47 protein-coding genes (1 of these 47 cut by a window edge) are annotated in these 57095 nt (G+C 70.5%); 19 read left to right on the top strand and 28 right to left on the bottom strand.

All coding sequences use genetic code 11. The features are described 5' to 3' along the window. Positions 1-65 carry the 5' end (the start) of a phenylacetic acid degradation bifunctional protein PaaZ gene (gene paaZ / locus AB0K15_RS26275; protein ID WP_364055633.1) on the bottom strand. 1963 nt of this gene lie to the left of the window's left edge, so only the first 65 of its 2028 coding nucleotides appear in the window; its start codon is at positions 63-65; its stop codon lies beyond the left edge, outside the window. A 228-nt stretch (positions 66-293) separates the two neighbouring features. Here paaZ and paaI point away from each other — a divergent pair, with 228 nt between their 5' ends. The 3 genes from paaI to AB0K15_RS26260 are packed head-to-tail and all read left to right on the top strand — an operon-like array spanning position 294 to position 2559. Then, positions 294-689, top strand: a complete 396-nt coding sequence (paaI, locus tag AB0K15_RS26270) for a hydroxyphenylacetyl-CoA thioesterase PaaI (RefSeq protein WP_364055975.1) — start codon at positions 294-296, stop codon at positions 687-689. Beyond that, positions 686-1969, top strand: a complete 1284-nt coding sequence (paaK, locus tag AB0K15_RS26265) for a phenylacetate--CoA ligase PaaK (protein WP_364055630.1) — start codon at positions 686-688, stop codon at positions 1967-1969. Before paaI ends, paaK begins: the two co-directional genes overlap by 4 nt. Further along, positions 1966-2559: a TetR/AcrR family transcriptional regulator gene (locus tag AB0K15_RS26260; protein ID WP_364055627.1), complete on the top strand. Its 594-nt coding sequence runs from the start codon at positions 1966-1968 to the stop codon at positions 2557-2559. Before paaK ends, AB0K15_RS26260 begins: the two co-directional genes overlap by 4 nt. Before the next feature lie 56 nt (positions 2560-2615). Here AB0K15_RS26260 and AB0K15_RS26255 read toward each other — a convergent pair whose 3' ends face one another. Then, on the bottom strand, positions 2616-2921 hold the full coding sequence (locus AB0K15_RS26255; RefSeq protein WP_364055624.1) for a hypothetical protein: 306 nt from the start codon (positions 2919-2921) through the stop codon (positions 2616-2618). Between the two features lie 197 nt (positions 2922-3118). Here AB0K15_RS26255 and AB0K15_RS26250 point away from each other — a divergent pair, with 197 nt between their 5' ends. Continuing rightward, on the top strand, positions 3119-3784 hold the full coding sequence (locus AB0K15_RS26250) for a helix-turn-helix domain-containing protein (protein WP_364055621.1): 666 nt from the start codon (positions 3119-3121) through the stop codon (positions 3782-3784). Here the strand turns inward: AB0K15_RS26250 and AB0K15_RS26245 are convergent. Then, complete coding sequence (locus AB0K15_RS26245; RefSeq protein WP_364055618.1) at positions 3711-4757, bottom strand: AraC family transcriptional regulator; 1047 nt, start codon at positions 4755-4757, stop codon at positions 3711-3713. The two genes, AB0K15_RS26250 and AB0K15_RS26245, sit on opposite strands and share 74 nt — an antisense overlap. Before the next feature lie 81 nt (positions 4758-4838). On the opposite strand from AB0K15_RS26245, the gene AB0K15_RS26240 reads away from it, so the two are divergent. From AB0K15_RS26240 to AB0K15_RS26230, 3 genes are all read left to right on the top strand, one after another. Further along, positions 4839-5927, top strand: a complete 1089-nt coding sequence (locus AB0K15_RS26240) for a winged helix DNA-binding domain-containing protein (RefSeq protein WP_364055615.1) — start codon at positions 4839-4841, stop codon at positions 5925-5927. An 80-nt stretch (positions 5928-6007) separates the two neighbouring features. Beyond that, positions 6008-7471, top strand: coding sequence for an NAD(P)/FAD-dependent oxidoreductase (locus AB0K15_RS26235; protein ID WP_364055612.1), 1464 nt, complete (start codon positions 6008-6010; stop codon positions 7469-7471). Next, positions 7468-9180: a GMC family oxidoreductase gene (locus AB0K15_RS26230; RefSeq protein WP_364055609.1), complete on the top strand. Its 1713-nt coding sequence runs from the start codon at positions 7468-7470 to the stop codon at positions 9178-9180. The genes AB0K15_RS26235 and AB0K15_RS26230 overlap by 4 nt, the downstream gene beginning before the upstream one ends. A gap of 806 nt (positions 9181-9986) precedes the next feature. Here the strand turns inward: AB0K15_RS26230 and AB0K15_RS26225 are convergent. Next, on the bottom strand, positions 9987-11420 hold the full coding sequence (locus tag AB0K15_RS26225) for a glycosyl hydrolase family 18 protein (RefSeq protein ID WP_364055606.1): 1434 nt from the start codon (positions 11418-11420) through the stop codon (positions 9987-9989). Between the two features lie 244 nt (positions 11421-11664). Between AB0K15_RS26225 and AB0K15_RS26220 the strand changes: the two genes are divergently transcribed. After that, positions 11665-14061: a Tex family protein gene (locus tag AB0K15_RS26220; RefSeq protein WP_364055603.1), complete on the top strand. Its 2397-nt coding sequence runs from the start codon at positions 11665-11667 to the stop codon at positions 14059-14061. A gap of 85 nt (positions 14062-14146) precedes the next feature. On the opposite strand, the gene AB0K15_RS26215 is transcribed toward AB0K15_RS26220, so the two are convergent. From AB0K15_RS26215 to AB0K15_RS26195, 5 genes are all read right to left on the bottom strand, one after another. Further along, a complete protein-coding gene (locus AB0K15_RS26215; RefSeq protein WP_364055600.1) occupies positions 14147-14356 on the bottom strand; it encodes a hypothetical protein in 210 nt (69 codons plus the stop codon). Between the two features lie 16 nt (positions 14357-14372). Further along, on the bottom strand, positions 14373-15797 hold the full coding sequence (locus tag AB0K15_RS26210; RefSeq protein WP_364055597.1) for an amidase: 1425 nt from the start codon (positions 15795-15797) through the stop codon (positions 14373-14375). Next, on the bottom strand, positions 15797-16540 hold the full coding sequence (locus AB0K15_RS26205) for a GntR family transcriptional regulator (protein ID WP_364055594.1): 744 nt from the start codon (positions 16538-16540) through the stop codon (positions 15797-15799). The genes AB0K15_RS26210 and AB0K15_RS26205 overlap by 1 nt, the downstream gene beginning before the upstream one ends. Before the next feature lie 77 nt (positions 16541-16617). Beyond that, positions 16618-18270, bottom strand: a complete 1653-nt coding sequence (locus AB0K15_RS26200; RefSeq protein ID WP_364055591.1) for a histidine kinase — start codon at positions 18268-18270, stop codon at positions 16618-16620. Between the two features lie 190 nt (positions 18271-18460). Then, the gene (locus AB0K15_RS26195) at positions 18461-20173 is read right to left on the bottom strand and encodes an acyl-CoA dehydrogenase (RefSeq protein ID WP_364055588.1); all 1713 of its coding nucleotides are present in this window, start codon (positions 20171-20173) and stop codon (positions 18461-18463) included. A 235-nt stretch (positions 20174-20408) separates the two neighbouring features. On the opposite strand from AB0K15_RS26195, the gene AB0K15_RS26190 reads away from it, so the two are divergent. After that, positions 20409-22154, top strand: a complete 1746-nt coding sequence (locus AB0K15_RS26190) for a DEAD/DEAH box helicase (protein WP_364055585.1) — start codon at positions 20409-20411, stop codon at positions 22152-22154. A gap of 199 nt (positions 22155-22353) precedes the next feature. On the opposite strand, the gene AB0K15_RS26185 is transcribed toward AB0K15_RS26190, so the two are convergent. From AB0K15_RS26185 to AB0K15_RS26150, 8 genes are all read right to left on the bottom strand, one after another. Next, complete coding sequence (locus AB0K15_RS26185) at positions 22354-23352, bottom strand: YdcF family protein (RefSeq protein ID WP_364055582.1); 999 nt, start codon at positions 23350-23352, stop codon at positions 22354-22356. A gap of 48 nt (positions 23353-23400) precedes the next feature. Beyond that, complete coding sequence (locus AB0K15_RS26180) at positions 23401-24282, bottom strand: ABC transporter permease (protein ID WP_364055579.1); 882 nt, start codon at positions 24280-24282, stop codon at positions 23401-23403. Then, positions 24269-25060 carry an ABC transporter ATP-binding protein gene (locus AB0K15_RS26175; RefSeq protein WP_364055576.1) on the bottom strand — a complete coding sequence of 264 codons (792 nt, stop codon included), beginning with the start codon at positions 25058-25060 and terminating at the stop codon, positions 24269-24271. The genes AB0K15_RS26180 and AB0K15_RS26175 overlap by 14 nt, the downstream gene beginning before the upstream one ends. A 50-nt stretch (positions 25061-25110) precedes the next feature. Then, a complete protein-coding gene (locus AB0K15_RS26170) occupies positions 25111-26169 on the bottom strand; it encodes an ABC transporter substrate-binding protein (RefSeq protein ID WP_364055573.1) in 1059 nt (352 codons plus the stop codon). Between the two features lie 114 nt (positions 26170-26283). Beyond that, positions 26284-27297 carry an S-adenosylmethionine:tRNA ribosyltransferase-isomerase gene (locus tag AB0K15_RS26165; protein WP_364055570.1) on the bottom strand — a complete coding sequence of 338 codons (1014 nt, stop codon included), beginning with the start codon at positions 27295-27297 and terminating at the stop codon, positions 26284-26286. Further along, positions 27294-27974 carry an SDR family NAD(P)-dependent oxidoreductase gene (locus AB0K15_RS26160; RefSeq protein WP_364055567.1) on the bottom strand — a complete coding sequence of 227 codons (681 nt, stop codon included), beginning with the start codon at positions 27972-27974 and terminating at the stop codon, positions 27294-27296. The genes AB0K15_RS26165 and AB0K15_RS26160 overlap by 4 nt, the downstream gene beginning before the upstream one ends. A 43-nt stretch (positions 27975-28017) precedes the next feature. Further along, positions 28018-29424, bottom strand: a complete 1407-nt coding sequence (locus AB0K15_RS26155; protein ID WP_364055564.1) for a cytosine permease — start codon at positions 29422-29424, stop codon at positions 28018-28020. 52 nt (positions 29425-29476) lie between these two features. Beyond that, positions 29477-29893 carry a hypothetical protein gene (locus AB0K15_RS26150; protein WP_364055561.1) on the bottom strand — a complete coding sequence of 139 codons (417 nt, stop codon included), beginning with the start codon at positions 29891-29893 and terminating at the stop codon, positions 29477-29479. 100 nt (positions 29894-29993) lie between these two features. Between AB0K15_RS26150 and AB0K15_RS26145 the strand changes: the two genes are divergently transcribed. Continuing rightward, positions 29994-31217: an MFS transporter gene (locus AB0K15_RS26145; RefSeq protein ID WP_364055558.1), complete on the top strand. Its 1224-nt coding sequence runs from the start codon at positions 29994-29996 to the stop codon at positions 31215-31217. 86 nt (positions 31218-31303) lie between these two features. Here the strand turns inward: AB0K15_RS26145 and AB0K15_RS26140 are convergent, their stop codons facing one another. From AB0K15_RS26140 to AB0K15_RS26130, 3 genes are all read right to left on the bottom strand, one after another. Further along, positions 31304-33283 carry a S53 family peptidase gene (locus tag AB0K15_RS26140; RefSeq protein ID WP_364055555.1) on the bottom strand — a complete coding sequence of 660 codons (1980 nt, stop codon included), beginning with the start codon at positions 33281-33283 and terminating at the stop codon, positions 31304-31306. Positions 33284-33561: 278 nt separating this feature from the next. Next, positions 33562-35115, bottom strand: a complete 1554-nt coding sequence (locus AB0K15_RS26135; protein WP_364055552.1) for an alkaline phosphatase D family protein — start codon at positions 35113-35115, stop codon at positions 33562-33564. A gap of 31 nt (positions 35116-35146) precedes the next feature. After that, positions 35147-35800 (bottom strand): hypothetical protein, encoded by a 654-nt coding sequence (locus AB0K15_RS26130; RefSeq protein WP_364055549.1) that lies wholly within the window; start codon positions 35798-35800, stop codon positions 35147-35149. A gap of 102 nt (positions 35801-35902) precedes the next feature. Between AB0K15_RS26130 and AB0K15_RS26125 the strand changes: the two genes are divergently transcribed. From AB0K15_RS26125 to AB0K15_RS26115, 3 genes are all read left to right on the top strand, one after another. Beyond that, positions 35903-38914 (top strand): BTAD domain-containing putative transcriptional regulator, encoded by a 3012-nt coding sequence (locus AB0K15_RS26125; protein WP_364055546.1) that lies wholly within the window; start codon positions 35903-35905, stop codon positions 38912-38914. 91 nt (positions 38915-39005) lie between these two features. Beyond that, positions 39006-40202 carry a hypothetical protein gene (locus AB0K15_RS26120; RefSeq protein WP_364055543.1) on the top strand — a complete coding sequence of 399 codons (1197 nt, stop codon included), beginning with the start codon at positions 39006-39008 and terminating at the stop codon, positions 40200-40202. Between the two features lie 54 nt (positions 40203-40256). Then, on the top strand, positions 40257-41660 hold the full coding sequence (locus AB0K15_RS26115) for an FAD-binding oxidoreductase (RefSeq protein WP_364055540.1): 1404 nt from the start codon (positions 40257-40259) through the stop codon (positions 41658-41660). Positions 41661-41724: 64 nt separating this feature from the next. Here AB0K15_RS26115 and AB0K15_RS26110 read toward each other — a convergent pair whose 3' ends face one another. From AB0K15_RS26110 to AB0K15_RS26095, 4 genes are all read right to left on the bottom strand, one after another. Then, positions 41725-42960: a glycoside hydrolase family 88 protein gene (locus tag AB0K15_RS26110; RefSeq protein ID WP_364055537.1), complete on the bottom strand. Its 1236-nt coding sequence runs from the start codon at positions 42958-42960 to the stop codon at positions 41725-41727. A gap of 200 nt (positions 42961-43160) precedes the next feature. Continuing rightward, entirely contained in the window at positions 43161-43619 is a 459-nt protein-coding gene (locus AB0K15_RS26105; protein ID WP_364055534.1) for a DUF4396 domain-containing protein, read from the bottom strand. Positions 43620-43674: 55 nt separating this feature from the next. Then, positions 43675-44226, bottom strand: coding sequence for a DUF305 domain-containing protein (locus AB0K15_RS26100; RefSeq protein ID WP_364055531.1), 552 nt, complete (start codon positions 44224-44226; stop codon positions 43675-43677). Between the two features lie 59 nt (positions 44227-44285). Then, a complete protein-coding gene (locus AB0K15_RS26095) occupies positions 44286-44753 on the bottom strand; it encodes a hypothetical protein (protein ID WP_364055528.1) in 468 nt (155 codons plus the stop codon). A 173-nt stretch (positions 44754-44926) separates the two neighbouring features. On the opposite strand from AB0K15_RS26095, the gene AB0K15_RS26090 reads away from it, so the two are divergent. Beyond that, positions 44927-45952, top strand: a complete 1026-nt coding sequence (locus AB0K15_RS26090) for an autoinducer 2 ABC transporter substrate-binding protein (protein ID WP_364055525.1) — start codon at positions 44927-44929, stop codon at positions 45950-45952. Positions 45953-46010: 58 nt separating this feature from the next. Here AB0K15_RS26090 and AB0K15_RS26085 read toward each other — a convergent pair whose 3' ends face one another. From AB0K15_RS26085 to AB0K15_RS26075, 3 genes are all read right to left on the bottom strand, one after another. Beyond that, entirely contained in the window at positions 46011-47627 is a 1617-nt protein-coding gene (locus tag AB0K15_RS26085; protein WP_364055522.1) for an esterase-like activity of phytase family protein, read from the bottom strand. A gap of 91 nt (positions 47628-47718) precedes the next feature. Further along, complete coding sequence (locus AB0K15_RS26080) at positions 47719-48933, bottom strand: hypothetical protein (RefSeq protein ID WP_364055519.1); 1215 nt, start codon at positions 48931-48933, stop codon at positions 47719-47721. 5 nt (positions 48934-48938) lie between these two features. Continuing rightward, a complete protein-coding gene (locus tag AB0K15_RS26075) occupies positions 48939-49700 on the bottom strand; it encodes a hypothetical protein (RefSeq protein WP_364055516.1) in 762 nt (253 codons plus the stop codon). A 517-nt stretch (positions 49701-50217) separates the two neighbouring features. Between AB0K15_RS26075 and AB0K15_RS26070 the strand changes: the two genes are divergently transcribed. The 5 genes from AB0K15_RS26070 to AB0K15_RS26050 all read left to right on the top strand — a co-directional run bounded on the left by AB0K15_RS26070 (position 50218) and on the right by AB0K15_RS26050 (position 55587). After that, complete coding sequence (locus tag AB0K15_RS26070) at positions 50218-51630, top strand: family 2B encapsulin nanocompartment shell protein (RefSeq protein ID WP_364055513.1); 1413 nt, start codon at positions 50218-50220, stop codon at positions 51628-51630. A gap of 175 nt (positions 51631-51805) precedes the next feature. Further along, positions 51806-53185: a family 2B encapsulin nanocompartment shell protein gene (locus tag AB0K15_RS26065; RefSeq protein WP_364055510.1), complete on the top strand. Its 1380-nt coding sequence runs from the start codon at positions 51806-51808 to the stop codon at positions 53183-53185. A 28-nt stretch (positions 53186-53213) separates the two neighbouring features. Further along, on the top strand, positions 53214-54236 hold the full coding sequence (locus AB0K15_RS26060; protein ID WP_364055507.1) for a family 2 encapsulin nanocompartment cargo protein polyprenyl transferase: 1023 nt from the start codon (positions 53214-53216) through the stop codon (positions 54234-54236). Between the two features lie 111 nt (positions 54237-54347). Further along, complete coding sequence (locus AB0K15_RS26055) at positions 54348-54821, top strand: helix-turn-helix domain-containing protein (protein WP_364055504.1); 474 nt, start codon at positions 54348-54350, stop codon at positions 54819-54821. An 82-nt stretch (positions 54822-54903) separates the two neighbouring features. Next, positions 54904-55587, top strand: coding sequence for an SDR family oxidoreductase (locus AB0K15_RS26050; protein WP_364055501.1), 684 nt, complete (start codon positions 54904-54906; stop codon positions 55585-55587). Positions 55588-55594: 7 nt separating this feature from the next. On the opposite strand, the gene AB0K15_RS26045 is transcribed toward AB0K15_RS26050, so the two are convergent. Beyond that, entirely contained in the window at positions 55595-56722 is a 1128-nt protein-coding gene (locus AB0K15_RS26045; RefSeq protein WP_364055498.1) for a CapA family protein, read from the bottom strand. Between the last annotated feature and the right edge of the window lie 373 nt (positions 56723-57095).

Raw genomic sequence — 57095 nt, 5'->3', positions numbered from 1 at the left:
AGCGGCGCACCCTCGTCCGTCGCCGTGTGCCAGCCGCCGGAGACGTAGCTGCGGAGCAAAACCATGGGGCCCGACCCTCTCGCCGTGCCGCGCGGTGAGGCACCCGCGCGGAATTACCAACCGGACGTTCAGTAATTCCATCGTAGCGGCTGCCGCCCCTGATCGGAAGTCCCGGCGCTTGACAGGGAACCTGTGGCACATCTTTACTAGCCCCGGGCCTGGATTACCGGCCATTCGGTCAGTTTCTCACGGGGAGGTCGCCCGACGTGACGGCGCGCAACGCGGCCCACGCCATGTTCGACACCGACGAGGCGTCGAAGGGCCTGGGCATCGAGCTCGTGGAAGCCGCCGACGGGCGCGCGGTCGCCACGATGAAGGTGACGGAGTCGATGGTCAACGGCCACGACATCGCCCACGGCGGCTACCTGTTCCTGCTCGCCGACTCCGCGTTCGCCCTCGCGTGCAACACCCACGGACCGGTCACCGTCGCCGCCGGGGCCGAGATCTCCTTCGTCGCGGCCGGCCGGCTCGGCGACCACCTCACCGCCACGGCCACCGAGCGCACCCGCTACGGCCGCAACGGCATCTACGACGTCACCGTGCACCGGGAGACCCCCGAAGGGCCCGAGGTCGTCGCCGAGTTCCGCGGCCGCAGCCGCGTCATCGAGAAAAGCCGGGAAACCCGATGAAAGACACCGCCGAAAAGCTCTCCGCCGACGAGCTCGCCGCCCTCCAGCTCGAGCGTCTCCAGTGGACACTGCGGCACGCGTACGCCAACGTGCCCTTCTACACCAAGAAGTTCGACGAGACAGGCGTGCACCCGGACGACTGCAAGGAGCTGGCGGACCTCGCGAAGTTCCCGTTCACCACCAAGGCGGACCTGCGCGACAACTACCCGTTCGGCATGTTCGCCGTGCCGCAGCACGACATCCGGCGCATCCACGCGTCGAGTGGCACCACCGGCAAGCCGACCGTCGTCGGCTACACCGAGGAAGACATCGACACCTGGGCGACCGTGATGGCGCGCTCGATCCGCGCGGCCGGCGGGCGCCCCGGGCACAAGGTGCACGTGGCCTACGGCTACGGCCTGTTCACCGGCGGGCTCGGCGCGCACTACGGCGCGGAAAAGCTCGGCTGCACGGTGATCCCGGCGTCGGGTGGCATGACCGCGCGCCAGGTGCAGCTGATCACCGACTTCAAGCCCGAGATCATCATGGTCACGCCGTCGTACATGCTCACGCTGCTCGACGAGTTCGAGCGCCAGGGCGTGGACCCGCGGGCCAGCTCGCTCAAGGTCGGCATCTTCGGCGCCGAGCCGTGGACCGAGCAGATGCGCGCGGAGATCGAGGAACGCTTCGCGCTCGACGCCGTGGACATCTACGGCCTGTCCGAGGTGATGGGGCCGGGTGTCGCGCAGGAGTGCGTGGAGACCAAGGACGGCCTGCACATCTGGGAGGACCACTTCTTCCCCGAGGTGATCGACCCCTTCAGCGAAGAGGTGCTGCCGTCCGGCGCGCAGGGCGAGCTGCTGTTCACGTCGCTGACGAAGCAGGCGCTGCCGATCATCCGCTACCGCACGCGCGACCTCACGCGGCTGATGCCGGGCACGGCGCGGCCCGCGTTCCGACGCATGGAGAAGGTGACCGGGCGCAGCGACGACCTCATCATCCTGCGGGGCGTCAACGTCTTCCCCACGCAGATCGAGGAGATCGTGCTGCGGACCGACGCGTTGAGCCCGCACTTCCAGCTGGTGCGTTCGACGCGGGGCCGGCTGGACCACCTGACCGTGCGGGTGGAGGCGCGGCACGACGCGTCGGCGGACGCGCGGGCCGCGGCCGCGGCGGCGTTGATCGCGGGTGTGAAGGACGGCGTCGGCGTGACGGTGGGTGTCGATGTGGTGGAGCCGGACACCTTGGAGCGTTCTGTGGGCAAGATGCGTCGCGTGATCGACGAGCGGGACAAGACGTGACGACCCCTCCGGCCCGGCGCGGGCGGCCCGGGTACGACCTGGAATCGTTGCTGCGGGTCGCGGTGAAGCTGTTCAACGAGCGCGGCTACGACGGCACCAGCATGGAAGACCTGTCACGCAAGCTGGGCATCACGAAGTCGGCGATCTACCACCACGTGCCCAGCAAGGAAGAGCTGCTGCGGCTGTCGGTGGACCGTGCGCTCGACGGGCTGTTCGAGGTCGCGGCGTCCACGGAACAGCTCGACGGCCGCGCGATCGACCGGCTGGAACACCTCGTGCGCGGCAGTGTCCTGGTGCTGGCCGACCGGCTGCCGTTCGTGACGCTGCTGCTTCGCGTGCGCGGCAACACCAAGGTGGAGCGTTCGGCGCTGGCCCGCCGGCGCGAGTTCGACCGGCTGGTGACGGATCTGGTCAAGCAGGCCGAAGCCGAGGGTGACGTGCGGCCGGACATCGATCCCGCCGTCGCCGCGCGGCTGCTGTTCGGCACGGTGAACTCGCTGATCGAGTGGTACCGGCCGCGCCGCGGCTCCTCGGGCGAGGAGCTGGCGGACGCGGTGTGCAAGATGGCGTTCGACGGCCTGCGCGCCTGAGCCGCAGCGCCTGCCGAGGTGACACTCGCCGCCGGAAAGTCCTACCCGGCGGCGATTCACTCCCCCGTCGCGGTCTCCGGTGGCCGGCGCGCCTGCCACAGCATCGCGGCGCGCAGCTGCTCGATCAGGACCTCGTCGTCCTCTTCACTCGGTTCGGCACCCAGCGGGATCCAGCGCTCGCTGACGAGCGCGCCCTCGTCGTAGTTGCTGATGACGATGCCGTCGTAGGACAAGTCCGCCGCGCACTCGTCGGGACACTCGCCCGCGCAGCAGGATTCGTCCACGCGCACCTGGCGGTGCTGCAAGCGCACGCTGACCCAGCGCCCCGCGGGCCGGGTCGTGCCACCCTCCGCATCGCTCATCTGCTCCTACCCCACGCGCCCAGCCCCCGTTCGATCCGTCGTCCGAGCGGGCGGCGAAGTTACCGACCGGTTGTTCCGGTTCAATAACGGCCCAGTTCGAGGAGTACAAATGCCGTCACGCGCAATAATGGGACACGGTCTTTACGTGCAGTAAACAACTTGTTGACAGCACGACGGAGGACGAGAAGGCTGACGAGATGAGCACCGGAACCCGGCCCACGCGGCGCCGGCTGGAACCGGCCGAGCGCAGGGCCGAGATCCTCGCGGTGGCGCGGCGCCTGTTCGGGGCCGGCAGCTACGCGTCAGTGTCCACTTCGGACATCGCGGCAGCCGCGGGGGTGGCGAGGCCCCTGATCAACCACTACTTCGGCGGCAAGCGCGAGCTGTACCTCGAGGTCGTGCGGCAGATGATGATCGTGCCCGCGCCCGTGGTCGAGTCGCTGCCCGAAGGGCCCGTGCGGCGCCGGCTGGAGGTCGGCATCGAACGCTGGATCGACGTGGTCGACCGCAACCGCGACGCGTGGCTCACCGCGATCGGCCCGGAGTCCGCCGGCCGTGATCCCGAGATCGAGCGGATCATGCTGGAGGCCGACGACGTCGCGGCCGACCGGGTGCTGGCCGGGGCCCTGATGACCGACGTCACCGAGGGCCGGGAAGAGCTGCGCGCGATGATCCGGTCGTACGGCGGGATGTTGCGCGCGGCGTCGCGCGAGTGGCTGATCCGCGGCACGCTGAACCGCGGCGAGCTGCGGACCTTCCTGGTGGAGTCGATCATGGGCCTGATCGAGGTCACCTACCCGGCCGTGCTCGCGGAGCGGAACGGCGCGCGTAAGCCGCCGGAGTCGTCCCCGTCCACCGTTTGAACGCGTAGATGAAGCTCGACGCCTCGGCGTAACCCAGGCGCAGCGCGACATCCTCGACGGACAACGCGCCGGTGTCGAGCATTTCCTCGGCGAGCGTCTGGCGGACCTCGTCCACGAGCTGGCGGTAACCCGTTCCGGCGTCGGTGAGGCGGCGGCGCAGCGTGCGCGGGCTGACGGTCAGCTGGCGCGCGATCTCGTCCATGCCGGCGTCGACGCCGCCCAGGCGCACCAGTCGTTCGCGCACGAGCTGGGAGATGCCGGACCGTTCGCGGCGGCGGGCCACAAGCGCGTCGCACTGGGCCGCGCACAGGGCCACGGTCTGCTCGTTGGCCTGGGGCAGCGGCATGGTGAGGAACGCGGGGTCGAAGCTCGCGCGGTGGCGTTCGGCGTCGAACTCCGGCTCGACGCCGAAAGTGTCCATATAGGACTTTGCCGACGACGGTGCCGGATGCCGGAACTCCAGGCCCCGCGGGGAAATCCCCGGCAGCAGGTCGCGCATCACGGTGTGGATCGCGGCGAGGTCTCTCAGCACGAGGAAACGCGAGACGTCGGCGGGTACGCGTGAATCGTCGAGCACCAGGCTGATCCCCTCCTCGTCCAGCTCCACGTGGGGGATGCAGAAGGTGAAGCTCAAGTCCAGGTAGCGCAACGCGAACAGCATCGCGTCGCGCATCGTCGGGCTGCTGATGCAGGCGAAACCGAAGATGCCGAACGTCGTCACGCGGTAGCGGCGGCCGAGTTCGAGCGCGATGTCGTCGCCGCCGGTGTGCGCGGCGACGGCTCGGACCACGGCCAGCTCCTGCCGCGCGTCCACCTGGCGGTCCGGGCCGGTCAGCGCCTCGCGCGGGGTGCCGGGCAGCAGCTTCTCGGCGGGCACGCCGTGATCCTCGGCGAACGCGAGCATGAGCAGCACGCTGGCGGTGCCGCGGGGGAAGTCCCAGTCGCGGACCGCGGGGGCTGCCAGCTCTGCCATGGCCGGAATTATGGATCAGGTCAGGTCGGCTGCGCTCGTCGAGGACGCCTTCTGTCCGCAATGCCCATTACGCTCGCGCGCATGAAGCTGAGCCTGCGAGCCCTCAACCGCGCGACCCTGGAGCGGCAGCTGCTCCTGCGCCGGACGTCGATGCCGGCGCTGGCGGCCGTCGAGCACCTCGCGGGGCTGCAGGCGCAGGCGCCGTTCCCGCCGTACTACGCGCTGTGGGCGCGGCTGCACGGCTTCAAGCCGCACGACCTGGCGCGGCTGCTCCTCGACCGGAGCGTGGCCCGGATCGTGCTCATGCGCGGCACCGTGCACCTCGTGACGGCGGCCGACGCGCTGGCCTGGCGCCCGCTCGTGCAGCCGATCATGGACCGCGACCTCCGGACGAACACCCTGCACGCGGCCCGCGTGGCCGGCCTCGACCACGGCGAGGTGGCCGCCGTGACGCGCGAGCTGCTCGCGGTCCGCCCGTACACGAGCGCACAGCTGGGCGCCGCGCTCGCCGAGAAGTGGCCCGAGCGCGAGAGCGATGCGCTGATGCACCTGGCGCGCTGCCTCCTGCCACTCGTGCAGATCCCGCCGCGCGGCGTGTGGGGCCAGGCCGGGCAGCCGACGTACCAGCTCGCGGACCACTGGCTGGCCGGCACCGAAGCCGTGTCCTCGGCCGAGCAGCTCGTGCGGCGCTACCTCGCGGCGTTCGGCCCGGCGACAGTGGCCGACGTGCAGGCGTGGTCGGGCCTGACGAAGCTCGGCGAAGTGGCCGACGGAATGGACCTGCGCACCTACGTCGACCACGCCGGCCGCGAGCTCTACGACCTGCCCGACGCGACGCTGCCCGGCGAGGACGTGCCCGCGCCGCCACGGTTGCTGGCGCCGTTCGACCAGCCGCTACTGTCCTACGCCGACCGCACGCGCGTGATCAGCGACGAGCACCGCAAGCGGGTGATCAGCCAGAACGGTCTGGTCAAGGGCACGCTGCTCGTCGGCGGGTTCGTGAAGGGCGCCTGGGAAATCAAGACCACCCGCGACACGGCCACGCTCGTGCTCATGCCGTACGAACGCCTGCCGAAGCGCGACTCGGCCGCGTTGGAGAGCTCCGGCAAACGGCTGCTGACCTGGGCCGAACCCGGCCTGCGCCACGACGTCCGGCTGCTTGCAGCGTGATCCGGCACTGTCCGGAATTCTCGATTCTCTGACCGTTCGTGTCCTTCCACCCCGGCGGACGCGTCGGTAACTTGCTCAGGATGGGTGACACGGCAAGGACGCCGTCGGTGCTGATCGTGGGCACCGGGTTCGGCGGGGTCGGCACGGCGATCGAGCTGAAACGCGCCGGCTTCCACGACTTCACGATCCTCGAGCGCGCGAACGAGCCCGGCGGGGTGTGGCGCGAGAACACCTACCCCGGCGCGGCGTGCGACATCCCGTCGCCGCTGTACTCGTTCTCGTACGCGCCCAATCCCCACTGGCCCAAGCGGTTCTCGATGCAGCCGGACATCCACGCGTACCTCAAGCGCGTGGTGGCGGACCACGACCTCGGCCCCCACATCCGCTACGGCCAGGAGGTCACGTCGGCGACGTTCGACGAGGGCCGCTGGCGCGTGGAGACGGCAGGCGGCGAGACGTTCGAGGCCGACGTGTTCGTGCCGGCCGTCGGGCAGCTGTCGCGGCCGGTGCTGCCCGCGATCGCGGGGCGCGACAGCTTCGAGGGCGTCGCGTTCCACTCCGCGCAGTGGGACCACGAGACGGATCTCGACGGCAAGCGCATCGCCGTGATCGGCACCGGCGCGAGCGCGATCCAGTTCGTGCCCGAACTGCAGAAACGCGCCGGCAAGCTCACGATCTTCCAGCGCACGGCGCCCTACATCATGGCCAAGAACGACACGCGGTACGCGCGCTGGCAGAAGCGGCTGTTCGAACGCCTCCCGGCGACGCAGCTGCTCGGCCGCCTGCGGATCTTCCTGCTCGCCGAGTACGCGACGTACGCGATGACACGTCATCCCGTGCTGGCGAAGGCGTTCGAACTCCGGACGACGCAGCTGCGGCACAAGCACATCAAGGACCCCGCGCTGCGACGGAAGCTGACGCCGAAGTACCCGTTGGGCTGCAAGCGGATCCTGTTCACCAACGACTACCTGCCCGCGCTCGCGCAGCCCAACGTCGAGGTCGAGACCGGCCGGATCCGCGAGATCACGCCGCGCGGAGTGCGCACGGAAGACGGCGTGGAGCACGAAGCCGACGTGATCGTGTACGGCACCGGCTTCAACGCCACCGACTTCCTCGGCTCGATGAAGGTGCTCGGCCTCGACGGGCGCAGCCTCGACGACGCGTGGCGCGGCGGCGCCCGCGCGTACCTGGGGATGACCGTGCCCGGGTTCCCCAACCTGTTCTGCGTCTACGGTCCCAACACCAACCTCGGCGCGGGCTCCATCATCTACATGATCGAGCGGCAGGCGCGCTACATCCGCCAGGCCGTGGAACAGCTCGCGCGGCCCGGTGTGTCCTATGTGGACGTGCGGCCCGAAGTGGAGGAGCGCTACGACCGCGAGGTGCAGCGGCGGCTGGGCCACAGCGTGTGGAGCGCGTGCACCAGCTGGTACCGCCAGGCCGACGGGCGCGTGAGCACCAACTGGCCCGGGCTGGTGACCGAGTACGACCGCAGGACCCGGGTGCTCGACCCGGCCGACTTCAGGGTGGTGGCCTCGTCTTGAACAGCACGGTCTTGAACACCGACTACGACGTGCTCGTGATCGGCTCGGGCTTCGGCGGCAGCGTCACGGCGTTGCGGCTCGCGGAGAAGGGCTACCGCGTCGGCGTGCTGGAGGCCGGGCGGCGCTTCGCCGACGACGAGTTCGCCAAGACGTCGTGGCGCCTGCGGAAGTACCTGTGGGCCCCGAAACTCGGCCTGTACGGCATCCAGCGGCTGACCCTGCTGAAGAACACCTTCGTGATGAGCGGCACGGGTGTCGGCGGCGGTTCGCTGGTCTACGCGAACACGCTGTACGAGCCGCCGGACGCGTTCTACCGGGACAAGCAGTGGGCGCACATCACGGACTGGAAGGACGAGCTGGCGCCGTACTACGACCAGGCCAAACGCATGCTCGGCGTCGTCGAGAACCCGCTCACGACGCCGGCCGACGAGGTGCTGCGCGAGGTCGCGGACGACATGGGCATCGGCCACACCTACCGCCGCACCCCGGTCGGCGTGTACTTCGGCTCGCACCCGGGCGAGGAGTCGCCCGACCCGTTCTTCGGCGGCGCCGGCCCCGCGCGGCGCGCCTGCACGCACTGCGGCGAGTGCATGACCGGCTGCCGCGTCGGCGCGAAGAACACGACCGTGAAGAACTACCTGTACCTGGCGGAGCAGGCCGGGGCCGAAGTCCACCCGCTGACGACGGTGGTCTCCGTGCGCCCGGTCGACGGCGGCTACGCGGTGGACACCGAACGCACCGGCCGCTGGGTCCGGCGCGGCCGGCGCACCTTCACCGCGCGTGAGGTCGTGTTCTCGGCCGCGGCGCTGGGCACGCAACGCCTCCTGCACCGGCTCCGCGACGACGGCACGCTCCCGGGCTTGTCCCCACGCCTGGGGTTGTTGGCGCGCACCAACTCCGAGGCCGTGCTCGCCGCGCGCTCGCTGCGCAAGGACACCGACTACACGCGCGGCGTCGCCATCACGTCGTCGATCCACCCGGACGGCGTCACCCACGTCGAGCCCGTGCGCTACGGCAAGGGCAGCAACGTCATGGGCCTCATGGCCACCGTCCTCGTGGACGCCGAGCCCGGCAAACGCCGGTGGGCGCTGGGCGTCCGGGAATTGGCGAGGCGCTGGCGTCAGCTGCCGCGCCTGCACAACCCGCGGCACTGGTCGGAACGCATGATCGGCCTGCTCGTGATGCAGACGCTCGACAACTCCGTGACCACGTACACGAAACGAGGTCTGCTGGGCCGCCGCATGACCACCCGCCAAGGCACCGGCGAGCCGAGCCCCGACTGGATCCCCGCCGGCCACGAAGTGACCCGCCGCGTCGCCGCGAAGATCGGCGGCCTCCCGCAAGGCGCGTGGACCGACCTGGCGAACACCCCGATCACCGGCCACTTCATCGGCGGCTGCGCCATCGGCGATTCCCCCGACACCGGCGTCGTCGACCCCTACCAGCGCGTCTACGGCCACCCCGGCCTCCACATCGCCGACGGCTCGACGATCTCGGCCAACCTGGGCGTGAACCCGTCGCTGACGATCACCGCCCAGACCGAACGCGCCATGGCGCTGTGGCCGAACAAGGGCGAGGCGGACCCGCGCCCGGCGCTGGGCGAGCCGTACCGGCGGGTGGCGCCGGTGGCGCCGCTGAAGCCGACCGTCCCCTCGACGGCGCCCGGCGCTCTGCACCTGCCGATCGTCGACATCCGGATCGGGGAGTGACGTCGGGCAGTGACATCGGGAAGATCGGCCGGTGTTCGGCAGGCCGGTTGAATTCGGGGAGCTTGGCATCGCGGCGAAACGCAAGGCTTGGCCCTGAGCACCTCAGGACCAAGCCCCACCGTTGGCCGCAGCGCCCCTCAGCGCCGTCGATTGTTGGTGTCCGACATAGAACAGCGCGAACCGTCGGGAGCTTTGTGGGCGGGGAACTTGCCGTTCTTGCTGAGGGTCATGCACTTCCTGCCACAACTCGGGCAAGTCTGGCCGCTCAAAGGACGATCGCAGTTGCAGACTGTGAGTCGATGGCGAGTCGTCCCCGAAGCGGAGCAAGTTTGTTGAGCACCGCCAGAGAAGTGTCCGGCCGCGACACCGGTGTAATGCACCGGGAGCAGGCCCTGTTTCGTCAGCGTGATGCGCAGGCAACAGTAATTGCACTGTGCTTTCGGCAAGGCGGTGATTCCTCTCCGTGACCACGAGGCGGTTCGATCTTGTCACCGTGCTGGGCCTTGTTCGAGGTCGTGCTCGAACATCCCCGAGGAATCAACCGTTCGGCCGAAGTTACGAGTGGCCCCGGATGGCCGCACCGGTGCACCTCGCGCACCAAGCCAAACCCGCACCAAAGGCGGCCTGACCAGCGAATTCAACAGTTCCTCAACACATCCACCAACCACCACCAGGCACGCTTGCGACGTCGCACGCGCTCACCCCCCTCTGGGCACGTGCACTGGGGGTGTCTTGAAAGGAGCTCCCGCGACGACGCCCTCCCTGCCGTCGCGGGAGTCCTTCCAAGGTCTTGTCCGACAGCGCCCCTAAGGCAGATTCGCGAGCGCGCCGCCAACGGTGTTCGCGAACGCGTACCCGGCAGACGCGTCCCAGTTGATCGACCAGGTCATGGCGCCGCGGATCGCCGGGTACGTGGCCGAGGGTTTGAAGCCGGCGCAGCTCGTGCCGCGAGCGAGGCAGTTGAGCGCCGAGACGACGTTCGACGGAGCCTGGTAGCCGCCGCCCGCCGAGCCGGAAGCCGGCAGGCCGAGCGCCACCTGGTCGGCTCGCAGACCGCCCTGGAGCTGGATGCAGGCCAGCGCCGTCAGGAAGTCGACGGTGGCCTGCGCGTAGACCTGGCCGTTGCAGCCGAGCATGGTGCCCGAGTTGTAGTACTGCATGTTGACGACCGTGAGGATGTCCTTGATTCCCAGCGCGAGCTGGAAGTAGCCGCCCTGGGTGGACTGCATGTCGATCGTCTGCGGTGCCATGGTGATGATCGAGCCGCCGCCGTTGTGGATGCTGCGCAGCGCCTGGCCCATGTAGGTGGCGTTGATGCCGTTCTCGAGGTCGATGTCCACGCCGTCGAAGCCGTAGCTCGAGATCAGCGACTTCACGGAGTTGGCGAAGTTGTTCGCCGACGACGAGTCGCTGACGTTGATCGTGCCGTTCTGGCCGCCGACGGAGATGATCACCTTCTGGCCGCGCGCCTGCACGGTCTTGATGTCGGCGCGGAACTGCGCGTCGGTGTAGCCGCCGAGCTGCGACGACAGGCCGGAGTCGAGCGTGAAGTTCACGGCGCCCGGCGTGCCCGTGGCGTCGGCGAAGGCCACGGCGATGATGTTGTAGCGCGTGGGTACGTCCGCCAACCGCAGGGCCTTGGCGCCGTTGTAGAAGTTCTGCCAGTAGCCCGTGAGCACGTGTTTGGCCAGCTCGCCGGTCGTCGGCGGCTGGGACGTGGTCGGGGTGGTCGGGGTCGTCGACGGGGTGGTGGGGGTCGTCGGCGTGGTCGGGGTCGTGGGCGGCGGGGTGCCCGGGCCGTCGAGGCTGACGTCGTCGGCGAGGTAGGCCGGCTGGCCGTACCAGCCGTGCAGGTACACGGTGATGCTGGTGGACGCGCCGGTGGTGAAGTTGACCGAGAGCTGGCTCCAGCCGCTCGTGCCGGGCGTCCAGGTGCTGGTGTCGGCGCCGCCGGTGCCGGAGACGCCCAGGTAGACGTAGCTGCCCTGCACCCAGGCCGACAGCTGGTAGGCGGTGTTCGCCTTCACCGTCACCTGCTGCGAGCACTGGGCGGTGTCGGACGACGAGGGCGCGGCACTGAGCGCCTTGGTGCCGCCGTGGGCGCCGCTGGAGACCACGGAGGCGGAACCACTGCAGGTCCAGCCGGAGAGGCTGCCGCTTTCGAAGCCGGGGTTGGCGAGGATGTTGGCCGCCGACGCGCTGCCACCGATGACGAAGGTGACACCGAGGCACGCGGCCACCGTCGCGATCAGGGCGCCGATCGCGAGTCGGGGTCTGCGGGACGGGCGAAGTTGTGGGGACCGGTTGGAGAACACAGCGAGACCTCCACGAAAGAGTGAGGCAGGTCACCACAAAGTGGACTAGACCAATCTCGGTGTCAAGGAACCGTTCGGGCGTCGCTTCGACGGGGCCATACGAAAGTCGCACCACGCCGGGCGGCAGAATGCTCGGCACGGGACACCGAGACGGAGCAGGAGCCTGGTTGTGAGCGTGCAGTCGGTCGAGGAGCGGATCGCCGAAGAGCTGGGGGTGCGCGAAGGGCAGGTCAAGGCCGCTGTCGACCTCCTCGACGGGGGGTCGACCGTGCCGTTCATCGCCCGGTACCGCAAGGAAGTCACCGGGATGCTCGACGACGCACAGCTGCGCACGCTCGAGGAACGGCTGCGTTACCTGCGGGAACTCGACGAGCGGCGCGTCGCGGTGCTGGAGTCGATCCGCACGCAGGGCAAGCTCGACGAGGCGCTCGAGGCCCAGATCATGGCCGCGGACACGAAGTCGCGGCTGGAGGACATCTACCTGCCGTACAAGCCGAAGCGGCGGACGAAGGCGCAGATCGCCCGTGAGGCCGGCCTCGAGCCGCTGGCCGACGGCCTCATGAACGACCCGAACACCGACCCGCAGGCCGCGGCCGCGGTGTTCGTCGACGCCGACAAGGGCGTGGCCGACGCGCAGGCGGCGCTCGACGGCGCCCGCTCGATCCTCGTGGAGCGCTTCGCGGAAGACGCCGACCTGATCGGCGAGCTGCGCGAGAAGATGTGGACCGAGGGCCACATCGCGTCGAAGGTCCGCGCGGGCAAGGAGGAAGAAGGCGCGAAGTTCGCCGACTACTTCCAGTTCTCCGAGCCGTACACGAAACTCCCCTCGCACCGCATCCTCGCGATGCTGCGCGGCGAGAAGGAGGAGATCCTCGACCTGTCGATGGAGCCCGAGGAGCCGGCCGCGGAAGACGCCGAGCCGCGCGTGGGGCCGACGCAGTACGAGCAGCGGATCGCGCAGAAGTTCGGTATCACACAGGAGGGCCGCGCGGCCGACAAGTGGCTCGGCGACACCGTGCGCTGGGCCTGGCGCACCAAGATCCTGCTGCACCTGGGCATCGACCTGCGGATGCGGCTGCGTCAGTCGGCCGAGGACGACGCCGTGCGCGTGTTCGCCGCGAACCTGCGCGACCTGCTGCTGGCCGCACCGGCCGGCACGCGCGCGACCATGGGCCTCGACCCGGGCTTCCGCACCGGCGTGAAGGTGGCCGTGGTCGACGCGACCGGCAAGGTCGTGGACACGCACGTGATCTACCCGCACCAGCCGGCGAACAAGTGGGACCAGTCGATCGCCGAGCTGGCCGCGCTGTCGGCGAAGCACCACGTGGACCTGATCTCGATCGGCAACGGCACCGCGTCGCGCGAGACGGACAAGCTCGCGCAGGAGCTGATCAAGAAGCACCCCGAGCTGAAGCTCACGAAGGCCGTGGTCAGCGAGGCGGGCGCGTCGGTGTACTCCGCGTCGGCGTTCGCGTCGCAGGAGCTGCCGGGCATGGACGTGTCGCTGCGCGGCGCCGTCTCGATCGCGCGCCGGCTGCAGGACCCGCTGGCCGAGCTCGTGAAGATCGACCCGAAGTCGATCGGGGTCGGGCAGTACCAGCACGACCTGTCCGAGGTGTCGCTGTCGCGCTCGCTCGACGCGGTGGTGGAGGACTGCGTGAACGCGGTGGGCGTGGACGTGAACACCGCGTCCGCTCCCCTGCTCACGCGTGTTTCGGGCATCACCACGGGGCTGGCCGAGAACATCGTGGCCCACCGCGACACCAACGGTCCGTTCAAGTCGCGTACCTCGCTGAAGGAGGTCGCGCGGCTCGGGCCCAAGGCGTTCGAGCAGTGCGCCGGCTTCCTGCGCATCCCGGACGGCGACGACCCGCTCGACGCGTCTTCGGTGCACCCCGAGGCCTACCCGGTGGTGCGGCGGATCCTCGACCGCACCGGCACGGGCATCCGCGAGCTGATCGGCAACGCGCGCACGCTGCAGGCGCTCAAGCCGGCCGAGTTCGTCGACGAGACCTTCGGACTCCCGACCGTCACCGACATCCTGACCGAGCTGGAGAAGCCCGGCCGCGACCCGCGGCCGGCGTTCAAGACGGCGACCTTCGCCGAGGGCGTCGACAAGATCGGCGACCTCAAACCCGGCATGCGGCTGGAGGGCGTGGTCACCAACGTGGCGGCCTTCGGCGCGTTCATCGACGTCGGCGTGCACCAGGACGGCCTGGCCCACGTTTCGGCGCTGTCGAAGAACTTCGTGAAGGACCCGCGCGACGTCGTGAAGCCCGGCGACATCGTGAAGGTGAAGGTGCTCGACGTCGACGTGCCGCGCAAGCGGATCTCGCTGACGCTGCGCCTGGACGACGAGCCGGGTGCTTCGTCGCAGGACCGTCGCGGTGGTGGCGGCGGCGGTCGTGACCGTGGTCAGGGCGGCGGTGGCGGCCAGGGCGGCGGCGGTCAGCGTCGTGGCCAGCAGGGCAACCGCGGTGGTGGCGGTGGCCGTGACCGCGGCGGCAACTCCGGCGGCAACGGCTCCATGGCCGACGCACTGCGGCGGGCCGGGTTCGGCAAGTAAGACCTGCGAGGAGGGCCTCCCCGGGCGCACCGGGGAGGCCCTCCTCGTGTTCGCGGATCCGCCGCGAGCCGGGTCTCCCGCGGGCCTAGGAGGCCCACTCCTCCACCGCCGCCTCGGCGCGGAAGCGCAGCGCCGGGTCGACGTAGCGGGCCGCCGGCACCGCGTAGAGCGCGTCCAGCCCGGACCGCTGGGCCGGGTAGGCGGCGGCGTAGCGCGCCAGTTCCGCCTCGCTCGCGGGCAGGCTCGCCGCGTCGAGCATTCGCCGAACGACGTCGACGGTGTCCACTTCGGACATTCCGGTTCCCTTCGGGTCAGGCCGCGACCGCGGCGGTGGCGAGTTCGGGGCTGCGCAGGTGCCAGTCGGTCACCCGCTGGAACGCCGCGCCGGCGCGGAGCACGATGGCCTCGTCGAACGCACGCCCCGCGACCTGCAGCGAAAGCGGCAACCCGGCGGCCGTGAAGCCCATCGGCACCGCCAGGACGGGGTTGCCCACGGAGTCCCAGTACGGCGTGAAGACGACCGAGAACAGCCCGCCCACGTCGACGCTGCCGTCGGGCCCCACCAGGCTGTCGAACGCCGGGGCGCCGACCGCGGCGGTCGGGCTGACCAGCACGTCGACCGTGCGGAACAACCGGCCGATCGCGTCCTGCGCGACCCGCCGGACCCGTTGCGCCTGCACGTAGTCCGCGCCGGACGCCGTCGCGCCGAGGGCGAGCATCGCGCGGGTGGCGACGAAGTAGTCGTCCCAGCGCGTCGTGAGGTCGGTGCGGTGGTACGCGAGCGCCTCGCAGCCCATGGTGACCATGTCCGCGGTGATCATCTCCTGCCAGTACGGCAGCTCCACCTCGACGACCTGCGCACCCAGCGCCACGAGCTCGGCCACCGCGGACTCGAACGCCCCGGCCAGTGCCGGGTCCGCCTCGTCGGGGAAATGGTGCTGCCGCACCACCCCGATTCGCAGCCCGGCGAGATCACCGCCCAGCTCGGGAGGGGAGAACGGCGCGTCGACGCAGTCCGGGTCACTCGGGTGCGGCCCGGCGATCACCTGAAGGACCGCGGCGCAGTCCTCGGCGCTGCGCGCGAGCGGCCCGATGTGGTCGAGGCTGTAACCCAGCGGCACGCACCCGGACTTGGGCACCCTGCCGAACGTCGGCATCAGCCCGCTCACGCCGCAGAACGCCGCGGGGATGCGGATGCTGCCCGCCGTGTCGGTGCCGAGCCCGGCCAGGAACATGCCGGCCGCGACGCCACTGCCGGTGCCGGAACTGGAGCCACCGGGCCACGTCGAGGTGTCCCACGGGTTGCGGGGCACCGGGAACGGCTTGGACTCGTCGGGCATGCCGCAGGCGAACTCCATCGTGGTCGTCTTGCCGGTGATCACCGCGCCGGCGGCCTTGAGCCGCGCGACGACCGGCGCGTCCTTGCCCTGGCCCCACAACCGGTCGAGCACGAGGCTCTGGGCAGTCGTCGGGCCCTCCGCCATCGCCAGGATGTCCTTGACTCCGAAGGGAATTCCGTGCAACGGGCCGCGGTCGACGCCGCGGGCCAGCTCGTCGTCGGCGAGCGCGGCGCGTTCGCGGGCGTAGTCGTCGAAGCGGGCCAGGTAGGTGCCGACCTCCGCGTCGGACGCATCGGCGCGGGCGATCGCGGCCTCGGTGAGCTCGGCCGAGGTCACGGTGCCCGCGCGCAGGGCGGCGGCTGCTTCGGTCAGGGTGGTGGGCGGGTTCGCACTCATCAGAGCTCCTCCAGGGACGGCGTGCGGGTACCGCGCGAGACGAACCGGAACCGGTCCGCGCGGGTGTGGACGAAAGCGAGGTCGAACAGCCGGCCCCGCGGATCGGCGAAGGTCTGCTCCACGGTGAGCACGGGTGCGCCGGGCGGGACGCCGAGCTCCTCCGCGGTGAGCGGGTCGGCGATCTCCGCGCCGATGACGAACTCCGAAGAGCCGAACTCGACCCCGGCGTCGGCGAGCAGCGCGTACCAGTCGGTGACGAACGGGCAGTCGCGCAGCTTCTCCGCCTCGGGGAACAGCGCGTAGTTCGTGGCCAGCCACAACGGTTCCTCCTCGTGCAACGCCACGTACTCGAGGCGCAGGCACGGGGTTCCGGCCGGGACACCGAGCCGTTCGGCGGCGACCGCGGGCAGCGGGACCACGGACCGGTCGAGCACGCGCGGCCGGGTGCGCCGGTTGAGCAGGCTCGCCGCCGACGGCGAGGTCGCGCCGTGCGCCTCGGTGATCCCCGTGCTCACCGGACGCGCGACGGCGTGGGTGCCGACGCCCTGCGTGCGTTCGATGAGCCCTTCGGCGCGCAGGAGCGCGAGTGCCTCGCGCACCGTCGCGCGCGACACGCCGTGGGCGGCCATCAGGTCGGCCTCCGCGGGGAGCAACCCGTCGGGGAAGCGGTCGCGCTGCACCGCCGAGCGCAGCAGGTCCCGCAGCCTGCGCACGTCGTCCGCCCTGTTCACCGGGCCTCTCACGCCGCCGGACCGTAGGCACCCGAGATTTCCTCGTGAGGTCCCCGGCGTCACCCGGGTGTTAAGGCGCGTCGCGGCGGTCACGACGCCGCCTCCGAAGCGGCGGTCAGCTCCGGCGTGCGGGCGCCGACCGTGGGGACGCCGAGGTCCACGGGCCGCCACGCGCTGGGTTTGCACGCGTCCTTGCACTTGCCCTCCGTGGAGCAGCACAGGGAGCAGATCGTGCCGCCGTGGAACGGGCAGGTCGCCATGTCGCCGACGTCGTAGCTGCCTTCGCACACCGAGCACGGCAGCTCACCCGCGTCCGCGGGCAGCTCCGACCGGCGCGCGACATACCAGCGGCCCTTCGTGGCCACGGCCACGACCGGCGGCAGGGCGAACGCCAGCACCAGCGCGAGGAACGGCGACAGCGCGGCCAGCGTGGCCCCGAAGGCACCGTAGTAGGCGACCATCGACACCGCGCCGGCGACGACCATCGAGCCGAACCCGACCGGGTTGACGTTGAACAGGTGCGCCCGGTGGAACACGAGGTCCTTCGGCGCCAGCTTCAGCACGCGGCGGTTGAGCACGAGGTCCGACACCATCGCGGCGATCCACGCGACGCCGACGTTCGAGTACCACGCGAGCACCTCGACGATGTGGGCGAAGATGTCCAGCTCCATCAGCACGAGCGCGAGGCCGACCTGGAGGAACACCCACGCGGCGCGGCCGGGGTGCCGGTGCAGCAGCCGGGAGAAGAAGTTCGACCACGACAGCGAGCCGGAGTAGGTGTTCATGATGTTGATCTTGAGCTGCGACAGCAGCACCAGGAGCCCGGCGAGCACGAGCGCGACCGTGTGGTTGCCGGTGAGCCGCTCGTACACGGCGGTGAACAGGTCCACCGGGACGGCGACCTGGTCGGGCCCGATCTTCGTGGCCGCGTAGCCCACCAGCAGCGTCGAGGCGAAGAAGATGCCGACGGCGAACAACGCGAAACCCGGGCCGCCCATGATCACGGCGAGCCGCCAGCGGCCGCGCGAGCGCGCCGTGGGGTCGGGCATCAGCCGCAGGTAGTCGCCCTGCTCCCCCACCTGCGTGGCCAGCGACAGCTGCGCGGCGGCGATGGTGAACACCGCGAGCACGGTCAGCCCGGCCAGCCCGGCGGGCGACACGGTGGCGGGGTGGACCATGTTGTGCCCGGCGTCCGGCGCCGTCGCGGCGGTGCCGATGGCGAGCCCGATCAGCGCGATCCACAACGGCCACGTCCACGCCTGGAACTTCGAGCTGAACGTCATCCCGTAGAGGGTCAACGGGATCATCACCGCGGACACGATCACGTAGGACAGGTGGATGTCCAGGTGGGTCAGCGCCGTCACGGCCTGTGCCATGATCGCGCCCTCGTAGGCGAGGAAGATCAGCGTGTACGTCGCGTAGACGAGAGACGTGAGCGTGGACCCGAGGTACCCGAAGCCGGATCCCCGGGTGAGCAGGTCGATGTCGACGTGGCGGCGGGCGATGGCGAACGCGATCACGAGCGTGAGCGGCAGCGTCACCGCCGCGGCGACGAGGAAACCGATCATCGCGTTGGCGAACCCGAACGCGTCGACGAACGCCGCGTCGAGCGCGTACCCCGCCATGGCCGAGATCCCGACCAGGCAGCTCAGGAACACCATCCACGGCGACCACTTCCGGAACGACGCCGGTGTGTAACGCAGAGAAAAGTCTTCCATGTTCGGGTTGTCAGCGAGCCCCATGTCCGCTCCTTCCGGCCGACTGGACCGGAAAGCTAGGAACGGAATATTGCCGGGACGTATCCGCGCCCGCTGCGCGCGGTTACGCCGGTGGACGCCCGGTGATCATGCGCTGACCAGCGGTTCTCTCGGCAAGATCGCTGATCCGCCGGTTCGCGGGCCGGTTCTGCCGGGCCGGCCCGCGGACCGGGCGTCAGGCGTTCATCTCGTAGGCGCCCGAGAGGTCGCGCACCACTGTCCACACGCGAGCGAAGCGGTCGGCGTCCACGACGGGCTTGCGCAGGGCCGCCAGCGCCAGCTCCTGCTGCTTGTCCGTGGAGCTCGCCTTGCCGTTGAGGTCCACGGCGGCCGCGCTGAAGTCCTGCACCAGCACGGCGAAGAGCTGGTCCACGACGTCGTCGGACTCGCCCGTGAGCTCGGCCTGCTCCAGGATCAGCTGGCCGTAGACGACGAGGGTGAACAGCTCCGTCAAAGCCAGCCCGAAGTCCAGGTCGGCCTGCTGCGCCTCGTCGGGCGCGGCCTCGGTGAGCAGGCGCACGAGCTGGTCGGCCTGTTCGCGGAAGAGCGCGACGTTCGGGAGGTGCGAAGCCTTGCCGTAGGCCGTTTTCCAGTCGTGGAACCGGACCTTCGACAGCCCGCGCGCGGGGCCCTGACGGAAGAGGAACTCGTCGTCCGCGGCGTCGTCGCGGGTCGGCACCGGGGCGTAGTCCTGGGGCGCGAAAAGGTAGGCCGGCATGAACTTCGCGATCAGCGCGAGGTTCACCGCCACCGTGCCTTCGAGCTTGGGCAGGCCGTCGATGTCGTTCTTGGCCATCGCGAGGTACGTGTCGGCCTCGAAGCCCTTGGCCGCCACGACGTCGGCGACCAGGCCGATCACCTTCTGCGCCTGCGTGGTCACCTTCATCTTGGTGATGGGGTTGAACAGCAGGTAGCGGCGGTCGTCCGGGCCGGCGGAGCGGAAGTAGTCCACGGCGCGGTCGGAGAACAGCTTCATGCCGGCCAGCCGCGCGTAGGCCTCCACGAACTCGCGGCGCACGTGCGGGAAGTCGGTGACGGGCCTGCCGTAGAGGATGCGGTTGTGGGCGTGGGTGATGGCCTCGTACAGCGAGTGCGTGGCCATGCCGATGCCGCCGAAGCACAGGTTGAACTTGCCGATGTTCACGGTGTTGAGCGCGGCGCTGAACGCCTCCGCGCCGACGTGCAGGAGGTCCTCGGCGTGCACCGGGTAGTCCTCCAGGCGGAACTCGGCGACGAACATCTGCGAGGGCACGACGTTCTTCACCACGTGGTAGTTCGGGTGCGTCGAGTCGGCGTAGAAGAACACGTACTGGTCCGGGCCCCCGACGCCGTCGATGCGGCCGAAGACCGACACCGTGCGGGCGACGTTGCCGTTGCCGATGTAGTACTTGGAGCCGTTGGCGCGGTAGCCGCCCGCGCCGTCGGGTGTGAGCACGAGGTCGGAGGAGTAGATGTCGGCGCCGTGGTCCTTTTCGGACAGGCCGAACGCGCCGACGCCGCCCGCGTCCAGCGCGTCGGCCGCTCGCTTGCGGGCGACCTGGTTGCCGCTCTGCCACACCGGGCCGAGCCCGAGGATGGTGACCTGCCACGGGTACCAGTAGTTGAGTCCGTAAAAGCCGAGGATTTCCGACAGCGCGGCCACGCGGCTGGTGTCCCAGCGCTTGTCCGGCGCGCCGTCGGCGTTCGCGGCCGGGGTCAGGAAGGTGGCGAAAAGGCCTTCCTTCCCGGCGAACTCGAGGAAGTCCGCGTAGAAGGTGCGGTTGTGGTAGTCCTCGGTGAGCTTGCGCTTGCCGCGTGCCTCGAACCACTCGATCGTGGCCAGCAGCAGGCGCCGGGTCTCCGGGTCGAACGACTGCGGGTCGTAGGCCCGCGGGTTGAGCAGCGGCATGGCTCTCCTCCGTAATTACCGACGGGTAACTTAGCAAGGAGGCCGAGGTGCGGGCAAACTCACTCGGCCCTGCGTGCGCAGTCGGCTATACTGATCTTGCGGTCCGCTCAGTTCTGCCTCGGATCGCGTCTTGTTGTCGACTACCACGCGCCGCGGCCCCCCGAGGTCTGCGCCGGGCAGGACAACCCTTCTCACGTATGGAGAACCGGGGCGTTTCGAGCGCCCGTACGCACTTATGACCACTTTTACTGAACTCGGCCTGCCCAAGTCCCTGGTGGACGCGCTGGCGGCCCAGGGCGTCACCTCGCCGTTCCCGATCCAGGAAGCCACCCTGCCGCACACGCTCGCGGGCCGCGACGTGCTCGGCCGCGGCCGCACGGGCTCCGGCAAGACCTACGGCTTCGCGCTGCCCGTGCTGGCCCGCCTCGCCGCCGGCCCCACCCGCCGGCGCCCCGGCCGCCCGCGCGCGCTGATCCTCGCGCCGACGCGCGAGCTCGCCACCCAGATCGAGGCCACCATCGCGCCGCTGGGCAAGGTGCTGGGCCTGAAGACGACCACGATCTTCGGCGGCGTGAGCGCGTCTCCGCAGATCACGCGCCTGCGCGACGGCGTGGACATCGTCGTCGCCTGCCCCGGCCGCCTGGCCGACCACATGCGCTCCGGCGAGGTGAAGCTCGACCAGATCGAGATCACCGTTCTCGACGAGGCCGACCACATGGCCGACCTGGGCTTCCTGCCCGAGGTCCGGCGCATCATGGACCAGACGCCCGAGCGCGGGCAGCGGCTGCTCTTCTCCGCGACCCTCGACGGCGGCGTCGACGTACTGGTCAAGCGCTTCATGCACGACCCGGTCACGCACAGTGTCGACTCGGCGCAGTCGCCGGTGTCGACCATGACGCACCACGTGCTGCACCTCGAGGAGACCCACCGCCTGCCGGTGCTCGTCGACCTCACCGCCGCCCCCGGCCGCACGCTCGTGTTCACGCGCACCAAGCACCGCGCGAAGAGCCTCACGCGCAAGCTGGTGGCCAGCGGCGTGCCTGCCGTCGAGCTGCACGGCAACCTCGGCCAGAACGCGCGCACGCGCAACCTGGAGGCGTTCTCGTCGGGCGCCGCTCGCACGCTCGTGGCCACCGACATCGCCGCCCGCGGCATCCACGTGGACGACGTCACCCTCGTCATCCACGCCGACCCGCCCGTGGAGCACAAGGCCTACCTGCACCGCTCCGGCCGCACCGCGCGCGCGGGCGCGTCGGGCACCGTGGTGACGCTGATGACCGACGACCAGATCGCCGACGTCCGCGACCTCACCCGTAAGGCCGGCATCAAGCCCACGACCACGCAGATCGGCCCCGGCCACCCCCTGCTGGCCGAGCTCGCCCCCGGCGAGCGCACCTTCGACGCCTCGCCGCGCCGCCCCATCGTCGACAATCGCCCGAAGAAGGTCACCGCTTCCGGCGGCGACGCTTCCGTTCGCGGTGGGCGTCGCGGTGGGCCGGCCCCGGAGAACCGCGGTGGGCAGGGCGCTCGCGCCGCTGCGCAGTCGCGCCGGGGCGAGTCGGCCGGGCGCGGTGGTTCGAGCCGTGGCAGCCGTGGTGGTGCCGGCCGGGATTCGTTCGGCGAAGGCCGCGGTCGCGGTGGTGCCGCTCGCGAGTCATTCGACGAAGGCCGCGGGCGCGGTGGTGCGGCTCGCGAGTCGTTCGGCGAGGGTGGCGGCCGTGGTCGCGGCAGCCGGGCAGTCGACGGCGCCGGTCGTGGTCGCGGCGACGCCGGCCGCTCAGCCGGCAGCCGGTCCGGCGCCGGTCGCACTGGTGGCGGTCGCGGTGGCGCAGCCGCCGCCCGTACCCAGGGCGAACCGCGCCGCGGTGGCTCCGGCCAGTCCGGCACCCGTTCCCAGCAGCCCAGCCGCGCCGGTTCCAGCCGGGGCGCCGCGGCGTTCTCGGCCGGCACCCGCGCGGGCTCTCGCCGCACCGGGCGCTGACCGTCCACTTCAGACCGGCCCGCAGGCTCCCCGCCTGCGGGCCGGTTTCGTTTCCGCACCACCCGCCCCTGCTCAAGCACCCCCTGCGGCGTTGGTTGCGTTGAACGCCCCCAACGCGGCATTCGGCGCTTCCACCGGTCCGAACGCCACCTCGGGGCGTTTTGAGGGCGGGCCGAGCGGAGCGCACCGGAGGCCGCCGTCAGAGCTGGCCGAGCAGGGCGAACGCCGGGGGGAACCCGGCCAGCACCACGAACGCGGCGATGTTGGTCTTCCGGTACTGCACCAGCAAAGCCACGAACTCACGCAGGAATGCGCTCGGCACGAAGTACGAAGCGGTCTTCGCGCCGATCACGTCCAGGCGCAACCGCAGGCGGCGAGCGAGGATGGCCGTGCGGAAGACGTGGTAGTTGTTCGTCACCGCCAAAATCCGGCCGGAGATCCCCCGCACGCGCAACAGCTCAACGCTGAAGCGCAGGTTCTCGTCGGTCGTCGTGGCTTTGTCCTCCAGCAGCACCGACGAGCGAGGCACGCCGGCGTTCTCCAGGTACGCCGCCATGGCCGCGGCTTCCGAAGTGAGCTCGTCACTCCCCTGCCCACCGGACACGACCACGACGGCCTCGGGCGAGCCGTGGTAGCACTGGACGCCCCGGTCCAGCCGGCTGGCCAGCAGCGGCGGCACCCGGTCACCGAGCAGACCGGACCCCAGCACGATGATCGCGGCGGCGCGGGCGCGGCGGTTCAACCGGCTGTAGAGCACCGAGTACATGAGCAGCGCCGTGAACACGAACGCCAGGTACGCCGAGAACAGCAGCGCCGACAGGGCCACCACGATCAGCCATGGCGCGGTGCGCGTGAAGGCGACCGCGCCGATCGTGAAGGCGTAGACCGCCAGGATCGCCAGCCCCGCCAGCAGCGACAGCATGTTCGCCGGCCGGTGGCCTTCGCGGCGCCACATCACCGCGCCGTTGGCGATCAGCGCCCACGGCAGCACCAGCGCGGCGACCATCGCCACCACGCCGACGACGATCAGCACCACGGTCTGCAGCCACACCAGCCCCGAGGTGAGGCTGAAGAGCCACAACCCCGTCAATACCAAAGCGATGGCGAACCACACGGCATTGCCGAGCCGCCGAGGCTCGCGCAGGAACCGCACGACGAAGATCAGATCGGCGAGCAGCGCCAGGATCGCGGGGGCCATGATCGGACATTGTGGTGGGTGCCGCGAGACCGCATCGGGTGAACCCCGTCAGAGCGAGGACGTGAGCCCGCGCGCCCGCAGCACGGCGCGCTCCAGCGGCCGGAACACCAGCAGCTCGATCCCGATCCCGACGAGCAGGATCAGGAAGATCGCCGCGATCACCTTCTCGATCGCGTTGAGCGACGAGCCCTGGTTCAAGTACGCGCCCAAGCCGACGCCCAGCTGCGGCGACAGCGCGATGAGCTCGGCCGCCATCAGCGAACGCCACGAGAACGCCCAGCCCTGCTTCAGCCCGGCGAGGAACCCGGGCAACGCGGCGGGCAGCAGGATGTGGCGGGCCGCGGCCAGCCGGCGCGCGCCCATGACCTGGCCGACGCGCGGGAGGATCGGCGGGATCTGGTCGATGCCGGACACCAGGCCGTTGGCGATCGACGGCACCGAACCGAGCAGCACGACGAAGTAGATCGCCGCGTCGTTGATGCCGAACCACAGGATCGCGGCCGGGACCCAGGCCACCGAGGGCAGGCTCTGCAGGCCCGTGAGCAGCGGACCGATCGCCGCGCGCACCACGCGGACCTTCGCGACGAGCAGCCCCAGCGGCGTCCCGATCACCACGCCGGCGGCGAAGCCGAGCGCGGCGCGGTGCAGCGACGTCCAGATGAAGCCGAACACCTCGCCGTCGGTGAGGCGGTCCCAGAACTCGTTCCACACGGCCAGCGGCGCAGGCAGCTGCGCCTCCGGCCAGAGCGCGGCGGCCCACAGGATCTGCCACACCACCACGAGCAGCACGAGCGCGACCACCGGCGGCAGGAAACCCCACGCGAACCGGCGCCAGAACGACGGACGGCGCTCCCCTGCCGGAGCGTCGAGCGCGTCGAGCCCGGAGCCGACGGCGTCCAGCTCGTCGACGGGTCCGTCAGGCTGCGGCATGGGTGCTGATCACCTTTCGCAGGTGGCCGGTGATTTCCTCGGTCAGCTCCTCCGTGTCGGCCAGCGGCACGTCGGTCCACTCGCGCACCACGCGGCCAGGACGCGACGACAGCAGGACCACGCGCTGGCCCAGCCGCACGGCCTCGCGCACGTCGTGGGTCACGAACAGCACCGACGTGCCCGTGCTCCCCCACACACGCAGCAGCTCGCCCTGCAGCACGTCGCGGGTGATGGCGTCGAGGGCGGCGAACGGCTCGTCCATCAGCAGCAGGGCCTGCTCGGCGTCGCCGCCGACGCGGTGGGTCGCCGCGAGCGCGCGGGCCAGCGCGACCCGCTGGCGCATGCCGCCGGACAGCTCGTGCGGACGCTTCCCGCCCACACCGCTCAGCCGCACCAGGTCCAGCAGCTCGGCGGCCTTGTGGCGGCGCTCGGCGCGGCCGAACCCGGCCAGGCGCAGCGGCAGCTCGACGTTGCGCGCGGCCGTGAGCCACGGCATGAGCGCGGCCTCCTGGAACATGACCGCCGGACGCGAGGTGTTGAGCGTGATCTCCCCGGCCGACGGCGCGTCGAGGCCGGCCACGAGGTTCAGCAGCGTGCTCTTGCCGCAGCCCGACGCCCCGAGCAGGCACACGAACTCACCCGGCGCCACCGTCAGGTCCACACCGTCGAGCGCCACCACGGCGCGCCCGGCGGGGCCGAAGGCTTTGCCGACGCCGGAAAGCCGCACCGCGGCCGTGCCGGTGAACTCGGTCCGTCCACTGGGAAGGGTGATCGTCATCGCGCGCTGCCTCTTTCCTGAATCACCGAGCCTGAACTACCGAGCCCGAATCACTTGGCCAGGGCGGGAGCTTCGACGGCGGGCTGTTTCGCTTCCTGCAGGACCTCGTTGAGCGGGCCGAAGTCGGCGAACCCCTTCAGCGCCACGGCGGACTTCGCGACGCCGGCGGTGACGGAGTCCTGTGCCAGCTGCGGGAACTGCTCGGGGATCGGGTCCGTGGTCAGCTCGATGCCGGAGAACGCGCGGTCGAGCACGGCCGGGCTCAGCGAGCTCCCGGCGAGCTTCTTGAGCGCCCCGTTGACGACCGTCTTCGCCTCGGCGGGATTGGCCTTGGCCCAGTCGATGGCCGCCAGCTCGCCCTTCAGCACCGCGCGCACGGTGTCGGGGTGCTGCTGCAGGAACTCGCTGCGCACGATCACGACGGTGGTCGGGAACCGGCCGTCGGGCCACAGCGATTTCTCGTCGACGAGCACCTTCGCGCCGGCGTCGAGGACGAGCCGCGAGGACCACGGCTCGGGCAGCCAGCCGCCGTCGACGTCGCCCTTGCGGAAGGCGTCGAGCGTCTTCGGGTTGTCCATCGTGGTCACGGTGACCTGGCCGGTGAGCTTCTTGCCGGCCAGGAACTTCTTGAGCGCCACGTCCTGGGTGTTGCCCAGCTGCGGCGTGGTGAGGGTCTTGCCCTTGAGCTGGTCGACGCTGGTGATGTCCGGCTTGACCACGAGCTGCGCGCCGCCCGACACCGCGCCGGAGACCAGCTGGATGGCGCCTTCGGACTTGCTGAACGCCGTGATGGCCGGGCCCGACCCGATGAACGCCATGTCGAGCGAGTTGCCGAGCAGCGCGTTGACCTCGTCGGGTCCGGCGTTGAAGGTCTGCGTGGTCAGCTTCGTCTTGCCCAGCTGCTGGGTGAAGAAGCCCTTGTCGACGCCGATCAGCGCCGGCGCGTGCGTGACGTTCGGGAAGTAGCCGAGACGGACCTCGGTCGCCGTGCCTTCGTTCGCGGCCGCGGCCTGGGGGCGGTCCGCGCGCGAGCAGCCCGCGAGGGCACCCACCGCGGTCAGCGCGACGAGCGCGGAGGCGAGCAGGCGGGTTCTCGGGAGCTTGCGCACGGTGGGCCCTTCCAGCGGCGACGGGTCCCGGCGAGGTTCGCACGGTCACTCACCCGGGCGCATGGACATCCGCATGGCGGGAATTCTGCTGGGATCCCCTTGACAGGTGCGCCGTTACTTGCTCAGCAGCAGCGAGACGTCGCCGAACTCGTGCCAGAGGTACCTCCGTTCGACGGCCGCGTCGTAGGCGCGCTGCACCAGCGCGGGGCCGACGACGGCCTCGAGCAGGAGCAGGTGTGAGGCCTCGGGCGTGTGCAGACCGGTGACGAGCCCGTCGACGACCTGCGCCGGGTGGTCCGGGCCCAGCACCAGCGACGTCCAGCCCGACGCGGCGGTGACGGCACCGTCGGTGACGGCCGACTCCAGCGCGCGCACCGCGGTGGTCCCCACGGCGACGACGCGGCCGCCCTGCGTGCGCACCCAGTTGACCAGCGCCGCCGTGGTGGCGGGGACGTGGAAGCGCTCGGCGTACGGCGGCTCCCCCGCTTCCGGCGACGAGACGCCGGTGTGCAGGAGGATCGGTGCGAAGAGCACGCCTCGGGAGACCAATCGCGTCACCAGTTCCGCGGTGAAGGGGCGGGCGGCGCTGGGCATTTCCGCCGAACCGGGGTCGAGGGCGAAGACGGTCTGGTAGTCGGTGAGCGGCCAGGTGCGCGGGACGTAGCCGTAGCGGATGGGGCGGCCGACGAGCGCCAGGTACTTCCCGACGCCGCCTTCGACGTCGACCCGGGCGCGCCACAGGCGCCGACGGCCGGCGACGTGCGGGGCGAGCAGGGTGAGGGCGGCTCCGGCGGGCAGGGCGAGGTGCTCGCCTTCGTGTCCGTCGAGCAGCGGGCCATCGGCGGCGCGGAGTTCGACGACCCAGGTGCCGTCGTCCAGTCCGGTGGAGAAGTGGACGCCGACGACGTGGTCGCCGCGCACCGCGTCGACGGCCGCCGGGAGGGTGCCCGAGGTGTTGACGACGAGCAGGTCACCGGGCCGCAGGTAGTCGCCGACCTGCCGGAACGTGGCGTGGTGGACGCCGTCCGGGCCGGCGGTGAGCAGGCGGACCTCGTCGCGCGCGAGGCCTCGTGCTTCGGGGGGCGTGGTGGCGAGCAGGCCGTCCGGCAAGGAGAACCGCGTGGTCACGAGCGCACCGCCTGGGCGAGGTCGGCGGCGCGGTAGCGGCCGCTGGACGGGCGTTCGTCGAGCAGCCGGAGAAACGCGGGCACAGCCGTCTCGGGCAGCGGCCGGTCGGAGATGTCCTCGCCGGGGAAGGCGAGCTGGTGCATGGCCGTGCGCAGGTCACCGGGGTCGACGGCGTAGACGGCGAGCTCCCGGTTCTCGACGCCGAGCACGGCGGTGGCGTGGTCGAGCGCGGCTTTCGCGGAGCCGTAGGCACCCCAGCCCTCATAGGGTTCGACGGCGGCGTCGGAGCTGATGTCGATGAGGGTGCCGTTCGCGGCTTTCAGCGCGGGCAGCAGCGACCGGGTGAGTGCGAGAGGCGCGAAAACGTTGGTGCGGAAGACGGATTCCAGGGCGTCGAGCGGGTAGTCGGCCAGCGGCGGCAGCGGGCTGACGCCGAGGCTGCTGGCGTTGTTCACGAGCAGGTCGAGCCGCGGCCCGGCGGCCTCGGCGAGGGCGGCGCGGTGCGCGGGGTCGGCGACGTCGCCGGGCACGGCGGTGAAGCCGAGCTCGTCGGCAGTGGTCCGCAAGGCTTCTTCACCCCGCGCGGTGCCCAGCACTGTCCACTCGCGACGGGCGAGGGCCCCGGCGAGGGCCCGGCCCAGACCGGCTGACGCGCCGGTGATTACGGCGACTGGCATGGTTCCTCCTTGAGCAGGTACCAGCCAGCGTGCGACCTCTACTTTACTGGAGGTCAACCTTCTTTCCGCCGCGCAGGAGCAAGTACGCCACCAGCGAAACCACGAACCCCGCGTAGTACGCCAGATCCGCGCCGTGCAGGGCGGCGGCGACGGGTCCGGTGTAGACGGTGGTGTTCATGAACGGCACCGCCGCGGCGAAACCGACTCCGAAAGCCACCAGCGCGGCCCAGGATCGGATCGGTTTCCGCAGCTCAGCGACGACGTCGAAGCGCCGGCCGTGCCGGGTGCGGCGCAGCCAGTCGGGCACCACGACCCCCAGGAACGGCGGGATCCAGTAGCTCACGAACAGCAGCACGTTCTCGAACTTCGCCGACAGGTCGCCGCTGTGCATCCAGAGGATGAGCACGAACGCCAGCACGGTCACCACCACCGCCGACACCGGGCGGCGCAGGCGCACGCCGACCGTCTGGAGGGCGAGCGAGCCGCTGTAGTCGTTCATGGCGTTGGACGACACGGCGGCCAACGCGATCACCAGCAGCGCCAGGCCGCCGACCACGCCGCCACCGACCAGCTGTGAGACGCCGGCGGCGGTCTGGTCGCCCAGCGCCGAGCCCAGCGCGAGGCCGATGCCCTCGCCCAGCGCGTAGGACGCGACGAGCCCGAGCAGCGTGAACCAGAAGACCCCGGCCGGCTTCGTGTCGGCGGGCAGGTAGCGGCTGAAGTCGGCGGCGTAGGGCGCCCACGAGATGGCGAGGCTGAGCGTGATCGTGGAGAACAGCACGATGGCGCCCGCGTAGTCGCCGCCCGTCGCGGAGTCGGTGAAGGTGATCGGGTGGTCGAGCACGACCTTGACCGCGAGCGCCACGAACGCGACCACGAGCACCGCGCTCATCACCGCCTGCACGCGGTGGATCACGGCGTAGCCGAACACGCCGAGCAGGCACTGCAGGACGAGGACCAGGACCACGGCGAGCCAGAACGGCAGCCCCGTGAGCTCCGCCAGCGCTTCACCGCCGAAGAGCCCTACCAGCGCGTCCCAGGCGATGCTGCCGAGCCACTGCACCAGCCCCGGCAGCACCACGGTCTTGCCGAACGGCAGGCGCGCGAGCGGCAATTGGCCCGTGCCGGTTTTCGGGCCCCACGTGGACAGGTAGGCGGGCGGCAGCGAGCCGAGGATCGTGCCGACGAGCGCGACGATGAACCCGGTCGTGAAGCCCAGCCCCAGCGTCGAACCGAGCGTGCCCGTGAAGACGGCGGTCATGGTGAGGTTGGGGGCGAACCACACGCTCGCCAGCCGCCACGGCCGGCCGAACCGGTTCGCCTCGGGCACGGGCGTGATGCCGTGCGTCTCGATGGCGAAGTCGCCCGCGCCGGACGGCATGCGTCCCCCGAAGACGTCCGCGTCGATCCCGCTCATGTCCTGGCCCTTCTCCCGTTTTGCCGGGCTCATGATTCCCCGCGGCCGGGTCGGGGGGAAGCTTCCGCGACGAACGTCTCCCCAGCTAGGAGAAGTTCGGGTCGAGGAGATCGAAAGAGATCGAGTTTCCCAGGTTGTTGGTGACCTCGACCACCGTTCCGGAAACCGCGATCCGCTCGAACGGGTTCGACCGCACCGACGCCACCACCCAGCGGAGGTTTCCCTCGGAGTCGAGCCTCGCAACGAAGCCGTCCGCGCCGAGCTCGCCGTCGCCACAGACGATCACCCCGGCTGCGACCTCCGCGCGTGCGCTTTCGTCGATGTCCATCACGCCCCCGGGGCCGGCCAGGACCTCGTCGAGGACGAGCCTGGGACCGAGGGCGAACCACGACAGGGCAGCGCCGTCGGTGTCGACGCTGACCGCGGTGTCGTCCGCTCGATACAGCCCGTCGCGGGCCGGAGCCGTGCCTGCTCGCCACAACGCGATGATGCGCTCGGTCATGGTGCTTCCCCTTCACGCGGCTGGCTCGATCCCGCTCGGGTGATCGTTGTTGCCGCTTTATCTGTTATGCGCTGCCGCGCCGCGCTGGCACGATGATCGAATGGGGGTTCTGGCGTCGCGGCGCTTCGCCGTGTTCTTCGGGGCGCGGTTGGTGTCGTTGCTGGGCAGCTCGATGACGCCGGTGGCGCTCGCGTTCGCGGTGCTCGACGCCAGCCCGCACTCCGGCGACCTCGGCATCGTGCTGGCGTCGAACATGGTGCCGATGCTCGCGTTGCTGCTGGTGGGTGGCTCGGTGGCCGACCGGTTCCCGCGTGATCTGGTGCTCCGGCTCGCGAACCTGGGCAGTGGCGCGACCCAGCTCGTGGCGGCGGCGGTGCTGCTGACGGGGAACTACTCGCTGCCGTTGCTGGTGTGCACGGAGTTCGCCAACGGGGTGCTCACGGCGTTCACGACGCCCGCGCTGCGGGGGATCGTGCCACAGCTGGTCGATCGGGGGTTGTTGCGGCAGGCGAACTCGCTGCTGTCGTCGGCGCGCAACATCTCGAAGGTGGCGGGGCCGTCGGTCGCCGGTGTCCTGGTGGCGACCGTCGGCGGCGGCTGGGCCATCGCAGCGGACGGGGTGTCGTTCGTGGTGGCGGGCCTGGCGTTCAGCTTCCTGCGCCTGCCTCCGGCGACCGGCTCGTCGCGGACGGGGGTCCTCCACGGCATCCGCGAGGGCTGGCACGCGTTCCGGCGGATCACGTGGCTGTGGCAGATCGTGGCCGCGTTCACGGTCGTCAACATCGCGCAGACGGGCGTCTGGCAGGTCCTCGGGCCGACCATCGCCCGCGCCACCATCGGCGAGGCGTCGTGGGGTGCGGTGCTGAGCGTGCGGGCCGCGGGGGTGCTGATCACGGGGGTGGTGATGTACCGGGTGGCGGCGCGCCGACTGCTGACCTTGGGGCAGGTGTGCGCCGCTCTGTCGGCCACGCCGCTGATCGTGCTCGGCACGCGCCCGGGCTTCGCCGTGCTGGCCGGTGCGGCATTGGTGGCGGGCTTTGGCAGCGGGGTGGCGAACGTCGCCTGGGATACGACAGTGCAGGAGAACATCCCCGACCACCTGCTCTCGCGGATGGCCGCGTATGACGACTTCGGTTCTTACGTCGGGATTCCGATCGGTCAGCTGTCGGCGGGGCCGTTGGCTTCGGCGTTCGGTCCCGGGCCGGTAGCGACGACCGGCGGGGTGGTGCTGGCGGTGGCGGCGCTGGTGCCGTTGTTGTCGCCGGCGGTGCGGAAGATGCGGCACACGCCGGCGGAAGCCGGTTCTCCCTCCGCCGGCATTTAGGTCGGCCGCGCTCGAGAACGAAGCAGGCCCCCACCCTGCCGCGTCACGCGGCAAGGCGGGGGCCTGCATCGACCCTCAGTAGCGGATCACACGAGCAGCAAGAACGCCAGACCGTTGGGCGAGCCGAGGCCCGTCACGTCGTCGTAGCCCTTGGTGGTGTGGATCGTGAGGTTGGGGTAGTCGAGCGTGCGGGCGGAGGTCAGCAGGCCGTCCGACGCGTCGACGCTGTTGGCGAAGTCCACGCGCTCCACGGCGGCGTCCACGTGCTTCACGTCGTAGATCGTGCCGGTGCGCGACGTGAGCTGGTAGAGCGCCGGGTTGATGAAGCCATGGTGGAAGTGGTCGAGGCTGTCGGCCACGGCCATGACGCCGGCGAAGACCGGGGACGCCAGGCTGGTTCCGCCGATGCGGTACTGGTCGTAGTACACGCCGTCGGGGAAGGTCTGGGTCTGGCCCACGAGCATGCCGGTGTTGGGGTCGGCCACCGCGGAGATGTCCGGGACGACGCGGCCCTTGGCCTTGCCCTTCTGGTTCTTCGTGGACAACGCGTCCGGCACGATGCCCTTCTGGTACGCCGGCTGCGGGAACACGCGGCTGGTGCCGCCGCCCGCACCGCCGTTGAAGGCGCCCGGGAACGACGGGCTGTAGGCGCCCGCGGTGAGCGTGGACTTGCCCGTTTCCCAGCCGGTCTCGAAGGTCCGCTTGCCGGAGGCGTCGACCGCCAGCGAGGTGCCGCCGACGGCGGTGACCCACGGCGAGGAAGCCGCGAAGTCCGGCGAAGGCGTGCCGAGGCGCGCGACCTCGTCACCGTTGTCGCCGGAGGAGAAGTACACGCCGATGCCCTCGAGCGCGGCCTGCACGGCGATCTGGTTGAACGCCTTGATCTCGTCGGCCGGAAGGTCCTCGCCGGTGTCGCCGTAGGAGTTCGACACGATGTCGGCCTTGTGGCCGGCGATCACGTAGTTCAGCGCGGTGTCGAGCGAGAGGTCCTCGCAGTCGGAACCGCCGACGTACAGGATGTTCGCGCCCGGGGCGAGCCCGTGGGCGGCTTCGACGTCGAGCGTCTCCTCGCCGTACCAGCCGGAAGCGTCGCACTGGTCCGGGCCCTCGTCGGCCGGGTTGGCCGGGAAGACGTGCTGGCTGAACTGCGCCTTCGTCAGCGGGTGCGCCGGGTCGTTGCGCTTCGCGTATTCGGACGCGTCGGCGTAGATGGTCGGCGACGCGAAGGCGTCCACGATCGCGATCGTGGTGCCGCGGCCGTCGGCCCCCAGCTTGGCGGCCTGGTCGAGGCCGTAGGCCGAACGCAGCTGCGCCGGCTTGTAGCCGCACGGCGCGTACGGCAGCTGCTTGCCGTTGTACGCCGGGTCGACCGTGTCGGTCTTCTGGCCGTAGTAGTCGGAGCACGGGCCGGAGTTGCGGAAACCGGCGCCCGGAGGCGCGGTGGCCGGCCCGGACGACTTCGCGGAAGCGGTGTCGGCACCCGACGTGTGGTCCGGCTTGAGCAGGCTGGTCGCCTGGTCAACGCCGACGACACCCAGCACGGACGAGGCAAGCGAAGCCGGCACGGACAGGTTCTTGTCCGCCGCCCGCAGCGTCTGGCCCTTCACGGCGTACTTGCCCAGCGTGACGTCGAACGTCTTCTGCACCTGGTCCGCCGTACCGACAGCCTCCACGTACGCGCGGTTCGACGGCACGTCGCCGAGCTGGAACCCGGCACCGGACAGCCAGTTCTTCACCGCGGACACGGTCGCGTCCGAGGCGGTGAAGCGGTCGCGCACCTGCTGCGGCGAGAGGTACTGCCGGTAGCTCTTGGACTGCGGGTCGGACACGCCCGCCGCCGCGGCTTCGGCACCGGCCTCGTCACGCAGGTTCAGGTACACGCGGAAGTCCAGCTTGGACGCCGGCGCGGTGTCCGCGACCTTGGCCCCGGGGTTCGCCCAGAGCGGGTGCGACGCGGGGATGTCGGCCCGGCCCGGAGCCGACGCCGCCGACGCCAGCCCCGGCGTGGCGGCCGCGAGGCCACCCGCCATCGCCAGCGAAAGGAACACGGTGAGACTTCTTCGCACAGGCAACTCCCTCGTGAATCGCGGCCCCCAGGCCGCAAGCGTCCGGCCCGAGACTAGGTCCGCACCGGCCGCCGGGGAAGCGTCCGGCCCGCCGGTGCGGAACCGTTATCTCGAAGTCGCACTCGATCTTCGTTGGTGCACAAGGAGGAAGTCCGGTTCGTCCACACTGTCCCGAGTGGAATGTCGCCTAATGGAATAAAAGTCCGATTCGAGAGTTCCGCATCGCGGTATCACGGAGCACGCCGGACCGGGAAACACCACCTACTTCCGTCGGTTGCTCACACCGCCTGCAGCCCCTTCGAACCCGCACCGACCACGAAGCTCTTGTCCGTCTTGATCACCAGCTTCGCCGGGTCGTTCACGCTCGTGTCCGACACCACCACGAAGTCGGCCAGCATCTGCGCCGGCGTCGCGGTGACGCGCACGTAGCCGCGTTCTCCCTTGCAGTACTTGACGTGCGGGTTGTTCGCGAGCCACGCGGCGCTGGGCGGCGCGGCGTCGTCGCTGTTGGACGTGACCGAGGTGGTCACCAGCTCCGAGCCGACGATCGGGTCGCTGTGGTCGAAGTAGTCCTTGCGCAGGTCGGCCGCCCAGTGCCGGTGGACGTCGCCGGTGAGCACCACCGGGTTCGGCACCTTCCGGTCGATCCAGCCTTGCGTGATGCGATCGCGCGAAGCCTGGTAGCCGTCCCACGAGTCGGGGCTCTCGCACGTCGCCGAATTGCCGTCACCGTCGCGCTGGGCGAAGAACACCTGCTGGCCCAGGAAGTCCCACGTCGCCGGGTGCGTCTCGAACGCCTTGAGCAGCCACTGTTCCTGCGCCGTGCCGGTGATCGTGCGCGAGGTGTCGCGGTAGGGCCCGCACGCCGTGCCGGTGACCTGCGCGCTGCGGAACTGGCGCGTGTCCATCATGTGGAAGCGAGCGAGATTCCCCCAGAGGAACTGGCGGTACAGCTGGATCGACGAGCCGTTGGGCTTTGCCGTGGACCGGATCGGCATGTGCTCGTAGAACGCCTGGAAACCGTAGCCCTTGCGGGCGGCCGAAGCCGGGCTCGTGGTGGAGTTCCAGTTGTTCATCACCTCGTGGTCGTCGAACACGACCAGCCACGGAGCCAGCGCGTGCGCGGCCTGAAGGTCCACATCGGTCTTGTGCTGGCCGTGCCGAGCCCGGTACAGAGCCAAAGTCGTGGTGTCCGAAGGCACGGCGAGCCGCCGCGGGTTGAGTTCCGCTTTCTTGCGTCCGGAGGGCTTTTCGTAGATGTAGTCGCCGAGGAACAGCACGAGGTCCGGATCGTCGCGCACCACGCCCTTGTACGAGTGGTACCAGCCTTCCTCCCAGTGCTGGCAGGACGTGAAGCAGTACTTCAGCTGGTTCACGGCCGCGCCCGCGGCGGGCGCCGTGCGCGTGCGTCCGACCGGCGAGATGTAGCCGGCGGACTTGAAGCGGTAGAAGTACTCGCGAGCCGGCTCGAGGCCCGTCGGCTCGATGTGCACGCTGTGCGCCGACGCGCGCACGGCGTTGACCGAACCGCTCTGCACGATCGAGGAGAACGCTTCGTCGTCCGCGATTTCCCAGTCCACCGCGTACGTCGCGTCGGGCATGCCGCCGAACCCGTCGGCGTTGAGCGGCGCGGGGGCGAGCCGCGTCCACAGCACCACGCTGTCGGGCAGCGGGTCGCCCGAGGCGATGCCGAGCTGGAACGGATCGTGGATCGCCGGGGCGGCGACAGCGGTGCGCGCGTTGGCCCACGAAGGCAGAGCGGTCGTCGCCGCGGCCGCCGTCACGGCGGCGAGTCCGCCCAGCAGCACCGAGCGCCGGTTCACCTGGCCCATGTCAGGGGATCCTTTCGGGGAGTAGGGGTGGTCAGGCCGCGAAGTCGGTGAGGCCGGCGCTGCAGCCGGCGAACGTCGGCGGCGAGGTGTTGTGGCCCGTGCAGACCTTGTAGAAGACCCATTTGCCCTTCGCGACGGGCGCGGCCTTGTCCACCGACGTGCCGTTCCCGCCGGAAGCCCAGACGTAGTACGGGCCCGAGCCGTCGGAGAGCCAGTACTGCACGACGCCGGAACTGCCGTCGGCGTTGGTGTCGTGGGCGACGAAGTGCGCGTCGGACGAGCGGAACACGCCTTCGGCGGCGCAGGACGCGGCGCACTGGGCGCTGCCGGTACCGGTACCGCAGTCGGGTGCGACGCGGCCGTCGGAGCCGGTCTGCACGTAGCCGTCGGACACGTAACCGCCGAGCGCGGGCACGTAGTCCCAGATCGTGGTGGTGCCGAGCGGGCCGGCCACGGAACTCCCGGTGGTCTGGCACTCGATGTTGACGGTCGCGCCGTTGGCCACCGTCTTCACGGCGGTGGCGGCGGTGTTGGGCGCGCGGCGGACGTTGAGCGGGTCACCCGCGGTCTGGACCTTGCCGGGCACCGTGGCCGACGCGGGCACCGCCGCGGAAAGCGCGAACCCGCCGATCGCGGCCAGGACAACCCCGAATCCGGCGAGGCGCCGGAGCTTCGAACGCTTCATGGCCATAGCGTGTCGAAGGCTTGTACACGACCCGTACAAATCGCGATATAGGGGACGTGAGCCGCCGAATGGATCTAGCTAACCCGCGCGAACGCTCCTAGCATGCCCGGTCATGGGGACCTTGCCGCTCAGGCGGGTAAATTGTTGACTTCGCTGGCGTTCCGAATTCTCGGACCGTTGGAGGTCATTGCTGAAGGCCGGGCCGTCCCACTGGGCGGGCCGAAGCCGAGGTTGCTGCTGGCCGCGCTGGCTTTGCAGCCGAATGTCGTGGTGTCCACCGAAGTGCTGGTCGAAATCCTCTGGCCGGGTACCGCACCTCGCTCCGCGGCAGCCAACATCCGCACCTACGTCCATTCCCTCCGCAGGCGGCTCGCGGAAACGGCACCCGAGCTGGGTGACCGCATCAGCAGCCGCGCGTCGGGATATCTGCTCTCGGCCGCAGACGAAGAACTCGATCACGTGCTGTTCGCCGACCACGCGGCCCAAGCACGGAAAGCGTTCGAGCGCGGCGACGCGGAAGCAGCGCTCGCGTTGCTCGACAAAGCCGACGCCCTTTGGCGCGGCGAAGTGCTCGAAGGCCTGCCGCACGACCACGGCTGGGGCGCGGCCATCGCGCGGCTGACCGAGCTGCGCCTGTCCGTGCAGGAGCAGCGGCTGCGAGCTCGCCTCGCGCTGGGGCGCCACGGCGAGGCCATCGCCGAGCTGCGCGGCCTCGTCACCGAACACCCGTTGCGCGAAGAGCTGTGGCAGCAGCTCGTGACGGCGCTGCGCGACGGCGGCCGGATCGCCGAGGCCGTGGAGGCCTACGAGCTGGCCGAGCACACGCTGGCAGAAGAGCTCGGGGCAACACCCGGGCCTCGGCTGCGGGAGCTGCGGGCCACGCTCGTGACACCCGCCGCGGTGCCCGAGCCGCCCGGGCTGCCGGCCGAGCTCGCGGTGCTGCGGCCGCGCGCCCAACCGGAGCTGCCGATCTGCCAGCTCCCGCTCGACCTGCCGGACTTCACGGGCCGCGAGGACGTGGTCGACCAGCTGGTCACGCGCCTGCGCGAGCACGGCGAGACGGGCCGGCCGACGGTGGTGGTGCTCTCGGGCGCCCCCGGCGTCGGCAAGTCCGCCATCGCCGTCCGGGTGGCCCACGCGGTGCGCGACGCGTTCGGAGACGGGCAGCTCCACGTGGACCTCGCCGGCACGTCGTCGTCGCCGCGGGCGCCGATGGGTGTGCTCGCGGAGCTGTTGCGCGCTCTCGGCATTCCCGACGCCGGCCTGCCGCGCGATCTGCCGGAACGTTCGGCGCTGCTGCGCTCGCGCCTGGCCGGCAAACGCATGTGCGTGGTCCTCGACGACGCGGGCAGCGCCGCCCAGGTGCGCCCGCTGCTGCCGGGCACGGGCGCGTGCGCGGTCCTCGTGACGAGCCGGGTGCGGCTGCCCGACCTCGACGGCGCGGTGGCGGTCGACGTCGACCTCCTGCCCGAACCGGAGGCCGCGCGGCTGCTGGAGGGCATCGTCGGTGCCGAGCGCGTGGCGGCCGAGCCCGACAACGCCGCCGCGATCCTGCGCCAGTGCGGGCACCTGCCGCTCGCGATCCGCGTGGCCGGGGCAAAGCTCACCAACCGGCCCAGCTGGTCGCTGCGGATCCTCGCCGACCGGCTGCACGACGAGCGGCGCCGGCTCGACGAGCTGCGCGTCGGCGACCTCGCCGTGCGCGCCAGCGTGACGCTGAGCTACGACCTGCTGCCGATGTCGGCGGCCGCGGCGTTCCGCTGGCTCGGTGCGCTGGGTCCGGTCCAATTCCCCGCGTGGGTGGTCGCGGCCGCGCTGGGCCGCCCGTCGGCCGACGACGTGCTCGACGTGCTCGTCGACGCCCACCTGGTGGAGCTCGTCGCGTCCGACGCCACGGGCCAGCCGCGGTACCGGCTCCACGACCTGCTCCGCGTGTACGCGGCGGAGCTGGCCGAGCGGGACGCGCCGGAGAAGACGCGACGCGCGGCGCGACGGGTGCTCGAGGGTTACCTCGCGCTGGCCGTCGCGGCGGCGGAGCGGATGCCGATCCACTTCTTCGGCCAGTACCGCGACCACGCCGTGCCCTACCCGGCGCTGCCGGACGGGGCGGAGCAGCTCCTGGCCGACCCGGCCGCGTGGTTCGCCGCGGAGCGCCACTCCGGCGTCGCCGCGGTGACGCTGGCCGCGCAGCTCGGGTTCGACGACCTCGCGTGGCAGCTCACGGCCGCGTTCACGCCGTACTTCGACCTGCGCGGGCACCAGGACGACTGGCACGCCACCCACGAGGTGGCGCTGGCGGCGGCCCGGCGCGCGGGGGCCGTGCGCGGCGAGGCGATCGTGCAGCGCAACCTGGGACAGATCCACCTGTACCAGGACAGCTACGCCGAAGCCTTCGTGGCGTTCGACGCGGCGCGGGAGCTCTACGAACGCGTCGGCGATGCGCAGGGCACCGGCGTCGCGCTCGCGGGGCTCGGCACGATCCTGCGCATCCAGGGCCGCAACGATCTCGCGCTGGAACGCTGCCACGAAGCGTCGAAGCTGTTCGCCGAAGCCGGCGACCGGCACGGTGAGGCGGTGATCCGCATCGCCGTGGGTGCCGTGTGGATGGCGCAGAAGTGCTACGCCCCGGCCAAGCGGTGGTTCACCGACGCGCTCGAGCTGGCCGCCGCGATCGGCGACCGGCACCGCGAGGCCCATGCCCTGCAGCGGCTCGGGCTGCTGCACCAGCACGAGGGCAACCTCGGGCCCGCGCGCGAGTTCGTGACGCGCGCGATCGCCGTGTTCACCGATCTGGGCGACGACCACTGCGTGGGTTACGCCAATCAGAACCTCGGTGAGCTGTGCCTGCACAGCGGCGATTTCGCCCACGCGCAGCTGTTGCTGGTCAACTCGCTGAGCGTGCACCGCCGCAACGGCGACCGGCGGTCGGAGGCCGAGGTGTCGCAGCTGCTCGGCGAGCTGCATTCGGCGCTCAGCCAGCCGGAACGCTCGCGCACGTACTCCGAGCGCGCGCTGGCCATCTGGCGGGAGCTTTCGGCGCGGCCGCAGCAGTCGGCGCTGGAAACGCGGCTGGAGTCGGCTCCGGGTGAGGGGCCGCGGATCGTGTCCGCCTGACCCGTACGCGCGGGGTCGCTTGCGCGGCAAGGGGTCCTGTCGAGACGAGGATTGCGTCTCGACAGGACCCCTTTGTCGTGGAGGAGCGGGAATGGTCCGAAGAGGTCTGGTTCGGCGGGTGCTCGGCGTGCTCTCGGCGGTGCTCGCGGTAGTGCCCGTGACGCCGGCCGCCGCGGCCGGTTCGTGGCGGGTGGACCTGTCCACGGTGGACGGTGACGACGTGAACGTGTCCTCGGTTTCGGGTTTCCTGACGTTGGCCGACTCCGCGTGGAACCCGGTGACCGCGCGGAGTTCAGGGGTTCTCGTCACGGCCGCCCGTCGCTTCGGGTCCTCGGTGGGCCGGGTGATCGCGCGGGTGGCGGACGACGTCCCGGCCGGCACCGCCGTGGAGGTCGACGTCCGGGGCCGCGACACGGCCGGCGACTGGACGGAGTGGACCCCGGCCGGCCAGGAGTTCCCGTTCGCGGTCCAGGTGGTGCAGGCCAGGATCTCCCTGTCCGGTTCGGCCGGCGGCGCACGGCCGACTGTGCGCTCGGTGGCGCTCACCGCGTCGGGTGGCACGGCGCGCGCCGCGGTGGTCACCGAACCGCTGACCTACCGGATCTACGCGACGCGGGAAGGCCTCGTCGGCGGCAAGACGTCCAACGGCCACGTGATCGCCAAGAGCGACCACTTCGTGTCGTTCCCCTCCACGAAGTCGGTGTCCCCCAAGGGAACCGGCTCGTACACGGCGAAGGTCTGCCGCACCGACGGCACCCGCTGCGAGTTCGCGCCCGTGTGGGAGGTCGGTCCCTGGAACACCCACGACGACTACTGGAACCCGCCGGACCAGCGCGCCACCTTCCCCACGCTGCCGCAGGGCACGCCCGAAGCGCAGGCCGCGTTCCAGGACGGCTTCAACGGCGGCAAGGACTCCCGCGGGCGCACGGTGAAAAACCCGGCCGGCATCGATCTCGCCGACGGCGTCTTCTGGGACGGCCTCGGCCTCACGGGCAGTTCGTGGGTCGACGTGACCTACCTCTGGACCGGTACCGGTGGCGCCGGCGGCGTGATCACCACCGCGGGCGCGCCGCTGAACCTGCGCGAAAGCCCCAGCACGTCAGCGGCGATAAAGGGCGTCGCCGCGCCGTATGCGCGCGTGCCGATCGAGTGCTCGGTGCCCGGAGAGTCCGTGAGCGGCGCCCTCGGCACCAGCGCGATCTGGGACCGCGTGGGCCCGGACCTCTACGTCTCGGACACGTACGTGAAAACCGGCGCCGGCGGTCCCGTCGCGCCGATATGCCCTTGAGCTGCGCCGACAGGCGACCAATACTGGACAATTCGCCAAGCCTGAGGGGGCAGCATGACCACACTCGACACGAAGGACGTGACTCCGTTGCGGCGGGGGTTCGCGGGGACCGTCTTCACCGCGGCGGACGACGGCTACGACGAAGCGCGGAAGGTCTGGAACGGTCAGATCGACCGCCACCCGGCCGTGATCGCGCAGGTCGCCGGCACCGCGGACGTCTCGACGGCGCTGGCGTTCGCCCGCGAGCACGGGCTGCCGGTGAGCGTGCGCGGCGGAGGGCACAGCTTCGGCGGGTTCTCGATGTGCGACGACGGCCTGGTGATCGACCTGAGCGCGCTGCGCTCGATCACCGTGGACACGCACACGTCCACCATCCGCTGTGGTGGTGGCACGACCTGGGCCGAGCTCGACGCGGCGGGCCAGCGGGAGGGGCTGGCGGTCCCGGGCGGCACGATCAGCGACACCGGCGTCGGCGGCCTGACGCTCGGTGGCGGCGTCGGCTGGCTGACCGCGCGCCACGGCCTCAGCGTCGACAACCTGCTCTCGGCCGAGGTCGTGACGGCCGACGGCATGCCGCGGCACGCGACGGCGGACGAGCACGCCGACCTGTTCTGGGCCCTGCGCGGCGGAGGCGGCAACTTCGGCGTGGTGACGCAGTTCGAGTTCCGCGCGCACCCGGTCGGCCCGGTGATCGAGCTGGGCCTGTTCTTCTGGCCGCTCGCGCAGGGTCCCGAGGCGCTGCGGTTCATCCGCGACACCCTCGCGACACTGCCGCCGACGATGGGCGCGATGCTGGTGGGCCTCAACGCGCCGCCGGCCGACTTCGTGCCGCCCGAAGCGCATTTCGCGCCCGGGTACGCGCTCGTCATCGCCGGGTTCGAGGGGGCCGAGCAGCACGCCGAGGTCGTCGCGCAGGTCCGGCGCGGGCTGCCGGCGGCGTTCGAACTGGTCTCGCCGATCCCGTACATCGGGCTGCAGCAGATGCTCGACGAAGCGGCTCCGCGCGGGATGCTGGCGTACGAGAAGGGGCTGTACATCGACGAACTGAGCGACGAAGTACTCGACGTGATCGCCGAGCACCTGCCGCGCAAGTCGTCGCCGCTGTCGATCACGCCGATGTTCCTGATGCGCGGGGCCTACTGCGGCGTGGCCGAGGACGCGACAGCGTTCGGCGGCACGCGCACGCCCAAGATCGCCGTGAACCTCGCGGCGACCACGGCCGATCCGCGGGAGTTCGCGGCGGACCGCGAGTGGGTGCGCGCGTTCTGGACCGCGCTCACGCCGTTCGCCTCCAGCGCCAGCGGCTACGTCAACTTCATGACCGAGTACGACGAGAACCGCGTGCGCGCGGCCTACGGCGCGGAGAAGTACGACCGGCTGGCGCTGATCAAGGCGAAGTACGACCCCGGCAACGTCTTCCACCTGGGCGCCAACATCCAGCCGGCCGTGGCCGTCTGAAAGACAAACCGCGCCGAGGTGCCGGCCGCCCGGGGACACGGCGGCCGGCACCTCGTTCGGGAACTCAGTGCCCGGACAGGTCGATCGCCTTGTCGAGCTCACGGGGCTTCAGCACGCGCAGGATGCCTTCGAGCAGGTAGTAGTCCGCGTACGGCAACGAGATCTCGATCCCGTCCTCGGCCGGGCGGTTGCGCGTGCAGCGAGCCACCACCGCGTCGGCGCGGGTCGACTTCGTCGTGAGGCACGTACGGCAAGTCGCCTCCAGCAGGCGCAGACCGGCGGCACGGTACTCCGGGCGGCCCGCGGCCGCGGCGAGGTCGATGAGGCCGCACGCCATCACGACCCCGGCGGAGGCGTCCTTGACGTCGTTGGGCGCCTGCGGGGCGGTGTAGTCCCACACCGGCACGTTGTCCGGGGTCAGGGCCTTCAGCGCGAAGTCGGCGAGCCGCCGCGCGGTGGTGAGGAACGAGCGGTCGCCGGTGCGGCGGTACATCGTGGTGAAGCCGTAAATACCCCACGACTGCCCGCGCGACCAGCACGACGCCGGGCTGTAGCCCTGCACGGTGTTCGGCCCGATCTCGGCGCCGGTGGCCGGGTCGAAGTCGAACACGTGGGGCGTGGAGCCGTCGGGGCGCAGGAACACGCGCTGCGCCGTCTTCGCGTGCTCGATGGCGATGTCGAGGTACTGGCTGTCGCCCGTCTGCTTGGTCGCGAAGTCGAGCAGGTCGAGGTTCATGATCGTGTCCATGATGATCCGGCCCGCGTCCTTCGGGTCGGTCAGCGAACCCCAGGCCCGGATGAAGTGGCCCTTGGCGTTGTAACGCTTGATCAGCGACGAGGCCGCCTGGATCGCGCCGGCGCGCCACTTGTCGTCCCCGGTGATGCGCCACGCGGTGACCCACGACGGGTAGAACAGGAATCCGAGGTCGTGCGTGCTGGTGTCGTTCTGGCGCGGCGCGAGTTTGTCGGCCGACGCGAGTGCGAGCGTGCGGAATTGTTCGTCGCCGGTGTGCAGGTATGCCATCCAGAGCGTGCCGGGCCAGAATCCGCCGACCCAGTCACCATTCTGCGAAAAGGCCCATTTCTCGAACTTGGTCCCGGTGGGAAACGAGGTGACACCCGGTGCGACCGCGCGCAGCTTCTTCACCGCGTAGTCTGCCGCTGAGCGGAACACCTGCTCCTGGCTCGCGATGTCGGACACCCCGTGCTCGGAAGCCGCTGCCGAAACGGTGCTGGTCGCGGTCGCCGCCACGGCGGCACCGGCCGCGGTGGTCAGCAGGGTACGCCGGGAAACGCTCACGATTGCCCGCCATTTCACAGTCGTGGAAAACGCCAGTGGGAAATGCCTCACGAGAAGGCCGCCTGAGTTTTACACGACTGTCATGTGCTTGTACACCCACCAAAGCGTGCTTTCACGGTTGTGAATTGTTCATGGATGTGAACTCGCTATTCCGCGCGCCGGACCGGAGTGAACCACGTGCTCACTCCGGTCCGGACCACTCAATGGTGGTGGTGCGCGTGGACCACGGCGTGCCCCTTGCCCCGGCCGATCATCCACTTGTTCACCGGCACCGTGATCACGAAGGCGACGATGAGCGAGAACAGCAGCGACAGCCAGAACAGCGCCGTCGCCAGGCCCGCGTCCATCGCACCCGGGACCACGACGATCACGAGGTTGTCGACGATCTCCATCACCGCGATCGACACGGTGTCGGCGGCCAGCGCGACCTTGAACGCCGCCGAGAAGGTCAGACCCGACTTCAGGACCCCGCGCATCGTCAGGCCGTAGCCGAAGACGAACGCGAGCACGATCGACAGCGCCACGGTGGCCGCGTTGTGCAGCCCGAACGCGGTGCCGAGGACCATGCCGAGCACCTCACCGATGGCACAGCCGGTGAGGCAGTGCAGCGTCGCCTGGATCGCGGTGGACCAGGACGCGCCGTGCTGGTGGTCAGTCATGTCGTCCACTATACCCCCTTAGGGTATCTCAGTGCTCGGAATTTCCCATTCCCGGTCAGCCGCCGAGGAGCGACTTCATGTTGGTGATCTCGGCCTCCTGGGTGTCGACGATCCGCTGGGCCATGGCCTTCGCGTCCTTGCTGCTCCCCTGCGCCAGCTCGGTACGAGCCATCGCGACGGCGCCGGAGTGGTGCTGGATCATCAGCTCGAGCCACTTGCGGTCGTAGGCCGCGTCACGCAACTGGTCGAGGCCGGCGGTGTCGACCATGCCGGGCATCCGATCGTGGTCCATGCCGGGCATGGCGCCCATCGTCGCCGGGGCCGGCGCGCCCCAGGCCTTGAGCCAAGCGGTGAGCTGGTCGATCTCGGGCTGCTGGGCCTGCTGGATCTGCTTCGCCAGCGTGATCACGCGCTGGTCGCCGGTGTGCTGCGGCACGGGCCCGGACATCTCCACGGCCTGGCGGTGGTGCGGGACCATGTCCTGCGCGAACGTGACGTCCGCGGCGTTGTGATCAGCGGCGGGCGGGGCCACGCTCGGTGACGAGCAGCCGACGAGGACGGCGGTGATCGCGGGCAGCGCGAAGCCCGCCAGGATCTTGCGATTCATGACGTTTTCTTTCCTCACTGGGTACGACGGAGTTCGGACACGATGGAGCTCGTGCCCGATCAGATCCGCAGTACGCAGGAGACGGTGAGGAGTTCTCGGCCCGTTCGCGAAGGCGGCGCCCGGGCAAACCCGGCGGGTCCACGTTCGACCGAGTCCGGCACCGCGCCTTCACGACGCCGGCGCAGCCAGGCCAGCGCGAGCACCAGCCCCGCCGCGGCCAGCAGCACCGCGAGGCACAGGTGCAGCATCACGTGGCCGCCGTCGCCGCCGGACGGCGCGGCGACCGGATCCGCCGACGTCGAAGCCACCAGCACGGGCACCACCGCCACCACGGGCGAGTCCATCGCCGAGTGCGCGACGGGCACCGCCGAAACCACCGGCACCCCGGGCGCACCAGACATCCCGGCCATCCCGCCACCGTGTGGCGCCGGGACGTGATGCATCGCGAGCACGCCGAAGACCAGCGCGCCGAGCAAGAGCCAGCGCGCCGGGGCCGGGAGCGGGAACCCGCGGGGTGGTCGAGTCATCGCGCCCAGCGTAACCACATACCCCAAACGGGTACCAGGTGCTACCAAGATCACCGTTGAACTCACTTCCGTAACCCTTTGCACACGACCGGTTGACCCCTGTGAGCACGCTCCCTTACGTTCGCTCCAGGTCGCCGGCTGTGCGCAGACCGTGAACCGAAGGAATGGTGGGGATGCGAGGGCCGTCCAAGACGCTCTTCCTGGGCGTCGCGCTGCTGCTCAGCGCGGTGGTGGGGCTCGGCAGCTGTTCCTCCGCACTCCGTGAGCCGACGGCCGACGGCGGCGAGGCCCCGATCCGGATCGCCTTCGTGCCGAAGGTCGCGGGCATCGCGTACTTCGACGCCATGAACGCGGGCGGCCTGGAAGCGGCGCAGCGGCTCGGCGCGCAGTGGATCACGCGCGGCCCCGCGACGGTCGACCCGGCGGCGCAGACCGCCATCCTGCACGACCTCGTGGCCCAGCACGTCGACGTGATCGCCGTGGCGCCCAACGATCCCCGTGCGCTCGCGCCCGCGATCGCCGACGCGCGCGCCAAGGGCGTCCACGTGCTCACCACCGACACCGACGCGCCGGAAACGCAGCGCGAGGTGTTCGTGAACCAGGCCTCCCCTGACGGCGTCGGCACCGCGCTCGTCGACGCGCTGATGGCGAAAACGGGCGGCAGCGGCAAGTTCGCCATCGTCTCGTGCGGGCGGACCGCCGCGAACCTCAACGCGTGGATCTCCGTCGAGCAGACCTACGCGGCCCAGCGCTACCCGAAGGCGCAGCTCGTGGAGACCGTCTACGCCGGCGAGGACACGACCACGGCGACCGAGCTCGCGAAGCAGGTCCTCGACCGCCACCCCGACCTCACGGGCCTGATCGGCGAGTGCACCACGTCGGCGCCCGGTGTCGCGCAAGCGGTGCGGGACCAGCAGAAGATCGGCCGCGTCTACACGGTCGGCACGGGCACGCCGCAGACGATGAAGCCGTACCTGCTCGACGGTTCCTGCTCGATGTCGGTGCTGTGGAACGTCGAATCGCTGGGCTACCTCACCGCGTGGGCGGCGGACCAGCTGGTGGAGGGCCGCTCTTTCGGCCCCGGCAACAACGTGAGCCCCGAGCTGCCCGCGGTGAAGTACGACGCGCGCTCGAAGACCCTGCTGCTCGGCGACCCGCTGCTGATCACCCAGGACAACGTGGACCAGTTCAAATACTGACGGCCGGAGCCCCCGAAGAGGGAGCCCCGGCCGCAGTGCCTTGCGGTGAAACAGAACCTCAGCGCACGTCGATGGTGACCGTCGCCGTGGTGACGCGGGCGGGCAGCTTCGTCGTGTCGATCTTCAGGTACTCCCCGTCATCCTGCGTGCCGTTGGGCAGCATCTTGGCGTGGAGCGCGTACGGCGGCGCGGTGTTCGAGAGGCCGTCGATGCCGAAGTCGTTGTCGTTGCTGACCACGAGGGTGCGGCCGCCGTCGGTGGTCGCGACGCCCTCCACCTTGTCGTGGCCGAAGAAGCCACCGGCCGGGTCGAACCCGGTCACGAGCGCGCCGAGGTCGACGTACAGCTGCTTCGCGACCGGCTTGATGCCGACCTTGGCGAGGTCCGCGGTGGCCTCTTCGGTGGTGTCCTTGCCGACGTAGGCGTCGATGCTCGACTGCGCGGCACCCACGAGCAGCCCGCCCTTGGCTGAGTCGTACGCGGCACCGGCCACCTTCGCCTTCGGCCCGACGTCGGTCGCGCCGTTCAGGTCGATCTCGTAGAGCTTCTTGAACGCACCGGGTTCGAAGTTGCCGTCGCGTTCGTCCACGAGGAACTTCGTCGACGACAGCGCGGTGATCTCACTGACGGCCGTGCCCGTGTCGTCCGGGTCCTGCAGCAGGTACAGGTACTCGTGGGTCGCGCGCGTGCGCAGGTCGACGGTGACGATCCGCAACGTTGTCACGTTGCCGGGCTTCTTCGTGAGGTCCGGCTGCTGCAGCGCCGACTGCATGATGCCCACGAGCGTCTTGCCGTCCGGCGTGAGCGCGAGGCCTTCCATGCCCTTGTTGGGCACGCGGTACTTCAGCTCCGCGGGCAGCGAGCCGTCGAACGGCGAGAGCCGCTCGATCGCGCGGCCGTCGGCGCGGAAGTGCGTGATGAAGGGACCGTACTCATCGGACACCCAGAACGTGCCGTCGCGTTCGGCGACAAGACCCTCGGAGTCGTACCCGTTGGGGGTGGCCGGCAACGGCTTCCCGTCGAGGCCCACGATCGTCTCGCCGGTGTCGGCGGCCGTGCTGACCTGCCCGTTGTACGGCGAACCGTCCTTGGCGCGCAACGGGATCCGCTTCTCGAGCACGGCCTTGCCGTCCTTGAGGCGGAACTTGCCGATGGCCGGGTCGAATGCGGGCAGCGGCTCCACCTTGGACCCGTCCGGCGCGTCAACGTTGGGGCCGCGGTCGGTGAGGCCGTAGAACTCGTCGCGCGATCCCGGGACCGGCGTGAGCGCGGAACCGTAGGCACCACCCGTGAGCTTCACGCCGCCGATGGTCGCCAGCGGCGGCAGGGAGGTCGGGTAGAGCTGCACCGCGTCCGACACGGAGTACGTGAAGGTGTCGCGGCCGTGGAAGCCCGGCGCGGGAGTGTAGCTGAACGATCCGCTGGGGTCGAGGGTCAGGGACCCGTGCGCCGGCACGGTGTGGCGCACGATGGCGCCACTCGCGCCGCCGCGGCTGTCGTTGCCGAGCACCCCGTCGCCGTGCACCTGCAGCGACCGGCCGGCTCGCGTCCCGTAGTGGTCGTCGCGGGCGGCAAACGCGGCGTGCCCGCCGCCTCCGTGCGCCGACGCCGTGCCGGTGGCCAGCAGCGGCAGGGCGAGGATCCCCGCGGCGACCCCGATTCTCACGCGCTTCATCCGTTTTCTCCTCTTCCGGCGTCACACGACACCGGAGGAGGAGTCTGGTTAACGGAGTTGGACAACCGCCGTCTTCGAGGCGACGCCCGCGTTAACGACCACGTCTCACATGGCCCGCTGCCGCGCCACCACCGATCACGAGAACCAGCACGGCGACGCTCCACCTGCGTTGTTTCTCCACGCGCTGGCCGGCGTCGGCCACCGGCTGCGGTGTCGCAACGGGACGGAACTTCGTCGGTGGCGCGACCGAAGCCGAGGCGACGATCGGGGCGGACGAAGTCGCGTTCGGCGGCTGGGGCACCGTCGGCGGCTGTTCCGCGAGCCCCGGCGGCGGCGGTGGTTCTTCCGCGGTCTGCGAAGGTTTCACCGAACTCGACGGCGGTGGGGGATCCAGTCGCGGGGGCGGCGGAGGCGGTGGGGGTGGCGGCGGCGGTGCCGTCGCCCCGGCGAGACACCCGGCCGCGTCGGAGGTGTAGAGCTCAGGCCCGGTGCTGATTTCCTCGGCCCCGCCGGAGCCGTCGCGCGGCAGGCGGTAGGTCACGCTGCGGTGGCCGATGCGGTTCGCCGTCGCGTAGAGGGCACCGTCCGGACCGAACACGACCGAGCCGTACGCCGTGGCGAGCGGGAACTTCAGGCCCGGCACCGTGGCGACCCGGCCGTCTCGCGGGTTGATCGTGACCACCGAGCCGCGACCCGCGGCCGTGACCGAGACGCCGTAGAGCAAGCCGTCCGCCTGGTTGTAGGCGAAGTCGTCGACGCCGGCGGACAGGACGACGGGCCGCAGCTGCAGGTGTGCGACCACGTCGAGGTAGTGGGGACTGGCCGGGTCGACGTCCACTGTGTACAGACTGTTGGCGTGCAGCAGGTACCACGAGTTGCCGGCCATTGCGCCGCCGGTGGAGCCGGTCGCCCAGCTCCAGATGCCGTGTCGCGCGCCGGCGCGGAACACACCGCCGAGATCGGTCACGTGGCCGGAAGCGTCGATCCGCACCGCGTGGGCGCCGTCGTGGAAGTGGCCCGAGGTCGGGCCGTCGGCCACGCCGTAGACCACGCCTTGCGAGGCGGAGTAGGCCATCGCGTTGATGGTGTAGCCGGGGTTGCCGAGCGACTGCCGCTGGCCCGTCGGCAACGTGAGCCGGACGAACGACGACGAGTGCGAGTTCTGGCTCTCCACCTGGAGAACCGCGCACGTCGCCGGCGCGGCCGGGTGCGTCCGGCCGGGTGACTCGAGCCACCCCGACGCCACGAGCAGCGCCGACACCGCCGCCGCGGCGGCCGCCACCGGAAGGAAACGGTGAATGCGCACGGCCCTCAGCCCAGTCGCGCCAGTGCCGAGCTGAACGCGTCGGGCTGGATGCTCACGCCGCCGGCGAACGGGTTCTGCAGCTGGAAGATCGCGTAGAGCAGCAGAGCGATCGTGCCGGCCAGCGTCGACACGATCACCAGGTGCGCCGCCATGCGCGTGCCACCGAAGAGGTTGGGCAGCAGCACGGAAATGAGACTGCCGAGGATCAACGCGAACCACACCACGGAGCCGACACCGCTCGTGGCGGCATCCGTGAGGCGTGCCTGCCTGGCCTGGTAGACCTGCCACAGGTCGTTGGCGGCCTCGGTCTTGCGGTCGGTCTCCCAGTCGTTGTTCGCCTGCGCGGCGGCGATGGTGCGGCGCAGCTGGTCGAGCTGAGTCCAGCCGGTGTCGGGGAGCGTGCCACCGTCGGCCAGGCGCGGCCATTCCTGGTGCTGCACGGTATTCGCGTACGCGGTGGCGAGCTGCTGCACGCGCTGGCCGGTGTCGCCCGGCAGCGCTTCGGCGGCCCAGGTCATGGCGACGAGGCTGTCGGCCTCGGTGTAGGAGCCGTCCCGCGCGGTCCCCACGGCGTCGAAGAGCGAGATCAAGACGAACGCCACGAGCACCGCGTGGAGCCCGCCGACAATGGTGAACACCTGACCGGCCGCATCGTTGTTGTCACGACGACCTTCATCCCAGCCGAACCGCCTCACCAGATAGCCGATAGCGCCACCGACGACAGCCGCACCGACCACCCAGAAGATCCCCGTCAGGTAGACGCTCATCTGACCCCTTTCACACTCGAAGACCACTGGATCCGCCATTGTTCGGCGAATTCCCGGAAGTGGGCCCGCTCAAGTTAGTCATCTGATTCCCGGGCGACAAGAAGCGGCAGTTCGGTTCATTCGAGTGGCCCTGCGAAGCACCCGATGATCACTGGAACGGAGCAGTTGAATGTTGGAACACCTGCTCTGGATATGCCCGTTCACCTGCGTGCCACCGGCGATCTTCAACCGAACTTCCCGTCCGGGTGAGTCCCGTCGACCGAGGGTGACGGACGCGGTACCGATCAAGATCGTCTAAAACTGGCGCTCCGACAACAGCAACTGGAATGTCCGGTTACCCGTTCTGGCAAACAGGTGAACCGACCCGGTTACCCGATCGTGGGATTGTCGGGGGAGGCCGGCTTGCTATGTTGATTCCGCGGTGCCGACCCGAATGAATTGCAGCAGAATAACGAACTCCAATTCGTGCTGGAAACTTTCTCACACGTCCTGAATCCGACGATAGGTGGTTTTCGCTGTGACCGTCACGGACCCCGTGGACTCCGCGAATCAGGAACAACCGCAACTGAGCCTGGGCCGGGCCGCGGCCCGCACGCTCGCGACGACGACCAAGTCCGTTCCGCAGATGCAGGGCATCACCACGCGGTGGCTGCTCAAAGTGCTGCCGTGGGTCGAGGTCTCGGGCGGCGCGTACCGCGTGAACCGCCGGCTGAGCTACGCGGTGGGCGACGGCCGCGTCACGTTCACCACCACCGGCGCCGAGGTCCGCGTGATCCCGCCGGAGCTGGGTGAACTGCCGCCGCTGCGCGGTTTCGACGACGAAGACGTGCTCATCGAACTGGCCGGCCGGTTCGTGCAGCACGAGTTCTCCCCCGGTGACGCGCTCGTGGAGTTCGGCCACCAGGCCGACCAGATCTTCCTCGTGGCGCACGGCAAGATCAGCAAGGTCGGCACCGGCGCGTACGGCGACCAGACGGTGCTCGGCACGCTCGCCGACGGCGACTACTTCGGCGACACCGTGCTCACCAACGCCGACGGGATCTGGGAGTACACGGCCAAAGCCGTGACCGCGTGCACCGTGCTTTCCCTGTCCCGCAGCGAGTTCCAGGGCGTGCTCGATCGCTCGGAGTCGCTGCGCGAGCACCTCGACGCCGTCGCCGCGGGGTCGGCCGGGCCGGCCAACGACCACGGCGAAGCGGTGATCGACGTCGCGTCCGGTCACGACGGCGAACCGCAGCTGCCCGGCACGTTCGTGGACTACGACAGCTCGCCGCGCGAGTACGAGCTCAGCGTGGCGCAGACCGTGCTGCGGGTGCACAGCCGCGTCGCCGACCTCTACAACCAGCCGATGAACCAGATCGAGCAGCAGCTGCGGCTCACCGTCGAGGCCCTGCGCGAGCGGCAGGAGCACGAGCTGGTGAACAACCGCGACTTCGGCCTCCTGCACAACGCGGACTACTCCCAGCGCGTGTCCACCCGCACCGGGCCGCCGACCCCCGACGACTTCGACGACCTGCTTTCGTTGGTGTGGAAGGATCCCGCGGTCTTCCTGGCGCACCCGAAGACGATCGCGGCGTTCGGCCGCGAGTGCAGCCGCCGCGGCGTGTACCCGGACGCGGTGGACCTCGGCGGGCACCAGGTGCCGGCGTGGCGTGGCGTGCCCGTGTTGCCGTGCAACAAGATTCCGGTCACCGAGACGCGCACCAGCTCCGTGCTGCTCCTGCGCACCGGCGAGCAGTCACAGGGGGTCGTCGGCCTGCACCAGACCGGGCTGCCCGACGAGTACCAGCCGGGCCTGAACGTGCGGTTCATGGGCATCAGCGAGCAGGCGATCATGTCGTACCTGGTCAGCGCCTACTACTCCGCCGCCGTGCTGGTGCCCGACGCGTTGGCCGTGCTGGAGAACGCCGAGATCGGGCGCGGTGACTGAGCATGGCCGCCACCCCGCCGCGCCCGCCCGAGGCCGCCTCCGCGCGGCCCGGGCCGGCGCCACTGCCCCCGTCGGCGTTCGGGCCGACGGGCCTGGGCACGAGCGCGCTGCGGATCGTGCCGAGGCCCGCGTCCCGGAGACCTCCCGAAGCTGAGCCCACCAAGCGAGGAACCGCATGACCGTGACCGAAGAGCCGCCGCTTTCCCTTTCCACGCGCGCGGCCCGGACCCTGGCCACCACCACCAAGTCGCTGCCGCAGATGCGCGGCATCACCCCGCGGTGGCTGCTGTCGCAGCTGCCGTGGGTGGAGGTGCCGGCCGGTTCGTACCGCGTGAACCGCCGGCTGACCTACACCGTCGGCGACGGCCGGGTGAGCTTCTTCAACACCGGCGCGCGGGTGCAGGTCGTCCCCGCGGAGCTGGCGGAACTGCCGCTGCTGCGCGGGTTCGCGGACGCCGACGCGCTGGCCGCGCTGGCCGAGCGCTTCGAGCAGCGCGAGTACGAGCCGGGCGACACCATCGTGACGGCGGGTTCGCCGCTCGACTCGGTGGTGCTGGTGGCGTTCGGCAAGGTTTCGCGCACCGCACCCGGCCCCTACGGCGAGGAAGCACACCTCGGCACGCTCACCGCGGGCGACCACTTCGGCGCCGAGCTGCTGGGCGGCGCCGCGGGGAGCTGGAACTTCACCGCCAAGGCGGCCACGCGGTGCATCGTGCTGGCGCTGCCGGCGGAGGCGTTCGAGCGGCTCAACGGCCGCGTCGAAAGCCTGCGCGCCCATATCGGTGCGGTGCTGGCGAGCCCGGGCCGGGAGCACAACAAGGCCGGCGAGGCGAGTATCGACCTGTCCGCCGGGCACGACGGCGAGGTCGCGCTGCCGGGCACGTACGTCGACTACGACCCGGCCCCGCGGGAGTACGAGCTGGCGGTGGCGCAGACGATCCTGCGCACGCACAACCGCGTGACCGACCTCTACAACCAGCCGATGAACCAGCTGGAGCAGCAGCTGCGGCTCACCGTGGAGGCCCTGCGCGAGCGGCAGGAACACGAGCTGGTGAACAGCACGGACTTCGGGCTGCTGCACAACGCGGACCTCGGCCAGCGCGTGACCACGCGCAGCGGCCCGCCGACGCCCGACGACCTCGACGAGCTGCTGTGCCGCCGGCGCAAGTCGCGCTTCTTCCTGGCGCACCCCAAGGCGATCGCCGCGTTCGGGCGCGAGTGCACCGCGCGGGGCCTCTACCCGGCGAACGCGGTGCTGGACGGACGCCGGGTCACGACGTGGCGGGGCGTGCCACTGCTGCCGTGCGACAAGATCCCGATCTCACCGCAGGGCACCACGTCGATCCTCGTCATGCGCACCGGTGAGGAGGACGCGGGCGTGATCGGGCTGCGGCCGGCGGCGTTGCCGGACGAGTACCAGCCGGGGCTGAACGTGCGGTTCATGGGCATCAGCGACCGGGCCGTGACGTCGTACCTGGTCAGTGCGTACCACTCGGCCGCGGTGCTGGTGCCCGACGCGCTGGGAGTGCTCGACGACGTCGAGATCGGGCGCTGAGCTTCGTTTTTCCGTTCGGAGGGGATGTATGACCACAGTGGACGCCCGGGCGCGGACGGTGCCGGAAGTACTGGCGTGGAGCCGGGACCTGTGGGAACCGGCGATGCGCGCGGCGGTCGACCGGTTGCCCCACTCGATGCGCCGCATCGCCGGCTACCACTTCGGGTGGTGGGACGCGTCGGGCGCCGAGTCGGCCGTGCCGGCCGGCAAGGCCCTGCGGCCGGCCTTGGTGCTGCTGTCCGCCGAGGCGGCCGGCGGCGATCCGGCGGACGCGATCGCCGCCGCCGTGGCGGTGGAGCTGGTGCACAACTTCTCGCTGCTCCACGACGACGTCATGGACGGCGACGAAACCCGCCGCCACCGGGCGACCGCGTGGACCGTGTTCGGCACCAGCCCCGCCATCCTCGCGGGGGACGCGTTGCTGACGTTGGCCTTCGACGTCCTGGCCACGGACGGCCCCGCCGCCGCTCGCGTCCTGAGCACGGCGGTGCTGGACCTGTTGCACGGCCAGAACGAGGACCTGGCCTTCGAACGACGGGCGTCGGTCGACCGGTCGTCCTGCATCCGCATGGCCGAGGGCAAGACGGGCGCTTTGCTCGGCGCCGCCTGCACCCTGGGCGTGCTGGTCGTCGGCGGCCGCGGCACGCACGTCTCGGAGCTCGGCGCGTTCGGCCGCTCGCTCGGCCTGGCGTTCCAGCACGTCGACGACCTCCTCGGCATCTGGGGCGACCCGGCCGTGACGGGGAAGCCGGTGTATTCGGATCTGCAGAACCGGAAGAAGTCGCTGCCGGTGGTGGCGGCTTTGGCCTCCGAGACCGCGGCCGCCCAGGAGCTGGCCGGGTTGTACCGCCAGGAGGCTCCGCTGTCGGCCGGGGAGCTCGCCCGGGCGGCCACCTTGGTCGACTCGGCCGGCGGGCGTTCGTGGAGCTCTTCGGAAGCCGAGCGGTTGCTGGCTTCGGCGTTGTCCTCGTTGGCCGCCACGGCGCCGGCGCCACGCCCCGCAGCAGAACTCACGTTGCTCGCCCACCACATCACCCGCCGGGACCACTGACCCGCGGCCACCCGACCACGGCGTGCTCGTGCCGCTCCCCCGAGGCACGAGCACGCCGTTCCCGGTTCGTGATTCGCCGTGGCTGGGTTTCGAAGTGATATCCTGAGTGCCGTGGCACGAACACAAAACAGCACAGCCGAGCTCGCCGAGCAGCTGACCGACGAGCCGGCCTGCTCCATCGAGCGAAGCCTGGAAGTACTCGGCGAACGGTGGACCTTCCTGATCCTGCGCCAGCTCTTCCGCGGCCAGACGCGGTTCAGCGAGCTGCGCGAGTCACTGGGCATCGGACCCAACCTCCTCAGCGCGCGACTGCGCACGCTGACCGACGCCGGGGTCGTGGAAACCGCGCCGTACCAGGAGATCGGGGCGCGGCAGCGGCAGAGTTACCACCTCACCGAGGCCGGGAGCGAGTTGTGGGTCGTGCTCCTCGGATTGCAGCAGTGGGGTGACGTGCACCGGCCACGACCGGCCGGGCCTTCGGCCGCGCGGCGGTCGAAGACGACGGGGAAGGCCGTGCGGGTGGCGTTCGTCGACGAGGACGGGGTCGAGGTACCCGTCGACGAAGTGGAGGTCCTCGCGCGGTGAACTCCCCGAGCATGCGCCCGAGGTCATCTGAATACTAAATCTGTATTCAGAGTGGTAGCGTGGCGACCGGAAGGGAGCCACCATGGCCATCAAAGGATCTGTCGCACTGGTCACCGGAGCCAACCGCGGCATCGGCCACGCCTTCGCCCGCGCGCTCGTCGAGCACGGCGCGGCGAAGGTCTACGCGGGTGTGCGAGACCCGGCGTCGGTCACCGACCCCGACCTGACACCGCTGCGCCTGGACGTCACCAGCGCCGAGGACATCGCGGCCGCCGCGGCCGCGGCAGGCGACGCCACGATCGTGATCAACAACGCCGGCATCCTCGGCAACGTCGGCGAACTGCTCGCCGGCCCGCTGGACGCCGCACGGCAGGTGCTGGAGGTCAACTTCTTCGGCACCTGGGCGGTCTCGCGAGCGTTCGCGCCCGTCCTCGCGCGCAACGGCGGCGGCGCGCTGGTCAACATGCTCTCCGTGGCGTCTTGGAAGGGCAACGCGAGAACCGTCGCCTACTCGGCGTCGAAGGCGGCCCAGTGGTCGCTGACCGAAGCGCTGCGCGAAGGCCTGCGCGACCAGGGCACGCTGGTGATGGGCGTGCACGCCGGGTACGTCGACACCGAGGGCGCCGCGTGGCTGGACGTCCCGAAGATCGAGCCCGAGCAGGTCGCGGCGAAGACCATGCAGGCGTTGCTGGACGACCACGTCGAGGTCCTGGCCGACGACGCGGCGCGGCGCCTCAAGGCCACCCTTTCCCAGCCCCTCGACTGAGGACCGCTCACTTCCCCGGCCGGGTCAACCCCTCGTCCGCGGCACCTCGGGACAGGACCACCTCGTCGGTGTTCGACAGCGCCTCCGTGCCGCGCGTGGTCGGCGGTGCGGAGGTCAAGTCGCGCAGGCGGATCGGGGGACCGAGGTCGATGAGCGTCGGGATGTACTCCGCCTTGGAGACGGCCCAGTGGCCGTCGGTCCGGGTGAAGGTGAAGCGCGCGGCGGTGCCCTCTTCGGTGGAGCCGCGGGGGTCGTCGTGGCGGGCGATCTCGTTGCCGAGACCGTAGGCCACCCACTTGTCCTCGACCTTCTCGAAGGGCTGGACCACGTGGGCGTGGTGGCCGACGATCAGGTCGACGTCGGGTGAGGCCAGCAACTTGCGCGCCAGCGAAGCCTGGTCATCGGTCACCTCGTGCTGGTACTCGATCCCCCAGTGGAGGCCGGCGATCACGACCTCCGCACCGGCCGCGCGGGCGGCGTGGGCCGCGGCGAGGATGTCGTCGGCGTCGATTTCGTTGGCCAGCCAGGGCTTGCCGGCGGGGACCTTGATGCCGTTGAAGCCGAAGGCGAACGACAGCTGCGCCACCTTCACGCCGTGGACGTCGAGGATCAACGGCCGCGAGGCCTCAGCAGCCGAGCGCGCCGAGCCCGTGTGCTTGAGGCCCACCTCGTCCAGCTTGTCCAACGTCCGCGTGACGCCGGCCGCGCCCTTGTCCAGGGTGTGGTTCGAAGCGGTGGAGCAGGTGTCGTAGCCGGTGTCCTTGATGGCGTCCGCGATCTGTGGCGGCGCGCTGAACGACGGGTATCCCGTGTACGGCCCGCCCTCGGGCGCGAGCGGCGTCTCGAGGTGGCAGATGGCCAGGTCGGCCGCGGACACGAGCGGCTTCACCCCCGCGAGGATCCGGCGGTAGTCGATCTCGCCGCCACCATCGGCCTCAGCCTGGTCGGTCAGCGCGGGGTGGATCAGCACGTCGCCGGTCGCCACGACCGTGAACGAGTCGGGAGCGGCCGAAGAAGGCAGGCCAGGCGCAGAGGGCGCAGACGCGGGCAGAGCGGTCTGCGGAGCGCCGCTGCACCCCGCCAGCAGAAGCACGGCACCGGCCCACCCGAAGACCGAACGGCGGATGTGCGTCATGTTCGCCCCCTTTGTCCAGCTGCGGGCCACATCCTGCCGCATGTCGACCGGACAAGACGCGACGCCCGCCATGACGGACCGTAATCGAACCCAAGTCAACAAGAAAACCCACCAGCAACCGAAACAGCAGCGCGATCAGCGCGAAGCAACAAACCCTGGTCAGCCGGGAAAAAATACGATAATTAGCCGCCAACCACCGGTAGGAAAATCACTCTCCGTAGGTATCCATCCGCTAACTGCGGCAGATCCCGTGGTTGACGTCACCTGATCTAGTGTCTTGTAATACGAGTCACGCGGAGTTCACACGCACGCAACAGTCGTCCTCGGCCCCCATGGGAGCACTCGATGTCCACATACCCGCACAGGTCACGCA

Origin of the sequence: Amycolatopsis sp. NPDC049253 (genome assembly GCF_040678995.1) — a bacterium.
Taxonomy (GTDB): Bacteria; Actinomycetota; Actinomycetes; order Mycobacteriales; family Pseudonocardiaceae; genus Amycolatopsis.
Note: the sequence above shows the minus strand (reverse complement) of the source record. Positions and strands in the feature narration are given on the sequence as shown.

What these genes read in the sequence shown, in the direction of transcription:
- AB0K15_RS26085 (WP_364055522.1), bottom strand. Translation starts at nt 47,627, where the DNA reads ATGAAGCGCGTGAGAATCGGGGTCGCCGCGGGGATCCTCGCCCTGCCG.
- AB0K15_RS26065 (WP_364055510.1), top strand. Translation starts at nt 51,806, where the DNA reads ATGACCGTGACCGAAGAGCCGCCGCTTTCCCTTTCCACGCGCGCGGCC.
- AB0K15_RS26160 (WP_364055567.1), bottom strand. Translation starts at nt 27,974, where the DNA reads ATGCCAGTCGCCGTAATCACCGGCGCGTCAGCCGGTCTGGGCCGGGCC.
- AB0K15_RS26090 (WP_364055525.1), top strand. Translation starts at nt 44,927, where the DNA reads ATGCGAGGGCCGTCCAAGACGCTCTTCCTGGGCGTCGCGCTGCTGCTC.
- AB0K15_RS26235 (WP_364055612.1), top strand. Translation starts at nt 6,008, where the DNA reads ATGGGTGACACGGCAAGGACGCCGTCGGTGCTGATCGTGGGCACCGGG.
- AB0K15_RS26130 (WP_364055549.1), bottom strand. Translation starts at nt 35,800, where the DNA reads ATGAAGCGTTCGAAGCTCCGGCGCCTCGCCGGATTCGGGGTTGTCCTG.
- AB0K15_RS26180 (WP_364055579.1), bottom strand. Translation starts at nt 24,282, where the DNA reads ATGCCGCAGCCTGACGGACCCGTCGACGAGCTGGACGCCGTCGGCTCC.
- AB0K15_RS26100 (WP_364055531.1), bottom strand. Translation starts at nt 44,226, where the DNA reads ATGAATCGCAAGATCCTGGCGGGCTTCGCGCTGCCCGCGATCACCGCC.
- AB0K15_RS26075 (WP_364055516.1), bottom strand. Translation starts at nt 49,700, where the DNA reads ATGAGCGTCTACCTGACGGGGATCTTCTGGGTGGTCGGTGCGGCTGTC.
- AB0K15_RS26255 (WP_364055624.1), bottom strand. Translation starts at nt 2,921, where the DNA reads ATGAGCGATGCGGAGGGTGGCACGACCCGGCCCGCGGGGCGCTGGGTC.
- AB0K15_RS26190 (WP_364055585.1), top strand. Translation starts at nt 20,409, where the DNA reads ATGACCACTTTTACTGAACTCGGCCTGCCCAAGTCCCTGGTGGACGCG.
- paaK (WP_364055630.1), top strand. Translation starts at nt 686, where the DNA reads ATGAAAGACACCGCCGAAAAGCTCTCCGCCGACGAGCTCGCCGCCCTC.
- AB0K15_RS26135 (WP_364055552.1), bottom strand. Translation starts at nt 35,115, where the DNA reads ATGGGCCAGGTGAACCGGCGCTCGGTGCTGCTGGGCGGACTCGCCGCC.
- AB0K15_RS26215 (WP_364055600.1), bottom strand. Translation starts at nt 14,356, where the DNA reads ATGTCCGAAGTGGACACCGTCGACGTCGTTCGGCGAATGCTCGACGCG.
- AB0K15_RS26200 (WP_364055591.1), bottom strand. Translation starts at nt 18,270, where the DNA reads ATGGGGCTCGCTGACAACCCGAACATGGAAGACTTTTCTCTGCGTTAC.
- AB0K15_RS26185 (WP_364055582.1), bottom strand. Translation starts at nt 23,352, where the DNA reads ATGGCCCCCGCGATCCTGGCGCTGCTCGCCGATCTGATCTTCGTCGTG.
- AB0K15_RS26155 (WP_364055564.1), bottom strand. Translation starts at nt 29,424, where the DNA reads ATGAGCCCGGCAAAACGGGAGAAGGGCCAGGACATGAGCGGGATCGAC.
- AB0K15_RS26105 (WP_364055534.1), bottom strand. Translation starts at nt 43,619, where the DNA reads ATGACTGACCACCAGCACGGCGCGTCCTGGTCCACCGCGATCCAGGCG.
- AB0K15_RS26115 (WP_364055540.1), top strand. Translation starts at nt 40,257, where the DNA reads ATGACCACACTCGACACGAAGGACGTGACTCCGTTGCGGCGGGGGTTC.
- AB0K15_RS26095 (WP_364055528.1), bottom strand. Translation starts at nt 44,753, where the DNA reads ATGACTCGACCACCCCGCGGGTTCCCGCTCCCGGCCCCGGCGCGCTGG.
- AB0K15_RS26210 (WP_364055597.1), bottom strand. Translation starts at nt 15,797, where the DNA reads ATGAGTGCGAACCCGCCCACCACCCTGACCGAAGCAGCCGCCGCCCTG.
- AB0K15_RS26125 (WP_364055546.1), top strand. Translation starts at nt 35,903, where the DNA reads ATGCCCGGTCATGGGGACCTTGCCGCTCAGGCGGGTAAATTGTTGACT.
- AB0K15_RS26195 (WP_364055588.1), bottom strand. Translation starts at nt 20,173, where the DNA reads ATGCCGCTGCTCAACCCGCGGGCCTACGACCCGCAGTCGTTCGACCCG.
- paaI (WP_364055975.1), top strand. Translation starts at nt 294, where the DNA reads ATGTTCGACACCGACGAGGCGTCGAAGGGCCTGGGCATCGAGCTCGTG.
- AB0K15_RS26175 (WP_364055576.1), bottom strand. Translation starts at nt 25,060, where the DNA reads ATGACGATCACCCTTCCCAGTGGACGGACCGAGTTCACCGGCACGGCC.
- AB0K15_RS26245 (WP_364055618.1), bottom strand. Translation starts at nt 4,757, where the DNA reads ATGGCAGAGCTGGCAGCCCCCGCGGTCCGCGACTGGGACTTCCCCCGC.
- AB0K15_RS26045 (WP_364055498.1), bottom strand. Translation starts at nt 56,722, where the DNA reads ATGACGCACATCCGCCGTTCGGTCTTCGGGTGGGCCGGTGCCGTGCTT.
- AB0K15_RS26150 (WP_364055561.1), bottom strand. Translation starts at nt 29,893, where the DNA reads ATGACCGAGCGCATCATCGCGTTGTGGCGAGCAGGCACGGCTCCGGCC.
- AB0K15_RS26050 (WP_364055501.1), top strand. Translation starts at nt 54,904, where the DNA reads ATGGCCATCAAAGGATCTGTCGCACTGGTCACCGGAGCCAACCGCGGC.
- AB0K15_RS26250 (WP_364055621.1), top strand. Translation starts at nt 3,119, where the DNA reads ATGAGCACCGGAACCCGGCCCACGCGGCGCCGGCTGGAACCGGCCGAG.
- AB0K15_RS26145 (WP_364055558.1), top strand. Translation starts at nt 29,994, where the DNA reads ATGGGGGTTCTGGCGTCGCGGCGCTTCGCCGTGTTCTTCGGGGCGCGG.
- AB0K15_RS26060 (WP_364055507.1), top strand. Translation starts at nt 53,214, where the DNA reads ATGACCACAGTGGACGCCCGGGCGCGGACGGTGCCGGAAGTACTGGCG.
- AB0K15_RS26120 (WP_364055543.1), top strand. Translation starts at nt 39,006, where the DNA reads ATGGTCCGAAGAGGTCTGGTTCGGCGGGTGCTCGGCGTGCTCTCGGCG.
- AB0K15_RS26240 (WP_364055615.1), top strand. Translation starts at nt 4,839, where the DNA reads ATGAAGCTGAGCCTGCGAGCCCTCAACCGCGCGACCCTGGAGCGGCAG.